Below are 57671 nucleotides of genomic sequence, written 5' to 3'. Positions count from 1 at the left end.
CTCGAGGCCCATGACCTCGAGGAATTCCATGGACCGCTTGGTGATGCGCTCCTCGTCGACCAAGTACCCCTTGGACTGGAAGAACGCCGCGACGAACCCCGCCTTTCGTCCCGCGTGGCATGCGACCTTCACGTTGTCCAGCGCCGTGAGCTCTTTGAAGAGGCGGATGTTCTGGAACGTGCGCGCGATGCCACGCCCGCTGATCTGGTGAGGCCGCAGCCCGTTCACGCGGGTGCCGCAGATCTTCACGTCGCCCGAGGTGGGGGTGTACACGCCGGTGATGGCGTTGAAGGCCGTGGTCTTGCCCGCGCCGTTCGGCCCGATGAGACCGACCAGCTCCCCCGGCTCCAAGGTCAGGTTGAACTCGGACAGCGCCTTGAGGCCGCCGAACTGCATCGTGACGTTCTTGGCCTCGAGGCAGGTATCGCCCCAACCACGCTTCGTGGACTCGTCTTGATGAGAGGAGTTGACCGCGACGCTCATGAACTCACCTTCTTGCGGAGCTTCGGAATCATATCCCAGATTTCGCGCGTCCCGAAGATGCCGGTGGGGCGCGTGAGCATCAAGGCGATGAGAAGGACCGAGTACATGACCATGCGATACTGCTGCACGTCGCGCAGTCCTTCCAGTGCGAAGCTCAGAACCAGCGCCGCCACGACCGACCCGGTGACCGAGCCCATGCCGCCGAGCACCACCATCACGACGACCTCGATCGACTTGATGAACGTGAAGCTACGCGGCGTGCAGAGCTGGATCTGATGCACCAACAGCGCGCCCGCCAGACCGGCGAAAGCCGACGAGATGACGAAGGCGCGAACCTTGTAACCGGTGGTGTCGACGCCCATGGCCTCGGCCGCCACTTCGTCCTCGCGGATGGCGAGCAGCGCGCGCCCGTGCGTCGAACCGAGCAGCCGTTTCGCCATCGCGATGGTCACGATGACCGCGATGCCGACCCACAGGATGTTGGTGCGCTTCGGAAGGCCCGAGATGCCCGTGGCCTGCCCGAGAAACTCCGTGTTCTCGATGAGCACGCGGATGATCTCGTTGAAGCCCAACGTCACGATGGCCAGGTAGTCACCGCGCAACCGCAGCGACGGCATGCCCACCAGGAGCCCCATGAGGGCCGCCATGGCCATGCCCGCAACCATCGCGAACAAGAAGATGAGTTGGTCCGAGACGGCGGTGGGGATCCCCACGATCTCCAGCGAGTTCGTGGCCACCGTGATCTTCGCCGCGGTGTACGCACCGACGGCCATGAAGCCGGCGTGGCCGATGGAGAACTGGCCGGTGAAGCCATTCACCACGTTCAGCGAGACGGCGAGGATGACGTTGATGCCCGCCATCATCAGGATGACCGCCATCGCGGTCTCGGTCCCGCCGGGGCCGCCCACGGCGCCCTGGAAGATCCAGAGGATCGGAATGCCGATGAGAAGAGGAACGGCCGAGCGGAGAATGATTTTCGGAAGATCCACCGCTACACCTTCTCCGCGCGCACGCGCCCGAAAAGACCTTCCGGTCGCCAAAGAAGAACGATGATGAGCAGCGCGAAGGCGATTCCGTCGCGGTACGAGGAGAGCAGGTAGCCCGCCACGTACTCCTCGGAGAGCCCGAGGATCAAGCCGCCGACCATGGCGCCTTGCACGTTACCGATGCCCCCGAACACTGCGGCGACGAACGCCTTGATGCCGGGCAAGAGTCCGAGGAGCGGGTTGATGCTGGGGCGCGAACCCGCCACCAGGATGGCCGCCGCCGCTGCCAGGCCGCTGCCCAGCGCGAAGGTCCAAACGATGACGCGGTTGACGTTGATGCCCATGAGGCCCGCAACGCTCGCATCGAACGACACCGCGCGCATCGCCGTGCCGAACTTGGTTCGGTAGACGATGTATTGCAGCGCGAGCATGAAGCCCACAGCGACGACCAACGACACGATGTCGTAGTTGCTGATGTGCACCCCGAACGGCTCGAAGTCGACGCGCGCGAACGGCTCCGGGAAGAAGCGCGGCGTGGGGCCGGGGGGGAAGGGGACCTCGCCGTCGATGACCGGCGGAAGCTGAAAGCCGTACTCCAGCAAAAAGGACACGCCGATGGCGGTGATGAGCGCGGTGAGGCGCGCACGCTGCCGCAGGGGGCGGTACGCGAATCGCTCGATGGCCACACCCAGCGCGGCACAGATCACAATCGCGCCGATGAAGACGACGCCCGCTTTGGCGAGCGATGGCTCCTGATCGACCCCGAGGCCGCGCGAGATGTACAAGCCGGCGAAGGCGCCCACCATGTACACGTCGCCGTGGGCGAAGTTAATGAGCTTGAGGACACCGTAAACCATCGTATAGCCGAGTGCGATGAGGGCGTAGATCGTCCCTACCGAGAGGCCGTTCACGAGGTGCTGGAGAAATTCGGTCATACGTAGACACCCCGGAGAGTGGAATAGGGTGATTGGAAAAAATCGCTCCCGCTCTTTTTGTTGCGATTCGCGAGAGAGCGGGAGCGGGTAAGCAATTTACATATTACGGACTGATTGTCGCCGCGTATTTCGGAGCATTCTTCTCGATGCCGATGACGACAGCCGGCTTGTCGGCGTTGTGATCCTTGTTGAGCGTGATCTTGCCGCTCACACCCGGGAAATCTTTGGTCTTCTCGACTTCCTCGCGGATGGCCGGGCCAGTCAGCTCCTTGGCCGTCTCCATGGCGTGGAACGCCACGTTGGCGGCGTCATAACCGAGCACGGCGTGCGCGTCGGGCACGCTGTTGTAGGTGGCCTTGTACTTCGCGATGAAGTCCTTCACCTGCGGAGACGTGTCCTCGGGGCTGTAGTGGTTCGAGAAGAACGAACCGTCGAGCGCGCCTTTGGAGATCTCGTAAAGCTTCTCCGAGTCCCACCCGTCGCCGCCCATCAAGGGAACCTTGATGCCCAGCTCCTTGGCCTGACGCGCAATCAGCGCCACGTCCGTGTAGTAACCGGGGACGTAGAACGCCTCGGCACCCTTGGACTTGAGTTTCGTCAATTGCGCTTTGAAGTCCTGATCGCCGGCTTTGTAGCTGACGTCGTCCACGATGTCGCCGCCGAGTTTCTTGAACGTTTCGGTGAAGAAGTTCGCAAGCCCCACCGAGTAGTCGTTTCCGACGTCACGGAGGATGGCGACCTTCTTCCACTTCTTGTTTTCCGCCGCGAACTTCGCCATCACCGTGCCCTGGAAGGGATCGATGAAGCAAACGCGGAAGACGAACGGGCGCGTCTTGTCGCCGTCCTTCGTGACCTTCGGGTTGGTCGACGAATTGGAAATCATCGGGATCTTGTTCGAGTCCGCGACGGGGCCCATCGCGATGGACCGACTCGACGAGACTTCTCCGAGGAAGGTGAGGACCTTGTCCTGCGTCACCAGGCGGGTGGCGGCCACGGCGGCCTCTTCCGGCTTCCCCTGGTCGTCGTAGGTCTTGAGGACGATCTTCTTTCCTTTGATGCCGTTCTTCTTGTTCTGCTCTTCGACGGCGAGCTTCATTCCGTTGTCGCTCGACTGGCCGAAGGTAGCCTCATTACCCGTCATTGATCCGACGTGACCGATCACGATCGTGTCACTGGCGGGCGCTGCTGATGTTTTGGTCTCAGCGGTCTGCGGCGCGGCTTTCTCGGGCTCCTTGTCCTTGCAGCCCGCGCCTGCCGCACCGCCGATCGCCAATAGAGCCATCACCAACGCACGTGCGTAGCGCATCGAAACCTCCGATATCGACCTGTGGGAAAATCGTTTTGGAACGCGCGTACTTTTCGCGTGAGGACGTCCCTTAGCACGCCCGCACCTTGTGTTGTCAACGGCGCGTTCCACAAACGAAACCACCATGTACGCTACACAACGCCGCGTATTTGAAGCACCGCCAGCCGATGAATCCGAGGGCGGTTTTATGACGCGCCTGCGTCACGACCTCCGCGGTCACGGCCCCCGCTGTTACGGATTGATCGTGGCAGCGTACTTCGCGGTGTTCTTCTCGATGCCGATGACGACCGACGACTTCACGGGGTTGTGGTCCGCGTCGAGCGAGATGCTGCCGCTGACTCCCTTGAAGTCCTTGGTTTTCTCGATTTCGTCGCGAACGGCTGGGCCAGTGATCTCCTTGGCCTTCTCGATGGCGGCGAGGGCGACATTGGCTGCGTCATAACCGAGAACGGCGAGCGCATCCGGAGTAGCTCCACCGTAGGCGGCCTTGTACTTCGTGATGAAGTCCTGAACCGTGGGGGACTTGTCCTCGGGGCTGTAATGGTTCGAGAAGTACGAACCATCGAGTGCGCCCTTGGCAATCTCGAACAACTTGGTCGAGTCCCAGCCGTCGCCGCCCATCAGCGGTTGCTTGAGGCCGAGTTCACGCGCCTGGCGCGCGAGGAGCGCGACGTCGGTGTAGTAGCCGGGGACATAAAGCGCGTCCGGGTTCTTGCCCTTGATCTTCGTGAGCTGGGCTTTGAAGTCCTGATCGCCGGCCTTGAAGCTGACGTCGTCGGTGATCTCGCCGCCGAGCTTCTTGAACGTCTCGGTGAAGAAGTTCGCGAGGCCCACGGAGTAGTCATTGCCCACGTCGCGCAGGATGGCGACCTTCTTGAACTTCTTGTTCTCCACGGCGAACTTCGCCATGACCGTTCCCTGGAACGGGTCGATGTAACAAACGCGGAACACGTAGGGGCGCGTCTTGTCGCCGTCCTTGGTGACCTTCGGGTTCGTCGACGCATTCGAGATCATCGGGATCTTGTTCGAGTCCGCGATGGGGGCCATCGCGATCGAGCGGCTCGACGCGACCTCTCCGAGGAACGTGATGACCTTGTCCTGCGTCACGAGCCTCGTCGCAGCGACGGCCGCTTCTTCCGGCTTACCCTGCGAGTCGTAGGTCTTCAAAACGACCTTCTTGCCCTTGATGCCGTTCTTCTTGTTGATCTCTTCGACCGCGAGCTTGATGCCATTGTCGCTGGATTGGCCGAAGGTCGCCTCGTTGCCCGTGAGTGACCCGACGTGACCGATCACGATCGTATCGCTCGTGGGCGCTGCTGAAACTTTGGTCTCGGCGGTCGGCGGCGCCGCCTTCTCGGGCTCCTTGTCCTTGCAACCCACCGCCCCGATCGCCAACACCGCCATCATCAACGCACGTGCGTAGCGCATCGCAACCTCCCATCCCCGTATTCTGAAAATTCGTTTGAAACGCCCAGTTTTACTGAAGACGCTTCTTTAGCACGGCCGTACCAGTTTCTGTCAACGGGCCTTCCCGCATTAGTTCGCACGTTTCTTCAAGTTTTCTTGGCTGTTTTCCTGTCCGTATGAACCATGACTGTACCAGCACACGGGAGGTCGGCTGTGCAGGTACAGGCGCTGGTATAGCCGTCGCATTGCTAACGCGTGATCGCATCCTTCCAGGAGGGGTCAGAGCGAAAGTTGCTTCGCAGTTCGTTATCGAATTGGCGGCGTAGTGCGTTATTCGCGCCCACGTGCACCGTGGTACGGCGCGTCGAGAAGGCACGTTTTCAAAATTCCTGATTCAAAGGTTGCGCTTTCCCGTGGTAAGAGCGCTTGCCGGCATCGTGTGCCTTGGTCTGCTGTTTCATTCGGCTGCCGCCGGAGTGTCTTCGAATTTGGAGGGCCGCCCGTGCCCCATTCTGCTGGGGGACGGGTTGCCTACAGGGAGAATCGCCTATGACCCGTCTCAAGTGGCTTCACCTTACTCAGCTCGTGGCTGCGATGACGACGGTTTCCGTCGCGGCTGCAGCCGCCGATGACCCGCCGGCTCCGTCCCCGTCCTCGTCTGACGGAAAACAAGTCGCCCAGACGACACCGCAACCGACACCCGAAGCTAATCCGGAACAGGTCCCGCCGCCGCCGGCCGCCCCGCCGGAAGCCACCCAGGCCGTACCGCCGCCGGCCGCCCCTCCGCCCACATCGGCGGCCCCCGCCGCCGCGGACGAGGAGAAGTTGCCGCCGGGCAGCTTCAAGGTCCCCGGGACCCAGACGGTCCTGACGTTGTCGGGCTACGCGCAGCTCGACGTGACGTTCGACGCAAAGGGTCGCGATCCTCAGGTCGAAGACAATGACTGGGCCGTCCACGCGGCCATCCACCCGCTCAACCAAAGTTACGAGACGCGGCAGAAATCAGGGCAGCTTTACCTGACCGCGCGCACGAGCCGGGTCGGCATCTCGACGATGACGAAGAGCGAAATCGCCGACATCGGGGCCAAGGTCGAAGGCGACTTCAACGCGGGCAACCTGCTCTCGGGGCAGACGTTCACCAACTCCGTGCTTTTCCGCCTTCGCCACGCATACGGCACCTTGAGCGGCAAGTACGGCACGTTCCTCTTCGGCCAGAGCTGGTCGACGATGCTCGATCTTCCGTCGTACGCGGAGACCGTGGATTTCAACGGTCCCGGATCCATCCCCCTGATTCGGCAGCCGCAAGTGCGTTACACGATTCCGATTGGCGATGCGGTGAGCTTGGCCGTCGCCGCGGAAAACGGACCGGGCACCGATCGAAACGGTGTGACCGATTCCACCGGCCCCACGCGCCGGATGCAGCAGATTCCGGATCTCATTGCCGTCCTCGGGTTCAAGGGCGACTGGGGTACGGCCTCCGTCGGCGGTGTGGCCTTGCAGTACAAGCAAGCCGGTTCTCCCGCCACGGGCGGCGCCACGCCGACGGCGGAGCGCGATGGCTACTCGAAGGAAGGGTGGGGCGTCCGTGCAGGCGCGGCCATCAACCTGCCGTGGGGTGACCGCTTCCGTGCGTACGGCGCGGGCGGCAACGGTATTGGTCGCTACATTTTCAACGCCGGACTGCAGGGCCAAGGTGCACGGCCCAATGCCGCGGACGACGACTGGCAGCTTTGGCAGGTCGTTGCGTACCACGTCAACTACACCCGCGTTTGGAGCCCGGTCGTTCGCTCCAACGTTGTGTGGAGCCAAACGTACATGAAGTGGAACGGCAGCCAGTCGCTCGCGGAAATCGGAGCACTGCCGTCGTTCGACGGGGCGACCGGTTATGTGAAGGATCCGGGCTTCAACAAGCGCCTCGACCAGCTGTTCATCAATACGTTCTTCACGCTGAACAAGCAGGTGGAGTTCGGCGTCGAGTACGCATTCTCGGAGCGCAATACGTTCGGCAACGACGATGCTCCGAACAGCTCGTGCGACGCGAACAGCCAGGGTGCTTGCGCCTCCCAGAAGGGCACGCAGCACCGCGTCACGGGAACGATGCACGTGAACTTCTTCTGATCCGCGCCTCCGTATAAGGCGCGCCGTTTCGGCGCCCCAGGTGTCATGACGACACTTCGGGCGCCGAATCCTTTTTGTGCGGACAACGTCGGTCGATGTGGTTGCGTTCACAGTAAACGTCGACGTCTGACGTCGACGTTGACGTCGCCGTCAACGACCACGTCAACGTAAGACGATCACGTCAACGTCAACGTTTTACGTCGATGAGGATCAGGGAGGAGCTACCTCGAAGCGGACGACGTTGGACGTGGTGACCTTGCCGTCGGCGTCGAGCGTGCGTTCCTCGAAGAAGATCGCACCGTCGCGAGCGACTGTGAGAACACTCGAGGTGCGGGAGCCATACGCCTCGCCCGTGATGAGCGGCGGCGAGAGGCGGCGTTCCCATTCGAGGCCCACGCCGGTGTCGGGCAGTTCGTCGTCGGGGGCGATGGCGGTGTCCGCGAGCATCGCGAAAAGGTGCACGGTGGGATCGGGGTCGCGGAGCGCGGATTCCATGGCGACGCGTGCCCGGCGCACTTTCGGCCATGGTTCGTCGAGCGTGTGGTTCGACAAGCCGTGAACACCCGGCGCGATGGCTCGCACGCGCGCCTCGCGGCTGCCGAGATAGAAGAGGCTCGTGCGGTCGCCGCCGATCAGGTTGAAGCCGTTGTACTGCGATGCCCGCCCGGCCAAGCGCGCGAAGAAGGCCTCGGGTGGATCGGTGTCGCGGAGAAAATCGGTGACGAGCTTGCCCCGCGACAGCGCGTTGTCGCGCGCATCGGAGGGATCGCGAAAATTGGTGACCGCGGCGAAGCGACCTTCGTGGGTGACGCCCATCCAGGTGCCACCGGCCTTTACGTCGCGGCCTGCGAGCAATCCGGGAACGTCGTGCCACCAGCCGAGAGGCTCGGTGGGCCTCGCACGCCATTCATCACGGTTGGCGGCTACGACGAGGGGAAAATCGGGGTGCGTTTGCCATGCGATGGCGATGAGGCACATGCTCCATGTATAGGGTACGTCGATGACGACGACGCAGGGACAGCTGTTCATGGATCGCTCGCTGGCACGCCGGCTCGAGCGCGCAGAGGGCGCCGCCAATGCGGCCATGGTCACGACGCGCGCGCGGCTCAACCCGGCATTGGGGGCGGCCTGGATCGAGGTGGACGGGACGTACGCGATGTTCGATGGCCCCGGCTCGCCCATGACGCAGTCGTTCGGCCTCGGCATTTTCGCCGAAGCGACGGATGCCGCGTTGGACCAGCTCGAGGCTTTTTTCCGCGGGCGCGCGGCCGAGGTGCACCACGAGACGAGCCCGCTGGCCGGCGCCGCGCTCTTCGCCAAGCTGGCAAACCGCGGCTATCGGCCCATCGAGGTGAGCACCGTGCTCGTGCAGCCGCTCCTCGAGCCCCGTGAGGCGAAGGCGGGACCGCGCGTGCGGATCGCGGTGGAGGCCGATCGCGAGCGCTGGATCGACACGGCCGTTGCAGGCTGGGCCGAGCAACCGCAGTACATCGACTTCATGCGCGACTTGACCAGTCTGACCTTCGCCAACCCCGATACGCTGAAGTTCATCGCCGAGGACGAGCACGGCGAGCCGATGGCCACGGGTGGCCTCGTTCTTCACGAAGGCGTGGCCCTTCTCGCCGGCGCCAGCACCGCCCCGAAGCACCGCTCCCGCGGCGCCCAAGGCGCACTTCTCGCCGCGCGCCTCGAGCACGCCCGCCGCGCCGGCTGCGATCTCGCCATGATGGCCACCGAGCCCGGAAGCGCCTCCCAGCGCAACGCCGAACGCAGCGCCTTCCGCGTCGCCTACTCACGCACGAAGTGGGCGCTCTAGAAGAATGATGATTGAACAGGAAGACGGGAAGGCGGGAAGTTTTTGGAGTTTTCAATGCGCTTACGGCGCCGACTGAAAACCAGAAAATCCTTCCCGTCTTCCCGTCTTCCTGTGAATTCTCTCTCCCCGTAGACACCGCGACTCGAGCGTCGGCTAGAGCTCGTCGCGCAGGACGATGAGGGGCTCCATGTGCGAGGGCAAGTCCACCCGGACAATGGTGCCCGCGCCCAGTTCCGAAGAGATGTGCAGCTTGCCGCCGTGGGCCTCGACGATGCCGCGGGCGATGGCCAGGCCCAGGCCGCGTCCACCGGTTTTGCGATCGCGGGAGGCGTCGGCCCGGTAAAAGAGCTCGCCCAGGTGGGCGAGGTGCTCGGCGGGAATGCCTTCGCCTTGGTCGCGCACCTCGATGCTCACGTGCTTGCTGCGGTCGCTGTGCACGGTGACGACGACGCCGCTGCCGCGGGGCGAGTGGCGCAGGGCGTTGCTCACCAGGTTGCGCACGACCTGCGCGAGCCGTTGGGCGTCGCCCAGCGCGAACGCGGGGCCATCGTGCTCCGCGTGCAAGGCCACACCGCGGCTCTCAGCCTCGTGCACGAAGGCCTCCACCTCCGCCAAGGCGATGGCCGAAAGATCGAGCCGCCGCGTCTCCATTTTCAAACCGTCGAAGTCGATCTGCGACATGATTCGCAGATCGTCGGTGAGGCCCTTCAGGGCGAGCGCACGCTCGTAGGCCGTGGCCACGTAGCGCTCGCGCGTCGAGGTGTCGACGTCTTCCTCCATGCAGAGCGACTCCAGGTAACCCATGACGCTGGTCAGCGGTGTGGCGATCTCGTGCGTCCACGCGGCGAAGCTGCGCCTGCGCAAGTCGCGTTCGCGGCGCAACTCGTCGATGTGCTTGGCCAGGTTGTCGGCCATGCGATTGAAGTCGTTGGCCAGCCGCCCGACTTCGTCGTCGCCGTACGACGGCAGCCGAATTCCCAGATCGCCGCTGGCCATGCGGTGCACGGCCTCCTCGGCATCGCGAAGCCCGAGGCGCAGACGGCGGCCGAGGACCAAGGTGGCCCCGACCCAGACGAAGCAGCTGGCCATGAAGCCTGCCGCAAGGGCCACGCCGATACCCAGCAGAATGTGGCTCGCTGCCCAGCGATCGAACATGCCCACGTATCGGATCGGCCCATCTTCCCGCATGCGCATGATGGCCACGTGTTCGAGTCCGATGATCGATGGTCCGGGAAAGACGGCCTTGTCGGGCACCGCCGCGCGCATCACCCGGGGCGGTAGTTGCTCGAGCACCGGGATGTCGCGGCGGCTGCGCGCGACGGCGCGGCCTTCGGGATCGTACAGCACGATGGCGAAGCCGGAGAACTCGCCAAACTCGGCGGCGAGGCGCTCGTCGGTGAGCAGCCCCGCCTCCGCGGACGTGCGGGTCAAACGCAGCCCGATACCGAGCACCCACTCGCGAATGAGCAGATCGCTCTGATGAAACACGGCGCCGACCGTCACGATGTACGCGGCGGTCGCCAGGAACATCACGATGAACACGACACGGGCTACCCGTCGTGAAAATCGTGCTTTCTTCACGCTTGTTTCTGCGACGCCGGCGGCGCGCTGGTGCCGAGCGCGTCGATCGAGAGAACGTAGCCCACGCCGGGAACGGTGCCGATCACCTCGGGCGCGAGACCGGCGCTGGCGAGCTTTCGGCGCACGCGTGTCACGTGGCTATCCACGGTGAGCGCGTAGCTCGAATCGGTGTAGCCCCACACGTCGGAGAGAAGTTGCTCGCGGCTCAGGACCTCGCCGGCGCGCCGTGCGAAGCAGATGAGCATATCGAACTCCATGGGCGTCAGATCCACCTGCCGCGAGCCGATCTGCGCGTGCCTCCCCGCGGGATCGAGGCGCATCGGGCCGAGGGTGAGGGCTTCGGCATCGTCCTCCGCGCGGAGCTTTTGCGAATCGTGATCGCGCCGCTCGAAGCGCAAAAGGGCCTTGATGCGTGCGAGCAGCTCGCGCACGCCGAACGGCTTGCGCACGTAGTCGTCTGCCCCGACCTTGTAGCCCAGAATGGCATCTTCCTCCGTGACCCGGGCCGTGAGCATCAACACGATCGGTTGCCGCCCTTGTTCGGCGCGTAGCGCACGACAGACATCGTAGCCATTCGCCCCCGGAATCATGACGTCCAATATCACCAGGTCTGCACGCTCCGCGCGATACAAGACAATTGCTTCGAGACCGTTTCCAACGATCCGCACCACGTGTCCAACTTTGCGCAAATGATCGGCAAGTAGAATGGCGATGGGAGCGTCGTCTTCCACAATCAGGATACGCGCCATTCTCAGATGGTAACCGCACGCGCATCGGGAAATCACGTCGGCCGCACAAATAACGATGACGATCACCCATATATGGAGCCAACGTGTTTTTAGCCCATCCTTGCAGTTTGCACATCTGTGTTGCGTCGAGTGCACCTTAGCCGGAAAGGGATGAAAGAGTGTAATCTGCACCGATGCGTTCGTTCGATCCGATGATCTTCGCCAAAGAGCAAATCGCACGCGACGAAGCGCGCACGCGGCACATGCCCGCGCTTTTCGCGCGCAAAGTGGCCCGAATGCGCGCCTCGGCCGTAGGCTTTCTTCGCGGTGCCGCGCCACTTTTTTACGAGCTGTACGAGCACTACGCGGAGGACTGCCACGACGGGCCGGCGGGCGAGGGATGGATCGCCGGCGATCTGCATGTCGAGAACTTCGGCGTCTATCGGACGGCGCCCGTGGATCTGCTCCAACGTGGGCGGGCGGCCAACGTGACCTTCGATTTGAACGACTTCGACGATGCCCTCGTTGGACCTTGGCGCCTCGATGTGTTGCGGCTCCTCACGAGCTTGCTGCTCGCCGCGCGTGGATTCGGTGCGAGTGGTGCGCGTGCCGCGTCGTGGACCGAGGCGTTGCTCGACGCGTACACCACGCGCGCATTCGATCGGGCTCCGCCGCCTCTCGAGGTGCCCGTGCCAGTGATGAACCTCCTTACGCGGGCGAGTGCGCGCACCCGGCGTGCCCTGCTCGATGCACGCACCACGCGCACGTCGCGCGGTCGCCGCTTCGTGCGCGATGGTCTTCGCTACGCGGAGCTGCCACCGGCCACCGACGCCGCCGCGCGCAAGGTATTCCAGACGTATGCGCACGGGGTTCGAGAGACCTATGGCCTCACGCCCGAGCACTTCGAGGTGCTCGACGCCGCCTTCCGCATCGCCGGTACCGGTAGCCTCGGCACCTTGCGCATCGCCGTTCTGGCGCGCGGGAAGGGGAAGGACGACGGCAACTGGATCTTCGACATGAAAGCGCAGTCGGCCCCCTCGGCCGAGGCCTACGGCAAGCCGGCGCACGTGCGATCCCCCGCCGAGCGCGTGCTGACCGCGATGCAGCGCTGCCTCGAGCAACCGCCGCACATGGCGGGCACCGTGCCCATGAAACTGGGAGGCAAAACCTCGTCGATGCTGGTGCGCCGCCTCGCCCCGCAAGAAGACAAACTGGATCTCGGCCACGTGCCCGACGCCGATCTTTTGCCGCTCGCGCGCTACCTCGGTGGGCTCACCGGCGCCGCCCACCGCCGCGGCGCCCAGTCCAAGCCGCGCCGCCCCTGGTCCTCGGCCGACTGCACGCGACTCCTCTTCCGCGCCTTCGCCCTCGCCGGCCTGCACGAGGCCATCTACCTCGCGTATTCACGCCTCACGGAGCCCCTGATCGCGAAGTAAGCGGCTAGATCGAACCGCCAAGACGCCAAGGACGCTCTTGGCGGCTTGGCGGTTCTACCATCCCAAATCGACGCGCCCCAACCAAGCCCACCAAACAATTGGGTGGGATTTTCGATTTCCATGCCTCGCCCGACGTCCAGGTGACGTTTCGGGCAATAGCCCTCGAAAGCCCTTACATTTTGTTCAAAAGCTTCGTGGTCTTATGTAGTTGAAGCCGGCACACGGATTGCTGAGTGCGCCCGCATGGTCCCCCTCCGTGGTCTTCTCCGTGATCGGCGCGGTGTCTCGGCTGTCGAGTACGGGCTCATTCTTGCCGCCATCTTGCTGTTGGTCGCCGCGGGCTACCGCCTGTTGGGCAAGGACAACTCGCAGGCGACCCGCCATGCCGAGGCGACGCTCCAAGGGGGCGACGGCTACGGGGCCGGCGGAGGAAATCACGATTCCAAAGGGGGCAACGGGGACGCGCCGGGCGGCGGTGCCGACAACGGAGGCACCAACGGGGCCGATGGCCAGACGGCCAGCAACGACAACGCCGGCAACGGCGGTGGTGACAAGGCCGGAAACGGTGGCAACGGCGGCGACAAAGGAGGTGGCGGCGGTTTTCTGAGCGGCGTTGGCAACTTCTTCAAGGGCGCCATCCTCGGCGACTTCGGTGGTGACAGCGGATGGTCTGGCCTCGCCGGACAAGTCGTCGTCGGGTTCATCCCCATCGCCGGCCAAATTGCCGACGTGCGCGACACCGTTGCCGGCATCAAGGCGGTGGTGAACGGCGAGCCCGGAGGCTGGGCCCAACTCGGCGGGGCCGCCGTGGCATGGATCCCGGGGGTCGGCGATCTCGCGAAGGCCGGAATCAAGGGCGCCCGACACGCTGACGAAGTGGCTTCGGCCGTCGCCAAAGGCTCCGACGCGGCCAAAGGCGGCGACGAGGTTGCGGGCGGCATCGCCAAGAACGTCGACGAGGCGGCGCACCTGGACATGTTCCGCGACGGCGGCTCGTTCTTGGTGCCCGAGGGAGCGTACGACAAATTCATCAAGGGCAAGCCCACCGTCGGTCGCGACGACGGCCAATTCATGACCACGAAGGGCACCGTCGACCAGATTCTCAAGGACGCGAACGGGGACATCAACATCATCAATCAACGGCTCGGCACCGACTTCCCGCCGGGAACGAAGCTCGTACGCATCGACGTTCCCAAGCCCCTCGATCACGGAGCGCGTCTGCCCACGGGCAAAGAGTCGGGGGCGAACGAGCACTTCATCCCCGGCGGCTACACCAGCGGCGGCATCCCCGAAATCGTGACCAACCCCATCCCATCTGGAAACGTGAACGTCACCACGGTGCCCCTGAAGTGAACTGAGTCGAGGTACGATCTTCCGCTATGAAGGAAATACGCAGCGCCAATATGGACTATGTGTTGCTCGAGGGCGACGATGGGGAGCCTCTCCTCGACGTCCTCGTGGGAACCATTGCGATGTTCCCGCGGCGGGTGCGGCTCACGGCCGACGAATACCAACGGATGCTCTCGGACGAAGCGTACACACGCGAGTTCGCCATCTCCGTTCGCCGTGAGCCGAAGAAGTTCGCTGGTCGCTACGAAGACCACCCTGCGCATGCTTTCGGCTCGCAGAAGTGACTACAATCTCGTAGCAAAATAAGAAAAAATGAAGCTTAGCCCGGGCATGCGGCGGTAGTGCGCTTAGGTTGACTGAAGCCGTTGGCGAAATGGCCGATCGGACATCGGTTGCGATGGGAGATCGGCGTTTTCGCTCGGAAAAGCGCCACCTAAAGCCTGAGGGGTTCATGACGGATTGGTTGGACCGCGATCGCAGCATTGCGGAACCTGGTTACAGCCGCTGGTTGATCCCACCTGCCGCGCTCGCGATTCATTTGAGCATTGGGCAGGTTTATGCATTTAGCGTTTTCAAGCGCCCGCTGCAGGCGCACTTCGGAACGAGCCCGACGCCCATCGCGTGGATCTTCAGCCTCGCCATCGTGATCTTGGGCCTCTCGGCCGCGTTCGGTGGAACGTGGGTCGAGCGAAACGGGCCGCGCAAATCGATGTTCGTGGCCGCGTGCTGCTGGGGAGCCGGCTTCGGGATCGGCGCCTTCGGTGTTGCCACGCGCCAGCTCTGGCTGCTGTACCTCGGTTACGGGGTCATCGGCGGTATCGGCCTCGGCATCGCCTACATCTCGCCGGTCCCCACGCTCATCAAGTGGTTTCCCGATCGGCCTGGACTGGCAACTGGAATGGCCATCATGGGCTTTGGCGGCGGCGCACTCATCGCTTCGCCCGTGTCGGTCAAGTTGATGGAGCTTTTCCAGGCCAAGGGCGCGACCTCGGGCGAGTCGGTCACCAAGACGTTTCTCGTGCTCGGCGCCGTGTACTTCGTGGCGATGGTATTCGGGGCTTTCACCGTCCGCTTGCCCCCGCCGAATTGGTCGCCGGGCAACGACGGCGGCTCACCCGCGGAGCCGAAAAAGGTCGCGACGGTGACCGAGCCCGCGATGCGCGTCTCCGCGGCCAACGCGATCCGCACGCCGCAGTTCTGGATGCTCTGGGTGACGCTCTTCTGCAACGTCACCGCCGGCATCGGCATTCTGGAGCAGGCGGCGCCCATGATTCAGGACTTCTTCCGCGCCGGCCCTCGCTCCGGCGTGTCGGCGGTGGTCGCGGGCGGCTTCGTCGGCGTGCTGTCCATCTGCAACATGGCGGGGCGTTTTCTGTGGTCGTCCACCTCGGACATCGTCGGCCGCAAGCGCATCTACTCGATCTACCTCGGCCTCGGCGTGGTGCTCTATGCGCTCTTGGCGGTGGTGGGCTCGCACTCGACGGTGGTCTTCGTGCTTCTCGCCGGCGCCATCCTGTCGCTGTACGGCGGAGGGTTCGCCACCATTCCGGCGTACATCCGCGATCTGTACGGGCCCTTCCAAGTGGGGGCGATTCACGGGCGGCTGCTCACGGCGTGGTCGGCCGCCGGTGTGGCCGGTCCGCTCATCATCAATGCCATCTTGCAGCGTGAAGGCAAACCGGGGGCGCTCACCGCGGAGGCCTACCGGCCCGCGTTCCTGGTCATGGTCGGAGTTCTCGCCATCGGTTTCATCGCCAACTGGTTCGTACGCAACGTCGATGCGCGCTTCGACGAAGGATTCGGAGAGTCGAAATGAACAGTGAGTTCCCCCCGGCGCCGTTCCAGGTCATCGCCAACGACGCTGCCTGCGAGGGCCTCGAGGATCAGGAGGAGCAGGCCCGTGAGCAGGCGCGCCGCAGCCAGGCCGTCCAGATTGCGCTCTCGTGGCTTCTGGTCGGCATTCCGCTGGCGTACGGCTTTTACGAGACGCTCCTCCGCGCGGCGAAGTTGTTTACGGGTTGATCGGGCTGGCCGAGCGAGCCTGGCTGGCGTGTCGGGCTAGCTCGCGTGCATAGAGAACGCGCTCTTCGGCGATGGCTTTGGCGATGCTGGGGCGCTCGCGCAGCCGGTTCGCATATGCCTGCACCACGGGGTAGTTGGCCAAGTCGATGGGCACCACGGCCGTCCAATTGAGGACGGCGAGCAGGTAGGCGTCGGCGACGCTGAATTGGTCGAGCAGAAATTCGCGCCCGGTGAGATGCTTCTCGAGGTACCCCAGGCGCGAGGCCTCTTTCTCGAGGGCGTACGACTTCACCTCGGCGGGCGCCTTCTTGTCGAGCAGGGGCACGAACAGCGATTTGTGCAACTCGGTGCCGATGAAACAAAGCCACTGCTGAAGGCGCGTTCGCCCGAGCGTGTCGTTCGGGGCGAGGTTCGCGTCGGGGAAGGCGCTGGCCACGTACTGCAGAATGGCCGCATTCTCGGTGAGAACGTCGCCCCCGTCGGTGCGCACCGTGGGCACGAGGCCGAGCGGGTGAACCTCGCGGAAGTCCTTGCCGTCTTCGGTGAGCTTGGTTTTCGGGTCGACCTCGACGAAGGTGGCCTTCGCGCCGGCCTCGTACAGAGAGATGCGGGTCGCCAGCGAGCAAGAGAGCGGCGAAAAATAGAGCTGCATGAGAGTCCTCCGTGGTGATGACGCCGAAATATCTAAGGGTCGCCTAGGGATGCGTCCAACGCATATTTGGAATAGACTCGATGCATGGAACTCATTGCAGAGCCCCGGCTCGACGTGCGCGATCTCCAGGTCGCGCTCGCGCTGGCCTCCACCGGCAGCACCGCGCGGGCCGCATCGCAGCTTCACATCACGCAATCCGCGGTGAGCCGCGCGCTTCTCGCGGCGGAGGAAAAGCTGGGGGTGCGCATTTTCGAGCGGACGCGCCGCGGGTTGGTTCCCACGCCGGCGGGTGAGCGCTTTCTCGAGGGGGCGGCGCGCCTGCTCGTCGAGTGGTGCGACTTTGAGCAGCGCGTGTCCGCGCCGCAGGCGTCACCGATGCGCCTTCGCCTCGTGTGCGAGTGCTACACGGCGTACCACTGGCTGCCGTCCACCTTGCTCGATCTGCGAAAGAGCCTGCCCGATCTGGAGCTGACGCTGGCCATCGAGCACACGGAGGCGCCAGTCGATGCGCTGGAGGCCGAGGCGATCGATCTCGCGCTGCTGACCACCGCACCGGTGCCGCGCAGCACCGGGCTGGAGGAGCGCGCTCTGTTCGAGGATGAAATCGTGTTCGTCATGGCGGCGTCGCACCCGCTGGCCGGGCGAAAGAGCGTGACGCCGGCGGATCTGCGCACGCACGCGCTGCTCACGGGGCAGGCGCCCGCGGCCGAGGCGCACTGGTTCATGACCCGCGTGTTCGGCCGCGCGCGGCCGCGTCTGCGCTTCGAGCGCTACCCCCTTACCGAAGCGATTATCGATGTGGCGCGCGCCGGCCTGGGCATCGCGGTGCTCTCCGAGTGGATCGCGGGGCCGCATCTGGGCAAGGGCGACCTGGTGGTGAAGCGCCTGGCCTCGGGGCCGCTGCTCCGCCCATGGCGTCTCGCCTTCCGCCGCGAGATCGCCCCGGCCGCGCAGCGTGTGCTGTCGGCGCTGGCGGTCAGCGCACCGCACGCGCGGCTCGCGGGGTGAGATCAGCGCGGCCCGAGGAGAAAGGCCAAGGCGCCGGGGATGCGCTGCCGCCAATAGACCTCGCTATGGGTCGCGCCGTCCTGAACGAGGTATTTGGTGAGGATGCTCGGCTTCGCTTTCCAGATGGCGGCGAGCCGTGCGGTGCGGGTGACGTCGTCGTTCGAGCTGCCCGCATTGCCCGAGTCGATGTAGACGCGGGCGGGGAGTGGGGGCTGCGCCGATTGGCTTCGCCCGATGAGCCATTCATTGGCCCACCACGTCGACGGGGAGAGCGCTCCGACGTTGGCGAACACTCCCGGTCGTTCCATGGCGGCGTAGAGCGAAACCAGGCCGCCCAGCGACGAGCCGAGGATGGCCGTGTGCGCCGCATCGGGCAGGGTGCGCAATTGCGCGTCGAGCGCATTCTTCAACTCGTCCGCGACGAACCCAACGTAACGCGCCGCATCGCCACCACCGTAGTCGGGGTCGGGCACCGGTGTGTATTCGCCAATGCGGTTCGACGTATTGTCGATCCCCACGACGATGGCCTCGTGAATGGTCCCGTTGCGGGTGCCTTGATCCATGGCGCCGCCCACGTTCCAGGAGACGCCACCGAAGGCCGTTTGGTCGTAGAAGAGGTTCTGCCCGTCGTGCATGTAGACCACGGGGTATCGCTGGGCCGGGTTCTCGCCGTACGAGGGCGGGTAGTAGATCCAGATGCGGCGATCGTTTCCCAATATTGGGGAATGCCAATTGGGAAGCTGCTCGATCCGGCCCGCGTCGTGAAAGAACCATGGCCACACGTGCACGGTCTGGCCGGCGGCGACGGTCCAATTCGGCCCGATGGCCCACTGCTGGTCGTCGAAGAGCGGCTTGCACGCGATGGTCGATGACGCATCGATGGTTCTCTGCCACACGTCGCCCTCGATCCACGTCGTCGCGAGGGAGACATTCCAATCGTGCCCGCCGCCGCCGCAGCGCAGGGTGATGCGATGTCCCCACCCGGCGGGGTAATGCACGAGCACCGTCGCGGCGGCCGCGTTCCCCGCGTGCGCCGCGTGCCCGCTCGTCGCGAGGCCGAGAAGAAGGAGGATGGCCGCAGGAAAATGGCGCCGTTGCATGGATGACTTCGGTAGCAAAATCGGCCCGCCCCGTCCACGGTCGGCCCTACAACGTGAGGCGTCATGGCCAACGAACTGAATCACATCATCGTACACTGTCGCGATCGCCGGGCGTCCGCGCGGTTCCTGAGTGACTTGATGGGCGCGGAGCCGCCGCTCGATTGGGGGCCTTTCACGCAGGTGACCAGCTCGAATCGCGTGGGGATCGACTTTGCGGACTTCATGATTGCCCCCGAAGCGATCAACCGGAGCCACCTCGCGTTTCTGGTGACCGATGCGGAGTTCGACGCGATCTTCTGTCGCATCCAAGAACGATCGATCCGATATTGGGCCGACCCGATGTGCGCTGCCGAGGGGAGGATCAATCACAACTACGGGGGACGCGGCGTCTACGTCCTCGATCCCGGACATACTATATCCATCGAGTTCATCACGCGGCCATACGGTGACCCTTGAGAATGACGCGGCCTCGCGACGACGTTGCGCCAGGCGGGTAAAGTAAGAGATACCCCGGCGCGCCGAATGTCGATATCGGTAAATGCCGTTTCGTAATTCTATTCTGTATCGCAGGATCCACGCTTGCGGATCGACATACATCCAGAGCCCAAGGACATTCGATCGATTCTGCTCGTCGGTGAGGAGCAGGACTGCCTTTTGCTTGATACGCGTGTTCGGAAGGAGCATGCGTCTCCATGCAACCTGCAAAACGTCTCTGGCTCGTGTTCGCGATTGGCGGAACGAGCGTATCTTCCTATTTGGGGTGCGGCGCCGACGAGGTCGCGCCGGCCACGTTTCCCGGGCACGAAGCGGGAGCCGATGCGCCGCGCGATGAAGGGGCGTCGCCCGATGCGCCATCGAATCCGGATCTCGACGATTCCGCGAGAACCCTTTATCCAACGCTGGAGGCACTTTATCAGGGCAATCAAGGTATCTATCGGACTTGTGGTCCCAACAACGGTGTTTGCCACAATGATAAACAATTTCCAAATTTGGCGTCCGTTGGCAGTGTCGTGGAGAATATCGATCTGCCATGCAATGTCCTGAGGGATAAGCCGGGCGAGATCCACAATCTCTGCGAGCGGCGCGGAGACTTCCTACAGCTCGATCACGGGGACGCTGGGGCTGCGGCGGACGCCGGTGACGCGCGGCGCATCGAAATAGGGTACGTCGAAGATATCGAACCCGATGCCGGCATGCCCGTGCTCCCCCGTCATTGGCGCATGGTGCTCAAGGAGACACCTCCCGACGATGTCAGCACGTTCCGCGCGACGATCGTGCGCGGGCCGCAGGACGAGGTCCACCCGGTGACCGGCGTCGGCGTGAGTCTGACGGTCGATCCGGAGAAACGCAACGCGGTACGGATCGATATCGATATCGAGATACCGGACGACGGCGGGTTCCCGCCGGGAGCGTTTCTGGCGGTGTGGTTGATGAGGGCGGGGACGCCGAACGATCGGACCGCGATGCAGTTGGGCGACCCCAATCGCGACGGAACCTTCGGCGCGACATTGGGCGGGCGCCTGGTCAAACCAGGGGATCCGGCCAAGAGCTACCTTTTGACGCGACTCACCGATCCGAAGGCCGGGCCCCTCATGCCCCTCGCCAATTGCTGCCATTGGTCGGCCGCGAGCGCGCGCGCCCTCTGGTGCTGGGTGGCGTCGCTCGACCCCCAAGGGACGAACGCGCTCGATGCCATCGACTATGCGAAATGCCCGCCTGGGCCTCCCGACACCGTGGTGTACGCGGGGCAGGGGCCCAATTGCGAGACGAGCGGCCTGTGCCCGACGCGCGCCAAGGGCGTTTTGACGGCCGACCCGACCTGGTCGAACATCCATCCAAATATCATCCAGGCGAATTGTGCGTCGTGCCATAGCGGTGGGGCCGCGGCCGCTGCGCAGCTCGATATGGGCACGAGCGATGGCGCGTGGACGGCGCTGATCGAGCGAGGGCTGGTGGTTCCGCACGATGCGGCGGGAAGCCTCTTGTATCGAAAGATCGACCCGGCCACGTGCGGCCCACTGTCGTGCATGCCGAAATCGACATCGAGCGCGTCGTTTCAACCCCTGGAGGAGCGGGCGCGACTCCTCATCAAACGCTGGATCGACGATGGGGCGAGCAAGTGAGGAGGAATGTCATGGATCATGGAACGGATCGAAGAACGATGTTGCGGCGCACGTTGCTCAAAGGTGCCATCGTTGGCGCGGGCATCGCGTGCATTCCTGGCTTCGGTGCGGGGCGCGAGGCGCGTGCGGCGCTGCCTTCGGGGGCCCCGGCCCGGCGCGTGCTCATTCTGAACTTCACGCTCGGAATTCGCTCCAGCGCGGCGTTCTATGCAAGCAGCAAGAAGAGATACAATCCGTATGGCTTGATCCAAGGCGACTTGCCCTTTCCCGTGGGGGCATTTCTCGATGATTGCATTCCCTCCTTCGGGGAGGCCCCCGTACCCGACTCGGCGTATCTGCTTCCCGGCGCCTGGAATGGCCTGTCCGTTCTCCGAATGCGCGACTTCGCCAGGGCAGAAGGATTCTCCGTCGTAGGCTCGTGGGATCCCGGCCGGGGTGACCACACCCGCGACGAGAGCGTCTGCGCCACCGGGTCCGCCGAACCCTCGGGCATTGGAATTCTCTCCCGCATCTATGCAGGGTTGGCCGGGGCGAGTTCGCCGACGGACGCTCCAGGCTTTCACCTGCATCCCAGGGTGCCCTTCGGGCGCGCACCGCACTTTCTCTCCGAGCATACGCCCATCGCCGTCAGTGGTGCGAAGGCTCTGCCCGGCTCGCGTCCGAGTCCCGTCGACCAGAACGACGTGCGCGCCCGCACCGGACATGATTGGTCGAGGGACGCGACGTGGCGTACCCGCTTCGATCGGGGCATCGCGGCGCGGCGGTCCGGTTCCAATGGGGCGGCGGCGGCGACCATGGAGCATCTGCGGGCCAGCGGTGCGACGGTCGGCCCTGCGCTTGCGAATTGGGTCAATGTCGCCAATCCGAACAAGCACTCCGAGGCGCGGGGCACGGTGGACATTTCACCCGATCGATCCGGGCACATGGTGCCGCTCACGAACCAGATGCTCTTCGATGCCTTCACGCGCGCCGTGGACGACCCGAATCAGCAATCGCTGATCGACGCCGCGGTGGATCTCGGAATGGCCGTGCGGCTCCTGCAGCTCGGAAGCCGCGCAGTCACCGTGGAGATCGACGGGTTCGACAGTCACTTCCAGGAGTTTCGCACCTGCCGCGCGCTGTATCGGGCGGTGGGGCGGTTCTGGCCGACCATCCATTTCGTTCTCTCGCGTGTGGCCGATCCGCTGCTGCCGGGCAAGTCGCTTTTGGATACGACGTTGGTTTGCACGACCAGCGATTTTGGCCGGGACCCGGGCTCCGATGAGACCGGATTCAGCGCCGGTGAAGGCACCGACCACGGCAATGACCCATCTTGCTATTACCTTGCCCACGCATGCATGGGCGCTGGCCTTCGCGGTGGACGCGTGCTCTCCGCACCGAGCACGGACGACTACCGCGCGGACAAAATTGCCGAGCGGTATGCGCCGGATCAATTCCTCGCCATGGTGCTCTCGGCCATGGGCCTCGACGCCGCCAATCCCAATTATGGATTTCCCGCGGTGAGTGATCCCATTCGACGGCTATTTGGATGAAACGGTGCACCGAGAAAGGGAGGACCGAATGCAATTCGTCAAATTCTTTGCGTTGACTGCGACCGTTTCCGCCGCCACGGCATGCGTGGCAGGCAGCTCGGCGGGTACCCCGCTGCCTGCCGACGACGATCCGACCCAGCCCGTCCCCGAGGGGCCTCCGCGCAGAGACGGTGGTGCCCCTTGCGATCCGGCGTTGGGTGCGCATTGCAGCAATCCCATCGACCAAGTGCTGCTGCCGCTCTTTCACGACGAAAAGCTGCGTCCGCGGACGGCATCCAACGCGGAAATCTGCCGGCGCACGGCCATCGATTTGCTCGGGCGCACTCCGACCTTGGCGGAACTCGACGCCTGTGCCTTGCGCAGCGTCGAGGAGACCGTGGATGCTTTCATGCATAAGTCCGAATACCCGGTAACGCAGGCACGTTGGTGGAGCGAGATCGTCTCCGGTAAGGGGCGGTTCGGGGGATCGTCGCCTCGAGCGAACGTGGATCTCGATCGCCTGGTGCGGCAGTTGCACGATCCGGATGTGCCACTGGCCTATGACGCGTTCACCCTGAAGGCGGCCATTCACCCCGCCTTCGTCAAGACGGTGACCTTCGGGGGGGAGCTCGATTCCGATTGGACACGTTCTCTGTTCACGACGTTTCTAGGTCGGAATGCGCGTCCCGATGAAGTCGTCGGGTTCGCGCCCATTGCCGCGGTATGGCACGGACGATACTTCCAAGACGGAGCCCTTTGGTTCGAGAATGGTGTTGGGAAGTACGGGTCCTTTGGCTTCGAAATCGCGGCCGACTTCTGCGTGTGCGGTTCGTACCGTCCGTGCGTGTCGGACACGCTGGGTACACCCATTGATTTGGGAACCGTCGGCTGCGTTTACGCCGACCATCCCTACGACGAGGTCAATCTCGTGACGCTTCAGGAAGAGGGGTTGCCTGGCACGCGCAACGACACGTGTCCCGACGGAACGCGTCGTATCGGGTGTACGGATACGGAGGCCTTCGTGGATCTATCGCCCTTGAGGAGGCTCCCTCCCGCCTCGGACGCGCAGCGCGAGCGGCTGGAACAAATCGGCAAAGCCCTGATCGCGCGCGGAGATTTCTGGGAAGCCGCGGCCGATCGAGAGCTTCGGCGGTTCGTTTCGTGGTGGCAAAATGGCTTCGTTCGTCCGGATTACGACCTGCCCGCCGTGCGTGCCGTGGTGGCGCGTGAGCTCCGGCGCACGGGGAGCATCCCGCGCGTTCAAAAGATGATTCTTACGAGCCTGCTCTACGACGCCCCCGCCGATGCTCCCTCCGGCACCGAGAACGCTCCGTCATGGTCCTCCGGTGCCACCAAGCTTCTTTCCGGTGAGACGTGGCTCGACGCCGCGGCCATGGCAACGTTTGGCACGCCAATTGGATACTGCGACTATCGATTCCTCGGCCGCAAATACGTCGATGGCGCCTTCCTCCCCGTCATTCGCGATCGGTACGTGGTGTCCCCACAAGGTGCGGTGAAGGAGCTCGCAAATGTGGATCCCGCTCTGGTGACACGAGTTCCGTCCCCCATCGCGTCGCGCGGCTTCGACCGGGACGCATACTTGATCGCGGCGAACGAGCTCGGAGGCTGCATGCCGGGCGAGCGCCGGGCCACGAGTACGAGCATGCGCATCACACTCGCGCAGCGCGAAATTGCACAAATGCTATGTGCTTACGGTTCCGAGGTGCTTCCGCCTGGCTTCGATCCGGCCGGTGTTTCCGGAGCATCGGACCTCGGCGCGATTGCCACGAACCTGGCACGGCGTGCCTGGTCGCGAGATCCGTCCCTGGAGGAGCGCGGGCAGATGATCCAGGATATGAAGGACTGCCTCTCCGCAGGTCCGGATGTCGGCTGCGGGACCGTCGAGTCGGCGGCCCGTATGCTATGCGTCAGCCTCCTCGACTCGACGAATTTCGCACTCTATTGACGGCCGGATATCCAGGCCGATTCGATGGGCGCCGCCCAGGGGGGGCCAAAGCAGCGATGCCCCGGCGTGCCGAACAGCGATATCGAGAATATCGCTTCGCATTCTTCCTTTCTTACCGCCGGGCTCCACGAGGTGGATCGACATTCATCCAGGGGCTACCGCATTCGATCGCTTCGCTCGTCGATGGAGGTAGGACTGCCTTTTGCTTGAGGTGTGCCTGAGGTGTGCTTGAGGCGTGCGCTTGGTTGCGCAAACTCGGAGGCCTCCTGGCCTACGACGCGTTCACCCCGTGAACGTTGCATGGCTCGACGCTGCTGCCATGGCAACGTTCGACGCGCACATGGTGCGGGTTGCCCGCGCCATTTCGGGCTGCGGCATGATTCCGTCAACATTGCCCAAGTCGCGCACGATGCCGGCGCCTATCGTCTCGGAGTGAGGTCGAAACGACTCGTGCCCAGAAAGGCCTGGCAAGGCAAACAAGACAAGACGAGACAAGACGAGACAAGACGAGACAGACAAGGCCCGACCTGGCCAGCGCTCGCCTCGCACTATCCGCTGGAACATCGAATGGATAGGCACATGCCCCGATTGCCGCCGCTTATTCAATGGTGCGGAACTGCCTCTTCCATTCGGAAGTAACATCGCTCAACCAGACCAATACGTTGTTTGAGAAACATCGCATTGCGATTCATAAATGATCTGCTTGACGTGACAGTAGGGGCTACTACTGTCGTGCTGAGCCTTTTTCCTTAAAGTGCCAATCTCGGTCGTGGAGGCTGCGGCGAGCGTTTAATCGGAGATGCGTTGCGTCGGCTCGTTCGACGCACCGTTGCTTCGAGTCTTCGGAATTAAAAGTTCGCCAAGTCGCTGTTCCATGAGTTGCGCCGCTTAGGCGCAGTGCGCATCATCCACGCCCCTTATTCGCTTAACACTCGTAACGGCAAAGGAGATACTTGTATGAAGCAGACGGTCGACTTTGCGCTGAGCCCCGAGGCGCTCGCGCAGTTTCATCGAGATGGTTACATCGGCCCGTTCGACTTGTACGGCGAAGAGGAAATGGAAAAACATTTCCAAGGCTTACGCCCCAAGCTTATCAACACGAAAAAGGCCATCTACAGGCAGGATCGTGCCATCTCCGGAAATACCAATCTGGCCAATTATGACCGGCATTTGGACGTCGACTTTCTCGCGGAGCACATCACCCGTCCCGAAATCGTGGATCGCGTGTCGAGCATCCTGGGGCCCGATACTTTGTGTTGGCGCACGGAGTTTTTCCCCAAGTATCCAGGGGACGAGGGGACCGACTGGCACCAGGCCGACAATTTCTCCAACGTTGCGGGGTCGAAGCACCCTCAAATCGTTTGGCCGGAGGACGCGGAGTTCGGCGGCACCATCACGGTTTGGGCCGCTTTCACCGACGCCTCGGTGGAAAATGGCTGCCTTCAGTTCATTCCCGGCTCGCACAAGACGATGAATTACGACGAGTCGAAGACGATGGTCTACGACGACAAGTCCATCAACAACGTCGAGAAGGGCGGAATCAAGCGCGGATTCTTCGGGTACGACTATCGGCAGCTGCAAAAAGACCCGAATTGGAGCCCCGACGAAGCGAAGGCCGTCTCCCAAGTGATGCGAAAAGGGCAGTTCATCATCTTCTGGTCGACGTTGATGCATGCGTCGCACCCGCACTCGGGCGCCACCGACAAAATGCGGCTAGGATTCGCCGCGCGCTACTTGCCGACATCGGTCCGCGTTTACCCCTATTCGGACGCGCTCGAGGAGTTCGGCGGCGCGGCCAGCCTGGAGAAGTTCGGCAACGTTCTTACGACCGGCGTGAACAGGTTCAATCACAATCGATTCGTCGAGCAGACGGTCAATGGATATCGCTTTCCAGTGCGGTCGGAGGTCGGTTTGCGATGAGCAGCGAAAATCAAGAGAAGTTCGAACGGTGGGTGATTGGCGTATGCCAGGGCCTTGGTGTCCGAATCAAGGATGCCAGCAGTGACTTTTTCGAGGCCGGCGGAAGTTCGCTTGCCGCGGTGAAACTCATCGCACGGGTGGAAGAGGAATTCGGCGAAGATGCCCTTCCGCCCGAAGACCTGTTCAGTCAGAGCGCGGTTCGCGACATTGCCTCGTGCATCCTGCGCAACGCCCCGCGAGCCGCCGCCCCGAGCGACGCGTGACCGCGGTCGGGAGGATTACCTCGGATGTCGGTGGTCCCGCGCAGGACGGCGACGACAAGTGGATGATGACGCTCAAGAAAGCGTCGACCCCCCTGCGCATTCGCCTCTTTTGCTTCCCATATGCCGGGGGAAGTCCGGAGCTATTCCGGCCTTGGGCCGATGGGCTGGACGAAGGGGTGGAGCTCGTCGCCGTTCGGTTGCCGGGCCGCGGCCGTCGCCTGCGCGAGGCGCCGTATTCGAATTGGAAGGCATTGTTGGACGATACGTTTGCTGCGCTCGCGCCGTATCTCTCCGAGCCGCACGCTTTCTATGGTCACAGCTTTGGGGGAAGGCTCGCCTACGAGCTGGTTCACAGGACCACGAAGGTGCCTGGCGCCCAGACCCGAGGTCTGTTCGTTTCCGGTTGCCGAAGCCCCGACACCCCGCAGGCCCGTCCGTACATGCACGAGATGTCCGAAGACGGCTTTCTCGACGCCGTGCGCGGCATGGGGGGCACACCGTCGGAGATCCTCGACAACAAAATCATGAAGCGGCTGTTTTTGCCGGTTATGCACGCCGAGATCCGGCTTGCCGAGCTTTGGGACGATCGGCATGGGACCGGGGTCGACGTGCCCGTGACCGCCATGTACGGCCGCGAGGACCACATCGACGGCCGGGCCAACATGAGCGGCTGGCAGGCCTTCAGCTTGCGGGCGTGCGAGCTTCTCGAGATGCCCGGCGGCCACTTCTTTCTCGAAACACATCGCCAGCAACTGCTGGAGGTCATTCATGCGCGATTGGGAGCCCCGAATCGATAAACTGACGTTCGACCGCGACGCTCTGGCGGTGCATCGCCGGATCAATCGGACGGGGGCACCGTACCCCGACGGGAGCAGCGTCAAGGAGCTCTTCGAGCGCTGCGCCCGCAATCACGCCGACGCGGTGGCCGTCATCCATCGGGACCGCGCGCTTCGGTACCGCGAGCTCAATCAGCTGGCCAATGCCTTGGCGGCACGGTTGCAGCAAGAAGGGTTGAAGCGGGGGGAGACCGTGGGTGTGTGCATCGATCGCTCTCCGGAGTTGATCGTTGCGCTGGTAGCAATTCTCAAGTGCGGCGCAGCATATTTGCCATTCGATCCCTCGTGGCCGGACGAGCGCGTGCGCGGTCTTTTTCAGGTCGTGGGGGGCTCCGCCGCCCCACACACCCAAGAGGCGGCCCGCAGCTGGATGCTCAGCGATCGCGTACCGGCGTTGGCCGCTCGCTTTCCGGAATGCCACCACGTGCCCGTCCTGCCCGTCCTGCCTGTGCCCCCGTCGGCATCGGCCGACGCGAGCGACCATCATGCCAATCCGGATACGCCGGTGTCCGCCGAGGACATTGCGTACATCAACTTTACCTCGGGTTCGACCGGCAAACCCAAGGGCGTGCCCATTCGGCACCAAAGCATCGCGCGGCTGGTGTACGGGGCGACCTACGCACGGCTCGACGCGCGCACCGTTCTCTTGCAACTGGCCCCGGTGACCTTCGACGCGGCGACGTTCGAAATCTGGGGGGCGCTCCTTCACGGCGGAACCTGCGTGCTCTATCCATCGCGGTTCGTTCGGCTGTCGGAGTTGAAACACGCCTTGCGAACCCATGGCGTGACCGTCTTGTTTCTGACGACCGCTCTGTTCAACACGGTCATGGACGAAGCGCCGGACACGATCCAGAGCGTCGAAACGGTCCTGACGGGTGGGGAAGCGCATTCGCTCAAGCACATTCGCCGCGGATTGGATCGGTTTGGTACCGAACGACTCGTCAGTGTCTACGGCCCCACGGAATGCACCACCTTCGCGACCTATTACCCGATTCGGGAACTCTTGCCGGACGAGACGGCGCTGCCCATCGGCCTTCCCATTCAAAATACGCGCGTCTACGTGGTCCAAGACCGGAAACTCTGCGCTCCGGGCGAAGTGGGGGAGGTGCTCATCGCAGGCCCTGGCCTGTCGCCGGGGTACTTGGGAATACCCGACGTGACCAACGAACGGTTCGTCGAATACGACATCGACGGCGAGGTGGAGCGGCTCTATTGCACCGGCGATCGTGCCTACCTCCGCGAAGACGGCAATCTGGTGTTCCAGGGCCGCACCGACGATCAGGTGAAAATCAGCGGCTATCGCATCGAGCTCGGCGAGATATCGCATCATCTCGGCCAGCACCCGGCGGTCAAACAGAATTTCGTCACCGTCTCCCAAGACGTCGCGGGGGAGAAGGCGTTGCTGGCGTTCGTCGTGTCGGAAGGCGAAGGTTGCTCTCCCACCGCCATTCGTGATTTCCTCAAGGAGCGTCTGCCTGGGTACATGATCCCGAGCAGCGTGTACCTCTGCGAATCGCTTCCGCTCTCCGCCACGGGCAAGGTGGATCGCAAAGCGCTTCTCGGGGTCCATCACCCTTCTGGAGCTCTATCCTCATGACCATTAGCGCCCGCGCGCAGCAATTCCAAGACATCCTCCAAAAGCTCGGCCTCGACTTGACGGTCCTCGAGCTTCCGGATTCCACCCGCACCGCCGACGATGCCGCGCGGACCCTCGGCTGTGAGAAGGCGCAAATCGTCAAATCGCTGGTCTTCCGCAACAGTACGAACGACGCGCCGGTCATGGTGCTTGCGAGCGGTCCCAATCGCGTCAACGAGAAGGCCATCGCTCGGCTCGTGGACGGCAAAATCAGCAAGGCCGATGCCGACTACGTCAAACGGGTGACCGGTTTTGCCATCGGAGGTGTCCCGCCTTTGGGGCACAAGGAGCCGGTGACTTTGTTCGTCGATGAAGACTTGCTCGCGTTCGACGAAACGTGGGCGGCCGCCGGCACCCCGAATGCCGTCTTCAAGATCCCCGGCAAGCTCACCGCGATTTTGCCGGAGCACACGGTCATCTCGGTCAAATGATGGTCGCTCCATGAACACGCCCTACCTCACCGCCGAGCACGTCGAGCTGCGCGCCCGCGTACGAGCTGCGCTCGCGCGTGTCGTTTTGCCGAATGCGGAGGCATGGGAGGCGTTGGGGTACATTCCGGCCGAAGGCTGGCGGGCCCTCGGCCGTGAGGGGCTCTTGGCGTTCGGCCACACGGGCAGCGCGTTTCTCGAGAGTGCCATCGTGCTCGAGGAGCTCGGGCGCACGGGGTATGCAGGTATTCGCGCCGCCGTCGGCGTGCACGCCTACATGGCACTCTCGTACCTCGAAATGTTCGGAACGGCCGAGCAGAAAGACATGTATCTGCCGGGGGCGCGCCGGGGCGAGCGCATTGCGGCTTTGGCCATCACCGAAGCCCATGCCGGTTCCGATCTACGCCACTTGCAGACGCGTGCCGAGCCTGTCGCCGATGGGTATCGGGTCAGCGGCGAGAAGCATTACGTCAGCAACGGCTCCCAGGCCGACCTGTTCGTCACGGTCGTTCGAACCGGCGAAAAGCCTGCGGGCAAAGGGCTAACGGGGGCGAGCCTCCTGCTCATCGACGCCGGCAGTCCCGGCGTGACCCGTTCCCCGATGGGCCTCACGTGCTACCGCAGTGCCGATGTCTGCCGGCTGACACTCGATGGCGTTTTCGTCCCGGCGAATCGGTTGATCGGGCGTCGGGACAAGGCCTTGATGCATCTGATGCGCGCGCTGGATTTCGAGCGGCTGTGTGCGGGACTCTTGGCGGTGGGAGGCGTCGGGCACTGCCTCGATCTCCTCGACGGGTTCGTGCGCGAGCACCAGGTGAAGGACGCGCCGCTCGCGGCGAACCAGGCCGTTCGGCACAGGGTCTCGGAGCTCGATGGCGACTTCGAGCTGGTGCGCAACTATGCCTACCACGCCGCGTGGCTCCACGCGCGCGGCGAGCTGGATACGCGCACCGCGTCCATCCTGAAGCTGAAAGCCACCGAGCTCGCGGTGACCGCCGCCCAATGGTGCCTGCAGTACCACGGAGCGCGCGGCTACCTCGCCGGCGCAGCCCCCGCCCGCATCCACCGCGATGCGATGGTTGGCACGATCGCAGCAGGTGCGAGCGAATTGATGCGCGACATGATTTTCGAAACGAATGGCCATCAGCCCTGAAAGGGGATTTCGGACGATGCAAAAGCGTGTGGGTAAAGTCTCGTTGGCCGCGCTCGGCCTGTTGCTTTCGGCGTTTGGCCCGGCGTCGTGCGAGCGGGAAAAAACCGTGTCGGTCACCTCGACGGAGGGTACCAACATCGCCGCGACGGTATCTCCCGATGGGCAGCGCATCGTCTTCGACTTCCGCGGAGCGCTCTGGTCGGTGGCGCGATCGGGCGGTGAGGCCACGCGCCTCACGGAGCCCTTCTTGGAGCCGTCGCGCCCGCACTGGTCGCCGGTGGGCGATTGGATCGCGTTCCAAGCCTTCACCGACAACGCGTTTCACATCTGGATCATGCGGCCCGATGGCAGCGGCCTTCGCCAATTGACCTTCGGCCACGGCGACGATCGCGAGCCGCGCTTCTCGCCCGATGGCACCCGCATTGCCTTTTCGTCCGATCGCGGTTTCGAGGGAACGTACGACATTTGGGTCGTCGATGTCGCGAGCGGCGCGCTCTCGCGGTGGACATCGTCGCCGACGGACGAATTCGAGCCCGATTGGCTCGCGGGCGGGACGGAGCTCGCCTACGTCGTCGGAACGGGGGCGACGGGGGCGAGCATCCAGGCCTCCGCGCTGGGAGGGGCCGCGCGAACGTTGATCACCGCGCCTGCGGGCATGCGGCTCGAATCGCCGGCGGTGGCGGCCGACGGAAGGGTGGCCTACACGCAGCTGGCACCGCCCCCCGTCGCGGTGGGCTTGCCGCAAGCCGCCGAGGCCACGCTCATGGTCTCCGGCGCCCGCGTGGGCACGCGCACGGACGTCTTTCCGTTCCATGCGAACTGGTTGAACGATCGCGAGCTTCTGTACACCGCGGACGGAGGAATTCGCATTGCCGATCTCGGTGCGGGCTCGGAGCGCTCGGTCGCGTTTCGTGCGGAGCTCGAGGCGGTCGTCGTGCCCCATTACGATCGCAAAGCGCGTGACTTCGACTCGAAGGAAAAGCGCCCGGTCAAAGGCATTGCGGGGCCGCGCCTTTCCCCGGATGGTCAGAAGGTCGTGTTCCAGGCGCTCAATCAGATTTGGGTGGCGGGCCTTGGGGAACGTCCGCGCGCCATCACGAGCGATCGCTACTTCAAGGTCGACCCCAGTTGGTCGCCCGATGGCCGCAAGATCGCGTATTCGTCGGACAAGGCGGGGACCGAGGACCTGTACATCTTCGACCTTGCGAGCGGCGCCGAGCAGCGCGTGACGTCGCTGCCGGGCGCCGAGTACGCGTCTGCGTGGTCGCCCGATGGGACCAAGCTCGCATACCAGGATCAAACGACGGCGACCTTCACCGTGGACATCGGCTCGGGCAACGTGCGCCAGGTCATCGGGCCCATTTTCGCCCCGTCGAAGCCCAGTTGGCACGCCAGCGGCGCCACCCTCGCCATCGCGGCGCTCAAGCCGTACAGCCGCCGGTTCCGCGAGGGCACCAGCCAGATCCTCACGGTGAACGTCGCCTCGGGGGCGCTCACGTACACGGAGCCGTCGCCGTTCCGGTCGATCAGCACGCGGGGTGACGACGGGCCGGTGTATTCGCCCGACGGGAAGTTCGTGGCGTTCGTCTCCGAGAGTGCGCTCTGGATCAAGCCCGTCGATGGCAACGGGGTGCCGAACGGCGAGGCCGTGCAGGTCAACGACGAAGCGACCGATGCCCCGAGTTGGAGTGGCGACTCGCAAACCCTCTTGTACTTGTCGAACGGCAGGCTCCGCACCATCGCACGCACGGGGGGCGCTCCGCGGGACATCCCGCTGAACCTCGATTGGCGTCCCGAGATCCCCGAGGGCCGCACCGTGATCCATGCGGGTCGCTTCTGGGACGGCCGCGGCCCGACGGTCCTCACGGACGTGGACATCGTGATCGATGCGAACCGCATCGCGCAGATCCGCCCGCACCAGGCCGACGCGCAAGACGCGCAGGATGGTCGAAGCGTGACCCGCATCGATGCCTCGGCGCAGACCGTCGTCCCTGGTCTATGGGAGGCGCACACGCACCATCTGCTCTATGGCAAATATTACGGTGACCGGCTCGGGCGCCTCTGGCTGGCCTATGGCGTGACCTCGCTCAATTCCGTCGCCGATCCGGCCTACCGCGCCGTCGAGGCCAAGGAGGCCTTCGAATCCGGCGAGCGCATCGGCCCGCGCTTCTTTTCCACGGGCGAGGCCATCGACGGCGAGCGCATTTATTACAACATGATGCGTCCGGTGAGCGGCGGCGACGTGCAGTTGGCCCGGGAGCTCTCGCGCGCCAAGGCGCTCGACTACGACATGATCAAGACGTACGTGCGTCTGCCGCACGTCGACCAGGCCAAGGTGACGACGTTTGCGCACGACACGATGGGCGTCTATGTCGCGTCGCACTACATGCCCGCGTTGCAGGCGTATCCGGTCGATGCCATCACCCATTTGAGTGGTACGACGCGAACCGGATTTCCGTACACCCGCTCGGCCACGGGGGTCAGCTACCGCGATATGCGCGATCTCTTGCGCGAATCGGGGATGTTCGGCATGACCACCACCTTCAACACGACCTTCTACGCTGACGACCCCGGCATGGTGGAGGACACGCGCCTTCTGACGTTGAACACGCCGTGGGCCCAGGCCGCGCTGCGCGCCAAGCGCGATACGGCGCAGAACACCGATCCCGTGCTGGCCCTTTCGGCCCTGCACAAAGAACAAGATACGGTTCAGAGCATCCGCGCGGCCGGTGGTGTCATGGTCGCCGGAACCGACTCGCCGCTCGACGATGTCGCAACCGCGTTGCATTTGAATCTGCGTGCACAGGTCAAGGTGGGCGGTGTCCCGCCGTGGCAAGCCTTGCAGACGGCGACCAAGCTAACGGCGGAGGTCGTCGGCGCCGGGCGCGATCTGGGAACCTTGGAGAAGGGGAAGGTGGCCGATCTGGTGATCGTCGACGGCAATCCGCTGGTCGAGATCAACGACTTGGCCAAGGTCAAATCGGTGATGAAGAACGGAAAGCTGCACACCGTGGAATCGATCCTCGCGCCCTTCCGATCGAGCACCGCCGCGGCGTTGTCATCGCCCCATCGGGTGCTCGACCCCGCGCCGGAGGCGGCCCACGCCGCCGAGAAATACTGGTGGCACGATCCGGAGCAAATGCTCGACGACGAGCATCTCTGAGCGCGGTCGGTACAACATCAACCCGGGAGGTCGGTACCGCGCACACGTCCAAGCCCGCGGCGCGGAGACGGGCGTATCGCTTTCGGCGACCACGGGCAACCAGGGCAAGTGCGCGGCATGGTTGAATGGCGTTTACCTCGGTGCGAATGGAAACGGAGCGCGCACGTTCACCATTCCGGCGGGAGCATTGCGGCCCAATGCCGACAACGTGCTCGCGGTGCTGGTCGAGAACATGGGGCACAACCAGGATTGGCTCCACAACGATTCCCACAAGGAGCCTCGCGGCTTGACCTCCGCGTCGCTGGTTGGCTGCGGCACGGCGGCCCTCGCCTGGAAGATTCAAGGCAATCTCGGAGGCGAGGACCTGGCCGATCCCGTGCGCGGTCCTCTCAACAATGGCGGCCTTTTCGGGGAGCGTGCCGGCTGGTCGCTGCCCGGCTATCCGGACCGGGATTGGGCGAAAACGACATTGCCCGCCACCGAGCCCACGCCCGGCGTGAGCCGGTACCGCACCGACTTCCACCTGAACGTGCCCCCTGGGCCCGAGACGTCGATTGGCCTGCGGATCACCGATGATCCCAAACGCAAATATCGACTCCAAATCTTCGTCAATGGATGGAACATCGGGCGCTACATCAACGACGTCGGTCCGCAGCGCGTATTCGTCATTCCGACGGGCCTTCTGCGCACCCGGGGGAGCAATACCCTCGCAGTGGCCTCGTGGGGGGATGACGATGGCACGGGCGGCCTCGGTCAGGTTTCGCTGGTGAACCTCCAGTAATCCTTGCTCAGCGGCAGGCAAACGGCTGGATTCCCCCGGCGAAGAGGGTGCCATCCGAGGGCCTGTCGTAGGGGGGCGCGGCGAAGAGCGGTTCCAGGTGAATGCTGGCCCGCGTCTGATTCCTGGCATCGCCCAACCAGCTGCCCCATAAGTCGATCCACTCGTAGGGTTGCCCATCCAGCGTGAACACGGTGCGCGGCTGTCCTCCGCATGAATTGGCGGAGATGCCGCGCCGACCCGTGCCGGGCGCCGCAAATCCGGTGTTCGCGGGGGCAGACCACGGGCCGAGCGGCGACGTGGCGGTGGCGTAGCCGGTGCCATCGCCCGAGCAGTAGCCGCAATTGGGATCGCTGTACGTCAGGATCCAGGTGCCGTCCGAAGCCTGAAAGACCCCGGGCGATTCGACGTTGGTGAGCCCTGCGAGTGTGCTCGCGCCGTTGGTGGAGCCGTTGGACCACCAGGGGTCCAATCGTTCGACGGCAAGCGTCTGGTCGGCGAGCGTGCAATAGATGTATGCGTCCGAGCCGCGGGTCACGATGGAAAAATCGCCATTGCCATGGCAGAAATTCATGGGCGATGGCTTGTGCGTGGTGCCATACGGCGGACCCGCGTTCTCGCCGCACGGGCCAATGGGGCTGTTGCAGCCCATGGCATAATAGGCATTGTTGCCCTTGGTCGCGAAGTCGCGGGGCGCATTGAACCAGAGGATCCACACCCCGTCCGGGCGTTGGACCATGCGCGGGTTGAAGCACCCTTCGCCACCGGCACCACACGTCGTATTCCAGGTTTCGTTGTTCCAGTCGTTGCCATCGCTGGGTTGGAAGAGCAAGCCGCGGTACGTCCAATTGGCCAAGTCCGTACTGGTCCATGCGCCAAACCCGCAGAAGGGCGTATTGGGCACGCGCCATTGATACCCGCAGCCGTACCGCGTGCCGTACAAGTAGTACGTGCCCTGGTGGAGCAGCATCGTTCCGTCGTGCGCATCGAGGCCGGCGTACGTGTGGGACGTCACGGCGATGTTCGTCGATGGCAATGACTGCGAAACATCCTGCGACGTGTCACTCGATATCCCACACGCAACAACCGCCGAAACCATGGCGGCCAGCGCCACGCTCACCAGCGTCCACTTCGCGGATATCGCGTGCAGAACTGGGTTCGTCGTCCTTTTCATGGGACTACTCTACGCAGTCCGTTCTGGCGTCTTTCGAAGAGGGATGAAACGGGGCTCCTTCCTGCGTGCCACAAGCGAAGGCAGAAACTGCGCGACGCTTCGCCGAGCGAACGCATCGGACGCGGTACGCCCTTTTGCAGGGGCTCCCATCAGGACGATGACCGACTACACCCGAGCCTTCCGTCTCGACGGCAAAGTTGCGCTGGTTACCGGTGCGGCACGCGGCATCGGCGCCGAAATCGCCCGCGCGCTGGCGCAGGCGGGTGCCCGCGTGCTGGTCACGGACGTCGCCGACGACGGCGGCTACGGGACCGCCCAGGCCATTCGCGCATCCGGCGGAACCGCCGAACAGGTGCTCCACGACGTCACCTCCGAGCCGCAATGGGAAGCGGCCATCGCCACGGCGGTCAGGAATCTGGGCGGGCTCGATATCCTGGTGAACAACGCGGGCATCGAGCGAAGCGCGATGCTCTCGCAGTGCAGCCTGGAAGAATTCAAGCAGATCCACTCGGTGAACGTGGAGGGCATCTTCCTCGGCATCAAGCACGCCACGCGTGCGATGTCGCCCGGCGGCGTGGCAGGCAAGGGGGGCTCGATCATCAACCTTTCGTCGGTCGCCGGAATCATCGGCGTCGCCGGCCACGGCGCCTACTCCACGTCCAAGGGCGCCGTGCGCGCGCTGAGCAAGTCCGCCGCCGTCGAGTGTGGCCGGCTGGGCACGGGCATTCGGGTCAATTCGATCCATCCGGGGCTCATTCCCAGCACGGACATGGGCACGAAGTTCGTCGACAGCTACGTCGAGTTGGGCCTGGCCCCCGATCGCGAGGCCTCCATCGCCGCGCTGCTGGCGCTGCATCCGATCGGCCGTCTCGGTGAACCCTCGGACATCGCAGCGGCCGCGTTGTACCTGGCTTCCGACGCGGCGAAATGGGTGACCGGCTCCGAGTTGGTCGTGGATGGCGGCGTCGCCGCCTCCTGACCGCGATCCTCACTGACCGCGGCGCACGCCCGTGGCGCTGGCCAGGAGCATGTCGCGCACGGCCTGCGCGCGCTCGCGCCCTACTGGAATGCGCACCCCGCGCTGCTCCGGGCCGATGCACGAGCCGACGAAGATGCGCGTCTCGCGGCCCTCGCGATCCAGCTCTTTGATGTGCGCCGCGTTCACCAGCCAATTGCGATGCACGCGCAGCAAGCTGCGGCCGAAGGAGAGCTCGATGGCGGCCAGCGAAAGATCGACGTCGAAGACGCCATGCGGCGTGTGCACCGACGTCAATCGCTCGGCCGCCTCGAAGGCCCAGACTTCGTCGGGTTCGAGAAAGACCAGCGTCTTTCCGCGCCGCGCCACGATGCGCCCGCTGTGAGCCGGCACGGAGGCTCGCCGCCGCGCCAAAAGCCGCCGCAGGCATTGCTCCACGCGCTCCTCGGTGAACGGCTTCACCAGGTAGTCCACGATGTCCAAGCTGAAGGCCTCGATGGCGTGATCGCGAAAGGCCGTGGCCAGAACGAACATCGGGGCGTTCGCCCGGCCGCTGAAGCTTCGCACGAGATCGAGGCCGCCCTGGTCGCCTTCCCCGGCGAGGCGCACGTCGATGAAGGCCACGTCGATGCCGAGTCGCGCCGTGTCGTGCAGCGCTTGACGGGCCTCGTCCAAGTTGCTGACCGCGCCCACGACATCGACGAGCTTCGAATCTTCGAAGAGCTCGACCAGGTATTCGCGCGCAGGCCACTCGTCCTCGACGATGAGGGCACGCAGCCTCTCGGTGCTCACGCGGTCACCCCCATTTCGGCCGCCTTGCGCATCGCTTCGCGTGGAAAGCGGACGATCGCACGGGTGCCTCGACCCGTGGATTCGAGGTGCAGGTTGGCATCGCGGTATTCGAGCGCGAGCCGTCGTCGCACGGAGTGGATGCCGAATGCGCCCGGGCGCGTGGGGTCCGTGGAGAGGCCCGGCCCGTTGTCTTCGATGGTGCAGACCACGTCGTCGATGTCGGCGCGGCGCTCCAGCTCGACGCGAACGGTGACCTCCCCGCCGCCCGCGCGACGAAGCGCGCCGTGATGAACGGCGTTCTCCACCAGCGGCTGCAGGAGCAAGCGCGGAATGAGGATTTGGCGCGTGGCGTCCGACACGATCCAGTGAAAACGCAAGGCATTCGCATGGCGCGACTCGAGGATCTCCGCGTAGCGGTGAAGCCATTGCATCTCTTGGTCGAGCGTCTGCATGCCGTCCGCATCGCGCAGGGAGTCGGCGAGAAGATCGCCCAAGCATCCAATGAGCCGGCGCGCCTCCTTGGGACTTCGCGTCACCAGGCCCGAGATGGCATTCAGCGTATTGAGCAGAAAGTGCGGTTCGAGCTGCGAGCGAAGGCGCGCCAGCTCCGCGGTGGCGCGCAGCTGCTCCGCCTCGGCGGCGAAGCGCGCGGCTTCCGATTTGTGCGCCTCCCGCTCCAGCGCCCGCATGCGCGCGTCTTCGGCGGCGAAGACGTAGACGAAGCCGAAGGCCCACACCCCGCTGTGCAAGAAGCCCGAGAAGATGCCGCTCATCGCGGTTCGTCCGAGATCGTAGCGATCCATACCCGCGGGCAGCTGAGGGTCGACGACGACGTTGATCAAGGCCCCCCAGAAGAACCCAATCGAGATGGCCAGTGCCAGGCTCGTGATGACGGATTTCGCCGTGCTCGCACCGTGGCGCACCGCCCACTCGTGGTGCAGCGAGAGGCACGCGATGGTGACCGGAATTTGGAGGACCCAGATGATGGACCGAACGATCGCCGCGTGCCGCTGCGCTGCCGAGACGAACCCCTGAGGGGAAGAGAAGAGAAAGGGCGCGAGCCACAGAACCAAGAGGAACAAGGATGCCGCGCCCGCCCCGAACCAGCGTTGGCGTCTGCGTGTCATTTCGAACGAGCGAACCATCGGTGCCACGCGAAGTTCTTAGCTCGTGTGCGGGGGGCGTCCAGTCACGGTCCACTGGCGCATGCTGACTGCCCACTCGTGCGCCCGAACGGACCACTGGTCGGCATTGCCGTTTTTCCAAGAGGATTGGGGATTAGAGCGGCGCGTGCCCATGTTTGGAACACACGGCCATGCTTGAAAATGTGGAAGATCTTCGTCGCGTCCTCGGGCTCGATAAGAAGAGGGGGCACAAGGTGCTGCTGCGCGCCGCGTTCGGTACCGCCCTGCTCGCGAGCTTCGTCGTCGGTGCACGGAGCATCCTCCATCGGCGCGCCGAGAATGCGCGTCCGCACTACACGACGGAACGCATCGCGCAGCAGGATCTGCGCGTGACCGTTTCCGCGACGGGAAAGCTCCAAGGGCTCAACACCGTCGAGGTCGGTGCCCAGGTGACCGGCAAAGTGCAGCGCGTTCTCGTGGATTACAACGATCACGTCACCAAGGGGCAGGTGCTTGCGGAGATCGATCCCGAGGAACTCCGCGCCGCCGTCGAGCAACAGCGCGCGCAGGTGCTGTCCGCCGAGGCCGACATCGAGCAGGCCAAGGCGACGCTCCTCGAAAAGACGCAGGCTCGGCAGCGCGCCGTCGAGCAATCGAAGCTCGGTCTCATCGCGCAGAAAGACTTGGAGGCCGCGAATGCCGCGGCCATGCGGGCCGAAGCGGACCTGGCAGGTAAACGCGCCAACGCAGAGATCCAGCGGGCGAACTTGAAGTCGAACACCTCGAAGCTCGGCAAGACGAAGATTGTCGCGCCCATGGACGGCATCGTGTTGAGCCGCACCGTCGAGCAAGGTCAAACGGTCACGGCGGGGTACACGACGCCCGTTCTCTTCAAGGTGGCCGAAGACTTGCGCAAGCTCGGGCTGCTCGTCGATGTGGCGGAGGCGGACATCGGACGTGTGCGAGAGGGACAGGAGGCCTTTTTTACGGTCGACGCTTATCCGGGGCGGCAGTTTCCTTCGCGCGTTCTCTCGGTGCGCAATGCCCCGAAGGGCGATGACGCGAAGAGCAATGATTCGAAGACGACGGAGCAAAACGTCGTGACGTACGTGGCCGTGCTCGCCGTGGACAACACGGACCGGGTGCTGCGGCCCGGCATGACCGCGACGGCGACCATCGTCAGCGAGACCACGCCCAACGCCACCGTCGTCTCCAATGCGGCGCTCCGATTCACACCGCCGCCATCGGCCTCTGCCGGGCCGCCGCCGCGGGCGGGCGAAAAGCGCCTCTACGTGCGACACGGGGACGCGCTTTCCGCGGTGCTGGTCAAGACGGGCGCGAGCGACGGAACCTTCACCGAGCTCGTGTCGCCTTTGCTCTCGGTGGGATCGGAGATCGTCGTCGATGTCGCACAGCCATGATTTGCCGCTTCTCGAGCTGCGCAATGTCACGAAGGTGTACGGCGAACGCGACGCCGAGGTGCGTGCGCTCGATGGCGTGAGCTTCGCGATGCAGCACGGTGAGTTCGTGGCCGTCGTGGGGGCGAGCGGCTCGGGCAAGTCGACGGCGATGAACATCATTGGAGCGCTCGATACTCCGACGTCGGGCGCGTACTTCGTTCGAGGCATCGACGTGACCGCGCTCGACACCGATGCGCTCGCGCGCCTGCGGCGACACTGCATCGGATTCGTCTTCCAGGGCTTCAACCTGCTTCCGCGCACGACGGCGTTGGAGAACGTGGAGCTTCCCCTCGTCTATCGGCGCGTGCCGCGTTCCCATCGCCGTGAGCTTGCGCGCGAGGCGCTGCATGCAGTGGGGCTCGAGGGACGCGAGCACCACAAGCCCAACGAGCTCTCGGGAGGGCAGCAGCAGCGCGTGGCCATTGCGCGCGCGATCGTGACGAATCCGTTGCTGGTGGTGGCCGACGAGCCGACGGGCAATCTCGACTCGGCACGGAAGGGCGAGATCATGCGCCTCCTCGCCGGGCTGAATCGCACCCGTGGCATGAGCGTCGTGATGGTGACCCACGAACCGGACGTCGCGCGCTGGGCGCGCCGCATCATTCGGTTTCACGATGGAATGGTTGCGGAGGACGCGCCGAATACGCCCGAGGAATCGTAATGTGGACCGAGACGTGGCTCATGGCGCTCGGGGCATTGCGGCGAAATGCGATGCGATCTTTGCTCACGATGCTCGGCATCGTCATCGGCGTCGCATCGGTCATTGCGATGGTGACGTTGGGGCGCGCGGCGACCGTGCGGGTCACGAAGGAGGTCGCGAGCCTCGGCACCAACATGTTGATCGTGTCGCCCGGTTCGCGCCGCGGGTCGATGACGAAGATGCACTCCTTCGACATGAGCGACGTGCGCGCCCTCGCGCGCGAGGTGCCCGGCCTCACCGGCCTCGCGCCCGTCGCATCGTCGAACGTACGTGCGGTGTACGGAAGCACGAACTCCAAAACGACCGCGTACGGCTCGACCAATGACTACTTTCGCGTACGAAACCTGCGTGTTCTCGCCGGGCGTGATTTCTCGGAATCGGAGCTCGAGGCCGGTCTTGCGGTGTGCGTGCTCGGTGAAACGGTGCGACGGAAGCTGTTTGGCCCCGAGAATCCGCTCGGTGAGATGATGCGGTTGGACACCGTCAGCTGCAAAGTCATCGGCGTGCTCGAGTCGAAAGGGCAGACGTCGTTCGGTCAGGACCAGGACGACGTCGTCATCATGCCACTTCGCGCCGTGCAGCGACGCCTCACCGGGAACTCCGACATCGGAACCATTTTTGTGACCATCGGCGACGAGGCGACGATCCGGCGAGCGAAAGACACGGTCCGTGGGGTATTGCGCGAACGGAGGCGCACCCCGTCGCAGGAGGACGACGATTTCTACATCGGCGATACGCGCGAGATCGCCAAATCCGTCAGCAGCGTGACGGAGGCCCTCACCGCACTTCTCGCGGCCATCGCCGCGGTGAGCCTTTTGGTCGGCGGAATCGGAATCATGAACATCATGTTGGTCTCGGTCACCGAGCGCACGCGCGAAATTGGAACGCGCCTGGCGATCGGCGCGCTCGCTCGAGACGTGTTGTTGCAGTTCCTCGTGGAGTCGATCTTTCTTTGCGCCATCGGAGGGGCCGTCGGTGTGGCGGTGGGATTGGGAGGCTCGTTCGCGGTGGCGCGCATGCTCGCACTGCCCTTCGCCATCGACGTCGTGCTCATCGCGGGGGCTTTCGCCTTTTCGGCGGTGCTTGGAATCGCCTTTGGCTTCTTACCTGCGCGCAAGGCCGCGCGTCTTCATCCCATCGAGGCACTTCGTCATGAGTAGATTCCGGTTCTTACTTCGGTTTCTCTTTGCGGGGGCGCTCGTGTCACTTTCGGCACGAGATGCACGGGCCGAGCGCGAGGGAGGGCAAATCGTCAGTGAGGCGGGCGTGGTGCAAAGTGCACTGGCGCACAATCCAGGCCTCGCGGCCGCGAGGACGGAGCTGCGCCGCGCGGCGTTGCTCGAGGAAGGCGAGGGGCATCGCTACGGATTCGTCTTGGGGCTCGATGGTCAGGCGGATCGCACGAAGACGCCCTCTCTCAGCGTCTCCGGGGTGACGACGCCGGAGTCGACGACGTACAAGCTTGGCGCGCAGATCTCGCGGCACTTCCTTTGGGGAACGGATCTGACCTTGCGGCTCGAAGGCCAGAGCCAGCGTATGCAGTCGACCTTCGTGAATACGACTGCGAACCCGCCGCAGCTCGCGACCTTCACCTTTGGCCCGGCCTACGGCGCGCTGGCCAAGCTGTCGCTGAAGCAGCCGCTCTTGCGCGGCGCAGGGCGCGACGTCTTCGAGGCCGAGCTGGTGCAAGCGAGGGCCTCACGCGCGAAGGCCGCGAGTGCCTCGGAGCAAACGGCGAGCGAGTTGATGCGTGACGTGCTCAAAGGCTACTGGGAGCTCTTTTACGCGAGCCGTGCGGTGGAAATTCGGGAGCGCAGTCTGGGACGAGGCCGCGCGGAGCTCGCCGATGCCGCCGCACGCATCCGCACGGGCAGCGCCGCCCCTGCCGATGCACTCACCATCGAAACCGATGTGGCGAAACGCGAGGAGGACGTGACGGGGGCGTTGCGCGAGGAGCGTAAGAGCTCGAACGAGCTTGCTCGCCTGGTGGGCGACGCGTCGTTGGGGGCACGCCGCGCCGATGTGACCCGCGCTCCGCCTGCGCCGGTGCCGCCTCCGCCGGACGCGCGCGAGCGTGCACTCGCGGTGTCGTACGAATTGGCCGGGCAGCGCGCGGAGGTGAATCTTGCGGAGGTTCGGGCACGCACGGCGGCCGACGAGCTTCGCCCGAAGCTCGATCTCGATGCGTACGTCCAGGCGCAAGGCCTGGGAAACCGCGAGATACCGCCCGCGCTGCAGCAGGTTTACGGCCTCGAGGCGTGGAGCGCGCACGTGGGGCTGACCTTCGAGGCCCCGCTCGACGGTACGCGCCGCCGTGCGGAGAAAACACGCGCGGACCTGGCGATATCCTCGGCGCAGCAAAAGCTCGAAGAGACGAAACAGCGCATCTTGAAGGAGCTGGAAAACGCCGTCGCCGATAGTGCGTCCGCCCAGCGCCGTCTGGAGCTCGCCGGTGCGACGTTCTCCATCGCCGAGCAACAGCTCACCGCCAAAGAGCAACTCTTTCGCACCGGCGGTGCCACGGCGCTGGAGCTCGTGAAGGCGGAAGACGACGTGCGTGACGCCGAACTCCGCCGCACGCGCGCCCACGTCGATTGGGTCCAAGCGGACGTCACCATCGCGCACCTCACCGGCCGTCTCCTCACGCGCAGCGAATAGCCAAATCGGCAACCGGCCGGTCGCGCCGTAAAAACGAACGTCGATAGCTTTTACAGCGCTTAACTTGTCCGTGCAGAGGACGAATCCCATCGTCTTTCATTGGGCATGGTCGGCGCATCGCGCTGTCGAAGCGGTGCTTCGCGTGGGATGGGTGCGCGTACGTACGCCCTGCGCACTACTTCGAGTCTCGATGATCCATTGGCCATTGCGAGGGCCAGTTGGAGCTATCGAGCTCTTACATTTGCGAGCGTGAACAATGAAAATGAATCGATGTAGGTCGATTTCTTGGGCGGTTGCAACCAGCGGCCTTTTGCTTTGGGGATGCACGGCGGAGACCAAGGCGCACGTCGACGAGGCATCGCACGACACGTTGGCGCAGGATATGGACGCATTGGACGAGTCCATCGTTCGGACCGGTTCCGGCCCCGTGAAAGGGGCATTGTTCGATGGTTACCGCACCTTCCTCGGCATTCCCTACGCGGCACCGCCCGTGGGCGTGCTGCGATGGCATGCGCCGGCGCCTGCCACGGCATGGACCGAGGCGCGGGATGCCACCAAAACGCCAAACGTGTGCCCGCAGTTCGGGCCCAGCGGGGTCGCGGGCGACGAGGATTGCCTTTACCTGAATGTGACCACCCCGCGGGGCCCATCGCGCGGACCGCGGCCCGTCATGGTGTGGCTCCACGGCGGCGGGAATTATGCCGGATTCGGCCATCGCTACGATCCCCATCGCCTGGCCGTGACGGGGGACGCGGTGGTGGTGACCGCCAATTACCGACTCAGCGTGTTCGGTTTGTTCGCACATCCGAACCTTGGCGACACGAATTTCACCTTGCAGGATCAGCAGGCCGCGCTCCGCTGGGTGCAGCAGAACGCCGCGGCCTTCGGCGGCGATCCGACGAACGTGACCTTCTTTGGTGAGTCTGCCGGCGGATTGAGCGTATGCGCGCATTTGACGTCGCCTTCGGCGTCGGGACTCTTTCAACGGGCCGCCATCCAGAGCGGCATGTGCACCACCGATTGGCCGAACCAAGGCTTGAATGCCACCGGCCCGGCCGCGTCCGGATGGGTCTTGCCCCAAGAGGCCGAGCAAGTCGGTCTCGCGACCGCGAAGGTCTTCGGCTGCACGGACCCTGCCACGGCCATCGATTGCCTGCGCAAGGTTCCCGCGGCAGCGCTTCTCACGTCCGCGCCGGTGCTGACGTTGCCAGGATTCGCCAGTCCCGTTTACGGTACGCCCATCTTGCCGGAGCATCCGGCGGCGGCCCTGGCCCAAGGACACTTCCTTCGCGTACCGGTGCTCGCGGGCTCGAATCTCGACGAGGGGCGGGCCTTCGTGCGCGCATTCGACGACATCAAGCCCATTACGGCCGAACGGTATTCCCAATTGCTCCAAACGTCGTACGCCGAAAAGGCGGACGCGGTCGCTGCGTATTACCCGCTTGCGCAATACGATTCGCCCGCGTTGGCCTGGGCGTCGGTCATCACCGATCGGGTGATCGTGTGCCCCACACTCCGTGGCAATCGTCTCCTGGCGGCACACACCACGGTGTACGCGTACGAGTTTGCCGATAGGGCTGCTCCCGCGTTGCTTCCCATTCCTGCGGGGATGCCGGCGGGCGCCATGCACACGGCGGAATTGCCCTACCTCTTCGACTTGACGTCCCCTTCGGCGACGCTCGCCCCCGCGCAGCAATCGCTGGCCGCGACCATGGTTGGCTATTGGACGCGGTTTGCGCGTACCGGCAACCCCAACGGGCGCGAGCTGCCCGCGTGGACAAGGTTCCGCGGATGGAATGCGACACCCTACGTGCAATCGCTGAACACCGGAACCAACGCGATTGGGCCCGTGGACCTCGGCGCCGAGCATCGCTGCGATTTTTGGGAGAGCCTTTAGCCCAGGCGCGCATCACCCTTAGGCTGGCCGCGTCGCGGCCCGGAGGCCGTCGCGAACCTCGATGAGGTGCTCGCGTACGGCCTCGTGCCTTTGGCGCCGTTGGGATGGTGGCCCGAGGCGATACCTCACTTCGGACAGCAGACGGCCCCCTCGCGGCCGAGCGGCACGGTTCCAATCGGGGCTCGGCCGTCGGCGCATCGGTAGCTCGGAGCGTGGGTCTTGCCGTCGCCCATGTCGTAAACGAGGGTGCCCTTCGCGTTGCACTCCGCCTCCGTCATTTTTGCGCGTGCGGTGGGCGCCTCTCCCTGGTCGGTGGTGACTTTTTCGGAAGGTTTGCCGGTAGGTTCCGGCGGTGCGGAATTTCCGGAACAACCGGTAGCGAGGTGCGTAGACGCTACGAGTACGACAAATGAGACGTTCGCCAGCCATTTCATGGTTCCAACGGTACAGGATGGGTTTCTCGATCGCACGGCAGCAATCGACTCTCCGTGTCTGGGACGGTAGAATCGACGAGGGGCGAGGCCGTGTCTGACGAATCGATGGCAGTCGGAGCAAGCTACGGGAGGACGGTTGGCTACGCTTTTGGCGACTTTCGTTTTGCCCCGGAATCGCGCAGTTTGCTCTTGTTCGACGAGCCAGTCCGGTTGGGTGCCCGGGGGTTCGACATTCTTCGGATCTTGGTCGAACGGGCCGGAACCGTCGTCGCCGCGGATGAATTGCTGACGTTGGTATGGCCCGACGTGGTGGTCGAGGACACCAACCTGCGCGTTCAAATCGGCGCGCTTCGCAAGGTGTTGGCCCGCGGCGAGCAGGGGCTCCGCAGCATCGAAACCGTGCCGCGCGGTTATCGGTTCACGCTTCCCGTTTTGCCCTGGGCGGACGACCCCGTCGAGCTGCTATCGAACGAGCATACGCTGCACAATTTGCCGGCGTTGCTGGCCACCACGATCGGGCGCGCCGAGACCATCGCGCTCCTCGCGGATTCATTGGCCCAACGGCGACTGGTCACCATCTCGGGGCCCGGTGGCGTCGGCAAGACCACCGCGGCCATCGCGGTGGCGCGGCAATGCTTGCGGCGTTTTTCCGACGGAATCTGTTTCGTCGACTTCTCGTCCCTGACCGATCCGTCCCTCGTCATGAGCTCATTGGCCTCGGCGCTCGGGATTGGGGTGCTCGCCAACGAGCCACTGACCGGCTTGCTTTCCCATTTGCGCAAAAAGGAAATGCTGCTTCTGTTCGACACCTGCGAGCACGTGGTGGACGCGGTGGCGGCGCTGGTGGAGTCGTTGCTTTCGCGACTTCCCAAGCTTCGCATCCTGGCCACCAGTCGCGAAGTTTTGCGTGCCGCCGGGGAATGGGCGCATCGTCTTCCTTGTCTGCCGTATCCTCCGCTCACGGACGGATTGAGCGCGGCCGATGCCCTTGCGTATCCCTCGGTGGACCTTTTCGTTCAGCGGGCGCGCGCGACCTCCGATCGATTCGAACTGCAAGATGCCGATGCCGACATCGTCGCGGCCATCTGCCGCCGTCTCGACGGAATACCGCTGGCCATCGAGTTTGCGGCGGCGCGCGTGGGGGAGCTCGGCCTTCGTGAGGTTTCCGTGCGCCTCGACGATCGTTTCAACGTGCTGACCTATGGGCGGCGCAAGGCGCTTCCGCGGCACAAGACGCTCTCGGCGACGTTGGACTGGAGTTACCATTTGCTGCCTTCCGAGGAGCAGGCGACGTTGCGGCACCTCTCCGTCTTCCGCGGAGCGTTCACTGCGGATGCGGCGGTGGCCGTGGCAGGCGGCCCGGGGGCACGTTCCGTGACGCTGACCCACTTGTCGAATCTCTTTGCCAAGTCGCTCGTGACGGTCGACATCGGTGGGGAAACTCCCCTTTACCGATTGTTGGATACGACCCGGGCGTTCGCGGCCGAAAAGCAAGCCGCCGGCGAGCGGAACGAGGTCTCGGCTCGCCATGCGAGGCACGTCGTCGCTTCCCTTCACGGGGCGGAGCTCGACGATGGGGGCCCGGACAGCCAACCTTGGACGGAGCGCCATCGCAACTTGATCGACAATCTGCGCGGCGCGCTCGATTGGGCGCTGTCCGAGTCCGGAGACCGCGCTCTCGGCCTGCAGCTCATAGGGACCTCCATGAGGATCTCGTACAGCCTCGCCCTTTTCGGCGAGTACGCACGGCGGCTGAGGGCTCTGTTCGAGCACATGTCCGACAAGTCCGCGGACGATCCGGCGACGTCGAGCAGCCTCTGGGAGGTGTACGGACACGCAATGTGGCACTCGGGGGAGCCGTTCGAGAAGGTGGTCGAAGCCTTTCGAACGTCGCTCGAACTGGCCCGGGATGCAGGGCTCGTCGAAGCGCAGCTCCGTCTCCTCTGGGCCCAGCACGTCGTCTTCGGTTACAATGGCCACTACGAGGAGTCGCTGGCACTCGCGAAGGACTACGAATCGCTTGCGGAGAACGTCGAATCCCCGGAAATCAAGCGCAAGGGCCAGAAAATGCTCGGCTTCGCGCTTCACTGCATGGGAGATCACACGGGGGCGCGAATCCGTACGGAACGCGTGTTCGCCGAGCCGGAGGGCGCTACGCCGGCGGGCCGCCCGCGGGGAATCCAATTCGACGAGCGCCTCGCCGCCCTCCTGACGCTCCCGCGCATTCTCTGGCTTCAAGGCCATCCCGCGCAGGCGTGGGAATGCGCCTGTGAAGGCCTCGAGCTGGTGCGAACCATCGGCCAGCCGCTGCCGCTATGCTCCATGATCTCCTTGGCCGCGCTTCCCGTCGCGTTTTGGACGGGCAAGTTGGCAGTGGCCAAAGAGCTCACGGATACGCTTTTCACCACGTCCGCGGAGCACTCCCTCGTCCTGTCGCATATCTTCTCGCAAGCCTACCGGGATGTCGTGGAGGGCACGTTCGACACGAGCCAGGAGCCGGTGGGCGGCGCATTCGTCGCGGAGATGGTGGCAACGGTGAATGAGGCCTACGCCATCGAAGCGACGCTCGCCCGTATCGAGCAGGGCTACGACCGATGGTGTACGTCCGAGGTGCACCGAATTCGAGGGGCGCGATGGCTCGCCCGAGGGGATGCCCAGCACGCCGCACGCGCCGAGGCCGCCTTTCGACGATCGCTCGAGGTCGCGCAACGCCAGCAGGCATTGGCTTGGGAGCTGCGAACGGCGACCACCCTCGCGGAGCACGCGCAAGGTCGGCAAGGGTACACCGAAGCGCGCGATCGGCTCGCCGCCGTGTACGAGCGCTTCACCGAGGGCTTCGACACGCGCGATTTGGTGCGGGCGGCGTCCATCCTCGACTCGAAACGGCCACCTGCTTCGAATCGATAGTGCTCGCTCGGAGTGGCATCGAGAAACCGCTCTTCTCCTGCCATCGAATTCGATTGTCTTATGGCCCTATTCAATGTTGCAGGTGTCGCAAATCGGCGGGCGAATCAAGGAAGAATTGGATCGACATCCCGTAAGTTCTAATGAGTCCATCGCCGACCTGATCCGTGCCCGTGGTCGACGCCGAGATTCGACCCTAAGCTGGGCTCATGTCCAAAGGTTCTGACTTGCTCGTCGCAGCCCTCGAGAACGAAGGCGTAGATCGCATTTTCGGGATCCCGGGGGAAGAAAACCTCGATGTCGTGGAATCCATTCGAAAGTCGTCGATCCAGCTCGTGCTCACGCGTCACGAGCAGGCGGCGGCGTTCATGGCTGCGACGTACGGAAGGCTCACCGGCAAACCGGGGGTCTGCATCACCACCCTCGGGCCTGGCGCGCTGAACCTCACGACCGGCGCGGCCTATGCACTCCTCGGCGCCATGCCGATGATCCTCATCACCGGGCAAAAGGGGATTCTGTCGTCGCGGCAAGCCCGCTTTCAAATCATCGACGTGATCGCCACCATGAAGCCGTTGACCAAGCTCTCGCGCCAAATCGTCTCGCCGAGGATGATCCCGACGTTGGTGCGCGAAGCCTTCCGCGTGGCGCAGGAAGAGCGGCCGGGGCCCGTGCACCTGGAGCTCCCCGAGGATATCGCGGCCGAGGAGTGCGGAGAGGTCGCCTTGATTCCTCCGCACCCGGTCGAGCTTCCGCTGGCCAGTGCGAGTGCCCTCGATCGCGCGGCGCACATGGTGCTGCAGGCCGAGCGTCCGCTGGTGATGCTCGGGGCGGCCGCATCTCGCCCGCGTTCGACCTCGGACCTGGCGCAATTCGTCTTACGGACGCGTATTCCGTATTTCACGACGCAAATGGGCAAAGGGTCGGTGCCGGGTGGCTCCGACCTTTACATGGGGACGGCCGCGCTCTCCGAGCGGGATTACGTGCACGAAGCCATCGATCGCGCGGATCTCATCATCACCATTGGGCACGACACCGTCGAAAAGCCGCCGTTCATCATGGGGGTCGCGGGGCCGAAGGTGATTCATGTCGGCTACCAGCCTGCCAACGTCGAGCAGGTCTACTTCCCGCAAGCGGAGATCATTGGAGATCTCGGGGCGTCGCTGAGGCTCCTCGCGGATCGCCTGGAGGGCAAGATCCCGAATGCGCAGGCGCTTCTGCCCCTGCGAGAAGGCATCTTGAGCCGAATCGCGGCGCGCGCAACCGAGGACCGCCTCACGCCCCAGCGCCTCGTCCACGACGTGCGTGCGGTCATGCCCGCCGATGGCATCCTGGCGCTGGACAATGGGATGTACAAGATATGGTTCGCACGGAACTACCGCACGCAGGTCGCGAATACCATTTTGCTGGACAACGCATTGGCCACCATGGGCGCGGGGCTCCCCTCGGCGATGATGGCCGCGTTGTTGTATCCCCAGCGCCGAGTCATGGCCGTGTGCGGAGACGGCGGGTTCATGATGAACAGCCAGGAGCTCGAGACGGCCATTCGGCTAAAGCTCAATCTGGTCGTTCTCATCATCGAGGATCACGCCTACGGAATGATTCGCTGGAAGCAGGCGACGGAGCAATTCGCGGATTTCGGAATGAGCTTCGGCAATCCGGACTTCACGAAGTACGCCGAGGCGTACGGCGCGAAGGCGACGCGGGTCGGTGCGGCGAGCGAACTGCGGGCGAGCCTCGAACATGCGTTTGCGGGCGGCGGCGTCCATCTCGTCATCGTCCCGATAGACTATTCGGAAAACAAACGGGTCCTCGTCGACGAACTGCGCGAGCGGGTGCCGGCGGCTTAGGGAGGTCGTGATGTCCAACGTGATTTCGGTCGTTCAGGCCTTCGATCGTGCACTCATTCGGGAGATACCGGGCGACGATGACCGCGCGCTCGAGGCCAAGCTCGCCGCGGCGGAGAGAGCCCTGCGCGAGCGCAACTCGTGGCTCGAACCGCATCGGCGGGGCGCCATCCTCCAGCGAACTGCGAGTTTGCTCGAGGCGAAGCAAATCCACTTTGCAGAGCTCATCGCGCGCGAGGGCGGCAAACCGCTGACCGACGCCACGGTCGAGGTGATCCGGGCGATCGATGGACTGCGAAACGCGGCCGAGGAGCTTCGCCATTTCGGCGGTCGCGAGATCCCCATGGGCCTCACCGGCGCGAGCGAGGGGCGATGGGCCTTCACCACGAAGGAGCCCATCGGGGTGGTCGCCGCGATATCGGCCTTCAATCATCCATTGAACTTGATCGTTCATCAGATCGCCCCGGCGATTGCCGTCGGATGCCCAGTGATCGTCAAGCCGGCGGTGCCCACGCCGCTGTCGTGCCTCGAGCTGGTCGAGCTGTTTCGCGAGGCCGGGCTCGACGAACGGTGGTGTCAGGCCTTCGTCACCGATGACAATGCCTTGGCCGAGCGCCTCGCGACGGATCCACGCGTGGCGTTTTTGAGCTTCATCGGTTCGGCCCGCGTCGGGTGGTACCTGCGCAGCAAGCTGGCGCCCGGAACGCGCTGCGCACTGGAGCATGGCGGCGCAGCACCCGTCATCGTCGACGCCAGCGCAAAGCTGGATCGGATCATCGAGCCCATCGTGAAGGGCGGCTACTACCACGCGGGCCAGGTTTGCGTGTCCACGCAGCGGATCTTCGTTCATACCGACGTTTTGGCCGATTTCGTCGAGCGGCTCGCGGCGCGGGTGAAATCGCTCCGCGTCGGCGATCCGCGGCTGCCCGAGACCGAGGTGGGACCGCTGATCCATCCGCGGGAGGCCGATCGCGTCGCGTCGTGGATCCACGAAGCGGTGGAGGGGGGCGCGCGCCTGATCGGCGGCGGGCGCCCATCCGAGACCACGCTCGTTCCGTCCATCCTGATCGAGCCCGCCGCGGATGCGAAGGTGTCTCGGCTCGAGGTGTTCGGCCCCGTGACGTGCGTCTATGGATTCCGCGAGCTGGACGAAGCCATCGACGTCGCAAACTCCTTGCCATTCGCGTTTCAGGCGAGCGTCTTCTCCACGAACATCGGGCCGGCGCTTCGGGCGGCCCGTCGTCTCGACGCGTCGGCCGTCATGGTCAACGACCACACCGCGTTTCGCACCGATTGGATGCCCTTCGCGGGGCGGCGCCAATCCGGTTACGGCATCGGCGGCATCCCGTGGTCCATGGAGGCGATGTCGCAGGAGAAGATGCTCGTGCTGCGCTACGACGGCCTCGGTCTGGAGACGTAGAGGACCAACCCGCGACGATGCACGCATGCGCCAGCGTCTTGGCTCTGCCGTCGATGCGCGGCGGTTCATCCGTGGTGCGGTTGCGTCGCCCGACTTGATGACACGAAGATCTCCAACTCCGCGTCGCCGGCGCGTTGCGCTCATGTATGATCGAAGTGAGTGAACGCGCCCGTTCAGGTCGGAGACATTCTCGCGTCCAAATACCGCGTTGAGAGCGTCCTCGGTGCAGGGGCCATGGGCGTCGTCGTCGCCGCACGGCACGTCCAACTCGGATCGCTGGTGGCCCTCAAGTTCATGCTGCCCGACACGCACCGCGTTCATGGTGCGTCGGATCGCTTCATCCGCGAGGCGCGCGCGGCGGCCCGGTTGCGCGGAGAGCACGTCGCGCGCGTCATGGACTTCGGCACCCTGGAGACCGGCGCGGCCTACATCGTGATGGAGTTCCTCGAGGGGCAAGATCTGGAGGCCGTGATGGATGCACGCGGCCGGCTGCCCATGCGCGAGGCCATCGACTACGTGATCGACGTGTGCAAGGCGATGGATGAAGCGCATCGCGCGGGCATCATCCATCGTGACCTGAAGCCGAAGAACCTCTTTCTCACGCACCGGCCCGATGGCACGCCGCTGGTCAAGGTGCTCGATTTCGGCGTGTCCAAGGTGAGCGATGCCGCCGACGATCTGCAAGTGTCCACGCGGGCCGGCGCCATCCTGGGCTCGCCCGCGTTCATGTCGCCGGAACAGATCCGCGGCTCGAAGGACGTCGATGCGCGCACGGACATCTATGCCATCGGCATCGTTCTCTTCTACTTGCTGACCAAGCAGTTCCCCTTCGAAGCCGAGAGCCTCGGCGATCTTTACGGCGCGGTGCTGTACAAAGAACCGCACCCCCTTCGCACCTTGCGGCCGGAGCTACCTGCCGCGCTGGAGGCGGTGGTGTCGCGCTGCTTGCACAAGGACGCGGCCGCACGCTTCGCGACCGCGAAAGAGCTCATGGTCGCGCTTTCCGCGCTGCTCGCGCCGTCGGGACCGATCGCGCAGGACATGGCCCACGTCGCCACGGTCGCCGATGTACCGCGGGCGCCCGGCTCCTCGTCCCCGGCCATGGTGCCTGCGCAGGGCACACTGAGCCACGCGGCCATGTTCGCGGCCGATGCGACCGGGGGAAAGCGAAAAAGGGCACCTCTCGTGTTGCTCGCCGTTGCGGCGGTGGCGGCGCTCGCCGTGCTCGCCGCAGGGGCGTTGTCGCTGCGGACCCGAGCCCCGAAGGCGACGGCGCCACCTTTGGCGAGCGCGGAGGCGACCATCGCGCGCAGTGCGGAGCCCGTCGTTCCCGTTGCCACGCCGTCCCTCGAATCGGTGCAACCTGCACCCAATGCCTCGACCGCCGAAGATGCGAGCGCGCGCCCTTCGAGCCGGCCGAAGGCCGACGCCGGTGCGAAGAAGCCGCACACGCCGGGCCCCAATTTGCCGCACGGAGAACTCTACGAATGATCGCGTTCCGAAGGCACCTGGCTTGGCTTCTCCTCGCCGCATCGTTCACCGCATTCGATCCATCCAGCGCACGGGCACAGCCCACCGCACCGAGCGCGAACGAGCAGCGCGAGGCCGCAGAGCACAACAAGCGCGGTCTCGCGGCCGTACGCCGGGCCGACGTGGAGACGGCGCGGATCGAATTTCTTCAGTCGTACGCGGTGGTGCCTTCGCACAAGACGCTGTGGAATCTGCTCCTGGCCGAGATGGATTCGAACCGCCCGCTCGAGGCGTTGCGGCACTTGAAGAAGTATTTGGCCGATCCCGCCGCGGAGCCAAAGAAGAAAGAACGGGCCAAAGGCCTGATGGCCGAGTTGAACGTGCGCGTCGGGCATCTCGTGGTGGAGGCACCGGACGGCGTGGTCATCCTGGTGGACGGTACGTCGGTGAGCAACGAAGAGCGCAAGGAGCGTATCGACGTGACCGCCGGAAAGCACGTGGTCGAGGCCGCGTTCGAAACCGGCCACCAGCGCCGCGAGGTCGATGCCCCTGCGGGCCAAGACACCGCCGTCACCTTCGATGCGCCCCCAAAGCCGCCTCCGCCGCTGGTGGTGAGTCCTTCTCCCGCTCCGGAAAAAGTTGCCCGCGCAAGCGAATCTCCGATGCCCGTGGAGAGCTCCCACGGCATCGGGCCTCCGCCCACGGCCACGTTGATCTTCGGCGGCATCGCCGTCGTGGCCTTGGCAACGGGCATGGGTTTCTCGTTGGCCGCCCAGTCGCAGAAGGACGAGGTCGTGACGAACATCACGACGTGCTTCAACCCGGGCAGCGCCGAGTGTTCGCACGTGCGCGACGCCGAGGACACGGGCCGGCGCAACGCGACCATCGGATGGATCGCCTACGGCGCCACGGGTGCGTGGCTCATCGCCGGCGGTCTCGTGTGGGCGTTCTCACCCAGGCCGAGGGAGCGCGCGCAGGTCGTTCCAGCGGCGGGACCCGGCGTCGCCGGGGTTCGCGTGCAGACGACCTTCTGAAAAACGGCATGGCGGCGATGCAGTGGAGAAAACGCGATGCGAAATAGCTTGAAGCTGGCCCCGGCCTCGATCTTGGTCGCGGCCATGTTGTTCCTGGATGGCTGCCCGCCGTCGTTTCCCGATCGGTGCTCGGGCGGCGAGTGCATCGGGTGCGATCTTTCGCGTGAACCGAGAGACCAACCCGCGTGCGTGGTGGACCTCGTCGGCGTCTTCGTGTCGCCGAACGGCGACGACGGAGCCGAGGGCACCAAGCGAAGCCCCGTGAAGACCATCGGCAAAGCCATCGAGAAGGCCGAAGGGCGCCGGCTGCGTATCTACATTTGCGAAGCGGACTACGAGGAGGCCGTCGTTCTCAAGAGCGCGATCAGCCTCATCGGCGGGTTCACGTGCAACGATTGGCAACCCGGCGGACCGGCCAAAGTGCACCCGAAGGAGCGAGGCCCTGCATTGCGCATCGAGGGCGTGCCGAGCCCCGTCGTGCTGGCGGATCTGACGTTCACCGCGCTGCCCGCTGCGGATCCCGGCGAGTCCAGCGTGGGGGGCATCATCTCCGCGACGAGCGGTGTCACCCTTCGTCGCGTGACTGTGGCCGCGGGCGATGGCGCACCGGGAAAAGCGCCCGACCCGGGGCCGGGGCGTTTCCCACCCGCGCCATCGGGAAACAACGCCGACGGTGGCGTCCCGGGGCCCGCGATCGTGAACAACTGCCCCGACGGCACGGTGAGCCAAGGCGGCGCCGGCGGCCCGACCGGAGAGCGCGGCAGCGCGGGAACACCCGCCATTCCTCCTTCGCCCACGGCGAACGATGACGGGGCGGGGGGAATTCCGGCGGCGGGCGCAGGTTGCTCCGCCTCGGGGACCGGCCATCGAGGCGCATCGGGCCGCGGTGGGGACGGCGGCGCGGGCGCGTCGACGATCGGCGGCGCGACGGCATCGGGCTGGGGCGGTACCAACGGGGCTGCTGGCGGCAGTGGGCAGACGGCACAAGGCGGTGGCGGGGGCGGTGGCCTCGAAGGTCCCAGTGGCGGTGGTGGCTCCGGCGGATGCGGAGGACAAGGCGGGGCTGCAGGACAATGCGGCGGCTCGAGCATCGCGCTGCTTGCACTCGAATCGAGGGTGACGCTCGAAGCCTGCGTCTTGTTGGCCGGCAACGCCGGCAACGCCGGCGATGGAGGCAATGGTCAAGTGGGCCAGACGGCCGGCAATACCGGGGCGGGGCAGGGCTGCAACGGCGGGCCCGGAGGCTACGGAGGTCACGGCGGCGGCGGGGGCGGCGGCGCGGGAGGCTCCTCCATTGCGTTGGGCTATCGAGGCCTGATCCCCGTGCTCGATGGGGCGGAAGTGGACAGGGCAGACGCCCGACCCGGTTGGTCCACGGCCGCGGCCGGAAAAGCCGGCAGCCCAGGACAAGCCGGACGGGGACCCAACGGCGAAGGTGGATCGGGGGCCGCAGGAACCGCGGGCATCTCCGGCGTCGCCGCCGCGGTGCTCCCGGTTCCGTGACCGGCGGCTCTCGGGCGTTGCGGGATGAGCATGCGTCTTCTATGGTCGCGCCATGCGTCGGCCTACCCTTTGGTGCTTTTGTGTGCCCTTCGTGGCACTGCTCGTTGCAGGTTGCGTCAGCTCGGGAGCGAGCGGCGGCGGGGGCGGGGACCAGAGCGGCAGTTGCGGAAGCGGAGTGTCCCTCGCCGGCGACAAATGGGGCTCCGAATGCGACACCTGGCTCGCGCAGAATTGCTGCGACTACCTTCGCGCCTGCAGCGGCGATTCCGGATGCGCGCAACTGGTGGCGTGCATGAATCGCTGCCCATCGAACGACACCGATGCCTGCAGCGCGACGTGCAAAGGGCGAGCTCCGAGCGTATCCATCAGCATCGTCGACGCCATCGGCGACTGCTCGAGGGTAAAACCTACGAACAATCCCGCGATCCCTTCGACCTGCCAGTGGCCGTGAGAGGCCGCGGTCTCCCCGCACGCAACGCGCGAGCTCGGTAGGCAGGCGTCAGCGCGCGAATCGCCGTCGGTGATCGCGCGCGGTATGTGAATTTCCCACCTCACAACGAGAATTGGCAAACGCCCGATCGCGGACCGTGATCTTGCTCGTGTGCGGCGAATGCGCACGAGGCACGTGGCTTGCGATGTCCTCTTCCATCTTCCCCAACTTGGAAAGGTCACCATGAATTCTCGTTGGAATACGTATCGTGCTTTTGCTTTTCTCGCCGCATCTTCGCTCGTGGCTTGCGCTTCCACCTCGCTGAGTGGCGAAGGGGCGCGCGTCACCGTCGTTCGAAGTGCTCCGCCTCCGAACTGCACCGAAGTTGCACAGTTGGTTGGGCACGGGGGCGGAAGCTTTGGCGGTAGAGGCATTTCGAATGACAAATTGATCGAATACGCGCAAAACGATCTGCGAAACAAGGCCGCCGAACGCGGGGCCAACTACGTCCAGCAGGACCCGCCGACGCTCGGCCAACACGAAGGGACGACTTCGACGGCCACCATCTCGGGCACGGCGTACCGCTGTCCCGCAGGCGAAGGAACGCAGACCACGGCCGCCAAGCCATAGCGGCGGATCCGGTGAGGGAGCCCGCTCGTAAAGCGATGCGGGCGGGCAGACTCATTTCCTACGAAGAGCCGGTATCTTGCCATAGCTGAGGGAACGCCAAAGCCACTCGGCCGGGCCAAATCGAAAATGCCGGAGCCATACGGTGCTGAAGAGCACCTGCAAGAGATAAACGAACAAGCCAAAAACGATGCTGATGGCCGAGGGCCATTTGCCATATTGGCCGAGGCCGTAACCATAAAAGACGAAACCAAATACGATGGACTGCATCAAATAATTGGTCAATGTCATCTGCCCGAGTGGGGCAAGCCTGAGCAGCCAGGGGCGCCAGAAAGGCCGGCGCAGGAGCAAAAGGATTGTGGAACCATACGAGAGGGCCAGGCCCAGAAAGGCTCCGAGGTAGAGAAAACGGACCACTGGCCGCGACGCGGAAGCGCGCCAGTCGGGCAGATAACCGACGTGCATCAGAACGATCACCATCAGGCTGAGCGCTCCCGAGAGTGCGATGGCCTGAAGCAC

49 protein-coding genes (2 of these 49 cut by a window edge) are annotated in these 57671 nt (G+C 64.7%); 34 read left to right on the top strand and 15 right to left on the bottom strand.

What is annotated here, in order from left to right; all coding sequences use genetic code 11:
* The 5 genes from LVJ94_25195 to LVJ94_25175 all read right to left on the bottom strand — a co-directional run.
* A protein-coding gene (locus LVJ94_25195; GenBank protein ID WXB10752.1) for an ABC transporter ATP-binding protein crosses the window boundary here: on the bottom strand, positions 1-396 show its 5' end (the start). 435 nt of this gene lie to the left of the window's left edge; only the first 396 of its 831 coding nucleotides appear in the window; the start codon lies at positions 394-396; the stop codon falls past the left edge of the window.
* Between the two features lie 83 nt (positions 397-479).
* Positions 480-1472 (bottom strand): branched-chain amino acid ABC transporter permease, encoded by a 993-nt coding sequence (locus LVJ94_25190; GenBank protein WXB10510.1) that lies wholly within the window; start codon positions 1470-1472, stop codon positions 480-482.
* Positions 1473-1474: 2 nt separating this feature from the next.
* Complete coding sequence (locus LVJ94_25185) at positions 1475-2404, bottom strand: branched-chain amino acid ABC transporter permease (GenBank protein ID WXB10509.1); 930 nt, start codon at positions 2402-2404, stop codon at positions 1475-1477.
* 103 nt (positions 2405-2507) lie between these two features.
* Positions 2508-3710, bottom strand: a complete 1203-nt coding sequence (locus tag LVJ94_25180; GenBank protein ID WXB10508.1) for an ABC transporter substrate-binding protein — start codon at positions 3708-3710, stop codon at positions 2508-2510.
* Between the two features lie 231 nt (positions 3711-3941).
* On the bottom strand, positions 3942-5138 hold the full coding sequence (locus LVJ94_25175) for an ABC transporter substrate-binding protein (protein WXB10507.1): 1197 nt from the start codon (positions 5136-5138) through the stop codon (positions 3942-3944).
* Between the two features lie 528 nt (positions 5139-5666).
* Between LVJ94_25175 and LVJ94_25170 the strand changes: the two genes are divergently transcribed.
* Entirely contained in the window at positions 5667-7235 is a 1569-nt protein-coding gene (locus tag LVJ94_25170; protein WXB10506.1) for a porin, read from the top strand.
* Between the two features lie 210 nt (positions 7236-7445).
* Here the strand turns inward: LVJ94_25170 and LVJ94_25165 are convergent, their stop codons facing one another.
* The gene (locus tag LVJ94_25165; GenBank protein WXB10505.1) at positions 7446-8264 is read right to left on the bottom strand and encodes an NRDE family protein; all 819 of its coding nucleotides are present in this window, start codon (positions 8262-8264) and stop codon (positions 7446-7448) included.
* On the opposite strand from LVJ94_25165, the gene LVJ94_25160 reads away from it, so the two are divergent.
* Positions 8236-9051, top strand: a complete 816-nt coding sequence (locus LVJ94_25160) for a GNAT family N-acetyltransferase (GenBank protein ID WXB10504.1) — start codon at positions 8236-8238, stop codon at positions 9049-9051. The genes LVJ94_25165 and LVJ94_25160 overlap by 29 nt on opposite strands.
* Positions 9052-9204: 153 nt before the next feature.
* On the opposite strand, the gene LVJ94_25155 is transcribed toward LVJ94_25160, so the two are convergent.
* Together LVJ94_25155 and LVJ94_25150 are read right to left on the bottom strand one after the other, a co-directional pair.
* A complete protein-coding gene (locus tag LVJ94_25155; protein WXB10503.1) occupies positions 9205-10632 on the bottom strand; it encodes an ATP-binding protein in 1428 nt (475 codons plus the stop codon).
* Positions 10629-11381 carry a response regulator transcription factor gene (locus LVJ94_25150; protein ID WXB10502.1) on the bottom strand — a complete coding sequence of 251 codons (753 nt, stop codon included), beginning with the start codon at positions 11379-11381 and terminating at the stop codon, positions 10629-10631. The genes LVJ94_25155 and LVJ94_25150 overlap by 4 nt, the downstream gene beginning before the upstream one ends.
* Positions 11382-11554: 173 nt before the next feature.
* Between LVJ94_25150 and LVJ94_25145 the strand changes: the two genes are divergently transcribed.
* The 5 genes from LVJ94_25145 (at position 11555) to LVJ94_25125 (ending at position 16168) form a co-directional block, all read left to right on the top strand.
* A complete protein-coding gene (locus tag LVJ94_25145; GenBank protein WXB10501.1) occupies positions 11555-12796 on the top strand; it encodes a DUF2252 domain-containing protein in 1242 nt (413 codons plus the stop codon).
* Positions 12797-13039: 243 nt separating this feature from the next.
* Positions 13040-14149 carry a hypothetical protein gene (locus tag LVJ94_25140; protein WXB10500.1) on the top strand — a complete coding sequence of 370 codons (1110 nt, stop codon included), beginning with the start codon at positions 13040-13042 and terminating at the stop codon, positions 14147-14149.
* A 26-nt stretch (positions 14150-14175) separates the two neighbouring features.
* Positions 14176-14430, top strand: coding sequence for a hypothetical protein (locus tag LVJ94_25135; protein ID WXB10499.1), 255 nt, complete (start codon positions 14176-14178; stop codon positions 14428-14430).
* Between the two features lie 167 nt (positions 14431-14597).
* Positions 14598-15962, top strand: coding sequence for an OFA family MFS transporter (locus LVJ94_25130; protein WXB10498.1), 1365 nt, complete (start codon positions 14598-14600; stop codon positions 15960-15962).
* Positions 15959-16168, top strand: a complete 210-nt coding sequence (locus LVJ94_25125) for a hypothetical protein (protein ID WXB10497.1) — start codon at positions 15959-15961, stop codon at positions 16166-16168. The genes LVJ94_25130 and LVJ94_25125 overlap by 4 nt, the downstream gene beginning before the upstream one ends.
* On the opposite strand, the gene LVJ94_25120 is transcribed toward LVJ94_25125, so the two are convergent.
* Positions 16158-16820 (bottom strand): glutathione binding-like protein, encoded by a 663-nt coding sequence (locus tag LVJ94_25120; protein ID WXB10496.1) that lies wholly within the window; start codon positions 16818-16820, stop codon positions 16158-16160. The genes LVJ94_25125 and LVJ94_25120 overlap by 11 nt on opposite strands.
* 84 nt (positions 16821-16904) lie before the next feature.
* Between LVJ94_25120 and LVJ94_25115 the strand changes: the two genes are divergently transcribed.
* Positions 16905-17828: a LysR family transcriptional regulator gene (locus LVJ94_25115; protein WXB10495.1), complete on the top strand. Its 924-nt coding sequence runs from the start codon at positions 16905-16907 to the stop codon at positions 17826-17828.
* Between the two features lie 2 nt (positions 17829-17830).
* Here LVJ94_25115 and LVJ94_25110 read toward each other — a convergent pair whose 3' ends face one another.
* Positions 17831-18928, bottom strand: coding sequence for an alpha/beta hydrolase (locus LVJ94_25110; GenBank protein WXB10494.1), 1098 nt, complete (start codon positions 18926-18928; stop codon positions 17831-17833).
* A 63-nt stretch (positions 18929-18991) separates the two neighbouring features.
* Here LVJ94_25110 and LVJ94_25105 point away from each other — a divergent pair, with 63 nt between their 5' ends.
* The 12 genes from LVJ94_25105 (at position 18992) to LVJ94_25050 (ending at position 34708) form a co-directional block, all read left to right on the top strand.
* A complete protein-coding gene (locus LVJ94_25105; GenBank protein WXB10493.1) occupies positions 18992-19384 on the top strand; it encodes a VOC family protein in 393 nt (130 codons plus the stop codon).
* Between the two features lie 236 nt (positions 19385-19620).
* On the top strand, positions 19621-21051 hold the full coding sequence (locus LVJ94_25100) for a hypothetical protein (GenBank protein ID WXB10492.1): 1431 nt from the start codon (positions 19621-19623) through the stop codon (positions 21049-21051).
* An 11-nt stretch (positions 21052-21062) separates the two neighbouring features.
* Positions 21063-22583, top strand: coding sequence for a DUF1501 domain-containing protein (locus LVJ94_25095; protein ID WXB10491.1), 1521 nt, complete (start codon positions 21063-21065; stop codon positions 22581-22583).
* Positions 22584-22611: 28 nt separating this feature from the next.
* On the top strand, positions 22612-24528 hold the full coding sequence (locus LVJ94_25090; GenBank protein WXB10490.1) for a DUF1549 domain-containing protein: 1917 nt from the start codon (positions 22612-22614) through the stop codon (positions 24526-24528).
* Between the two features lie 957 nt (positions 24529-25485).
* Positions 25486-26448, top strand: a complete 963-nt coding sequence (locus tag LVJ94_25085; GenBank protein ID WXB10489.1) for a chlorinating enzyme — start codon at positions 25486-25488, stop codon at positions 26446-26448.
* On the top strand, positions 26445-26711 hold the full coding sequence (locus LVJ94_25080; protein WXB10488.1) for an acyl carrier protein: 267 nt from the start codon (positions 26445-26447) through the stop codon (positions 26709-26711). The genes LVJ94_25085 and LVJ94_25080 overlap by 4 nt, the downstream gene beginning before the upstream one ends.
* Positions 26663-27508, top strand: a complete 846-nt coding sequence (locus LVJ94_25075) for an alpha/beta fold hydrolase (GenBank protein ID WXB10487.1) — start codon at positions 26663-26665, stop codon at positions 27506-27508. Before LVJ94_25080 ends, LVJ94_25075 begins: the two co-directional genes overlap by 49 nt.
* Positions 27480-29144 carry an amino acid adenylation domain-containing protein gene (locus tag LVJ94_25070; GenBank protein ID WXB10486.1) on the top strand — a complete coding sequence of 555 codons (1665 nt, stop codon included), beginning with the start codon at positions 27480-27482 and terminating at the stop codon, positions 29142-29144. Before LVJ94_25075 ends, LVJ94_25070 begins: the two co-directional genes overlap by 29 nt.
* The gene (locus LVJ94_25065; GenBank protein ID WXB10485.1) at positions 29141-29614 is read left to right on the top strand and encodes a YbaK/EbsC family protein; all 474 of its coding nucleotides are present in this window, start codon (positions 29141-29143) and stop codon (positions 29612-29614) included. The genes LVJ94_25070 and LVJ94_25065 overlap by 4 nt, the downstream gene beginning before the upstream one ends.
* Before the next feature lie 10 nt (positions 29615-29624).
* Complete coding sequence (locus LVJ94_25060) at positions 29625-30764, top strand: acyl-CoA dehydrogenase family protein (protein WXB10484.1); 1140 nt, start codon at positions 29625-29627, stop codon at positions 30762-30764.
* Positions 30765-30780: 16 nt separating this feature from the next.
* Complete coding sequence (locus LVJ94_25055) at positions 30781-33927, top strand: amidohydrolase family protein (GenBank protein WXB10483.1); 3147 nt, start codon at positions 30781-30783, stop codon at positions 33925-33927.
* Between the two features lie 16 nt (positions 33928-33943).
* Positions 33944-34708, top strand: coding sequence for a beta galactosidase jelly roll domain-containing protein (locus tag LVJ94_25050; protein WXB10751.1), 765 nt, complete (start codon positions 33944-33946; stop codon positions 34706-34708).
* A 7-nt stretch (positions 34709-34715) separates the two neighbouring features.
* On the opposite strand, the gene LVJ94_25045 is transcribed toward LVJ94_25050, so the two are convergent.
* On the bottom strand, positions 34716-35879 hold the full coding sequence (locus tag LVJ94_25045; protein ID WXB10482.1) for a hypothetical protein: 1164 nt from the start codon (positions 35877-35879) through the stop codon (positions 34716-34718).
* A 157-nt stretch (positions 35880-36036) separates the two neighbouring features.
* Here LVJ94_25045 and LVJ94_25040 point away from each other — a divergent pair, with 157 nt between their 5' ends.
* Positions 36037-36858, top strand: a complete 822-nt coding sequence (locus LVJ94_25040) for a glucose 1-dehydrogenase (GenBank protein WXB10481.1) — start codon at positions 36037-36039, stop codon at positions 36856-36858.
* 9 nt (positions 36859-36867) lie between these two features.
* Here LVJ94_25040 and LVJ94_25035 read toward each other — a convergent pair whose 3' ends face one another.
* On the bottom strand, positions 36868-37647 hold the full coding sequence (locus LVJ94_25035; protein WXB10480.1) for a LytTR family DNA-binding domain-containing protein: 780 nt from the start codon (positions 37645-37647) through the stop codon (positions 36868-36870).
* The gene (locus LVJ94_25030) at positions 37644-38774 is read right to left on the bottom strand and encodes a histidine kinase (protein ID WXB10479.1); all 1131 of its coding nucleotides are present in this window, start codon (positions 38772-38774) and stop codon (positions 37644-37646) included. Before LVJ94_25030 ends, LVJ94_25035 begins: the two co-directional genes overlap by 4 nt.
* Before the next feature lie 188 nt (positions 38775-38962).
* On the opposite strand from LVJ94_25030, the gene LVJ94_25025 reads away from it, so the two are divergent.
* The 5 genes from LVJ94_25025 to LVJ94_25005 all read left to right on the top strand — a co-directional run bounded on the left by LVJ94_25025 (position 38963) and on the right by LVJ94_25005 (position 45486).
* Positions 38963-40192 (top strand): efflux RND transporter periplasmic adaptor subunit, encoded by a 1230-nt coding sequence (locus tag LVJ94_25025; GenBank protein WXB10478.1) that lies wholly within the window; start codon positions 38963-38965, stop codon positions 40190-40192.
* On the top strand, positions 40176-40892 hold the full coding sequence (locus tag LVJ94_25020; GenBank protein WXB10477.1) for an ABC transporter ATP-binding protein: 717 nt from the start codon (positions 40176-40178) through the stop codon (positions 40890-40892). The genes LVJ94_25025 and LVJ94_25020 overlap by 17 nt, the downstream gene beginning before the upstream one ends.
* Positions 40892-42091: an ABC transporter permease gene (locus LVJ94_25015; GenBank protein ID WXB10476.1), complete on the top strand. Its 1200-nt coding sequence runs from the start codon at positions 40892-40894 to the stop codon at positions 42089-42091. Before LVJ94_25020 ends, LVJ94_25015 begins: the two co-directional genes overlap by 1 nt.
* A complete protein-coding gene (locus LVJ94_25010; GenBank protein ID WXB10475.1) occupies positions 42084-43589 on the top strand; it encodes a TolC family protein in 1506 nt (501 codons plus the stop codon). Before LVJ94_25015 ends, LVJ94_25010 begins: the two co-directional genes overlap by 8 nt.
* A gap of 262 nt (positions 43590-43851) precedes the next feature.
* On the top strand, positions 43852-45486 hold the full coding sequence (locus LVJ94_25005) for a carboxylesterase family protein (protein WXB10474.1): 1635 nt from the start codon (positions 43852-43854) through the stop codon (positions 45484-45486).
* 125 nt (positions 45487-45611) lie between these two features.
* On the opposite strand, the gene LVJ94_25000 is transcribed toward LVJ94_25005, so the two are convergent.
* The gene (locus tag LVJ94_25000; GenBank protein WXB10473.1) at positions 45612-45764 is read right to left on the bottom strand and encodes a hypothetical protein; all 153 of its coding nucleotides are present in this window, start codon (positions 45762-45764) and stop codon (positions 45612-45614) included.
* A 261-nt stretch (positions 45765-46025) separates the two neighbouring features.
* Here LVJ94_25000 and LVJ94_24995 point away from each other — a divergent pair, with 261 nt between their 5' ends.
* From LVJ94_24995 to LVJ94_24960, 8 genes are all read left to right on the top strand, one after another.
* Entirely contained in the window at positions 46026-48827 is a 2802-nt protein-coding gene (locus tag LVJ94_24995; protein WXB10472.1) for a helix-turn-helix transcriptional regulator, read from the top strand.
* A 206-nt stretch (positions 48828-49033) separates the two neighbouring features.
* Positions 49034-50671 carry an acetolactate synthase large subunit gene (locus tag LVJ94_24990; protein WXB10471.1) on the top strand — a complete coding sequence of 546 codons (1638 nt, stop codon included), beginning with the start codon at positions 49034-49036 and terminating at the stop codon, positions 50669-50671.
* A 10-nt stretch (positions 50672-50681) separates the two neighbouring features.
* Entirely contained in the window at positions 50682-52088 is a 1407-nt protein-coding gene (locus LVJ94_24985; protein WXB10470.1) for an aldehyde dehydrogenase family protein, read from the top strand.
* Positions 52089-52247: 159 nt separating this feature from the next.
* Positions 52248-53579 (top strand): protein kinase, encoded by a 1332-nt coding sequence (locus LVJ94_24980; protein ID WXB10469.1) that lies wholly within the window; start codon positions 52248-52250, stop codon positions 53577-53579.
* Positions 53576-54592 carry a hypothetical protein gene (locus LVJ94_24975; protein WXB10468.1) on the top strand — a complete coding sequence of 339 codons (1017 nt, stop codon included), beginning with the start codon at positions 53576-53578 and terminating at the stop codon, positions 54590-54592. Before LVJ94_24980 ends, LVJ94_24975 begins: the two co-directional genes overlap by 4 nt.
* A 36-nt stretch (positions 54593-54628) precedes the next feature.
* Entirely contained in the window at positions 54629-56095 is a 1467-nt protein-coding gene (locus LVJ94_24970) for a hypothetical protein (GenBank protein ID WXB10848.1), read from the top strand.
* Between the two features lie 52 nt (positions 56096-56147).
* Entirely contained in the window at positions 56148-56546 is a 399-nt protein-coding gene (locus LVJ94_24965) for a hypothetical protein (protein ID WXB10467.1), read from the top strand.
* 222 nt (positions 56547-56768) lie between these two features.
* Positions 56769-57155, top strand: coding sequence for a DUF4156 domain-containing protein (locus LVJ94_24960; GenBank protein WXB10466.1), 387 nt, complete (start codon positions 56769-56771; stop codon positions 57153-57155).
* A 51-nt stretch (positions 57156-57206) separates the two neighbouring features.
* On the opposite strand, the gene LVJ94_24955 is transcribed toward LVJ94_24960, so the two are convergent.
* Positions 57207-57671: the 3' end of a DUF418 domain-containing protein gene (locus LVJ94_24955; GenBank protein WXB10465.1), read on the bottom strand. 741 nt of this gene lie beyond the right edge of the window; the window shows 465 of its 1206 coding nt (coding positions 742-1206); the start codon falls outside the window, past its right edge; the stop codon is at positions 57207-57209.

Source organism: Sorangiineae bacterium MSr11367, from assembly GCA_037157805.1.
GTDB lineage: Bacteria > Myxococcota_A > Polyangia > Polyangiales > Polyangiaceae > Pendulispora > Pendulispora rubella.
The sequence above is the reverse complement of the archived record's forward strand: the minus strand, read 5'-3'. Positions and strand labels throughout refer to the sequence as shown.

Coding starts and splice junctions, on each gene's coding strand:
- LVJ94_25185 (WXB10509.1), bottom strand. CDS start 2,404: ATGACCGAATTTCTCCAGCACCTCGTGAACGGCCTCTCGGTAGGGACG.
- LVJ94_25180 (WXB10508.1), bottom strand. CDS start 3,710: ATGCGCTACGCACGTGCGTTGGTGATGGCTCTATTGGCGATCGGCGGT.
- LVJ94_25175 (WXB10507.1), bottom strand. CDS start 5,138: ATGCGCTACGCACGTGCGTTGATGATGGCGGTGTTGGCGATCGGGGCG.
- LVJ94_25170 (WXB10506.1), top strand. CDS start 5,667: ATGACCCGTCTCAAGTGGCTTCACCTTACTCAGCTCGTGGCTGCGATG.
- LVJ94_25160 (WXB10504.1), top strand. CDS start 8,236: ATGACGACGACGCAGGGACAGCTGTTCATGGATCGCTCGCTGGCACGC.
- LVJ94_25165 (WXB10505.1), bottom strand. CDS start 8,264: ATGAACAGCTGTCCCTGCGTCGTCGTCATCGACGTACCCTATACATGG.
- LVJ94_25150 (WXB10502.1), bottom strand. CDS start 11,381: ATGGCGCGTATCCTGATTGTGGAAGACGACGCTCCCATCGCCATTCTA.
- LVJ94_25145 (WXB10501.1), top strand. CDS start 11,555: ATGCGTTCGTTCGATCCGATGATCTTCGCCAAAGAGCAAATCGCACGC.
- LVJ94_25140 (WXB10500.1), top strand. CDS start 13,040: ATGGTCCCCCTCCGTGGTCTTCTCCGTGATCGGCGCGGTGTCTCGGCT.
- LVJ94_25135 (WXB10499.1), top strand. CDS start 14,176: ATGAAGGAAATACGCAGCGCCAATATGGACTATGTGTTGCTCGAGGGC.
- LVJ94_25130 (WXB10498.1), top strand. CDS start 14,598: ATGACGGATTGGTTGGACCGCGATCGCAGCATTGCGGAACCTGGTTAC.
- LVJ94_25125 (WXB10497.1), top strand. CDS start 15,959: ATGAACAGTGAGTTCCCCCCGGCGCCGTTCCAGGTCATCGCCAACGAC.
- LVJ94_25120 (WXB10496.1), bottom strand. CDS start 16,820: ATGCAGCTCTATTTTTCGCCGCTCTCTTGCTCGCTGGCGACCCGCATC.
- LVJ94_25115 (WXB10495.1), top strand. CDS start 16,905: ATGGAACTCATTGCAGAGCCCCGGCTCGACGTGCGCGATCTCCAGGTC.
- LVJ94_25110 (WXB10494.1), bottom strand. CDS start 18,928: ATGCAACGGCGCCATTTTCCTGCGGCCATCCTCCTTCTTCTCGGCCTC.
- LVJ94_25105 (WXB10493.1), top strand. CDS start 18,992: ATGGCCAACGAACTGAATCACATCATCGTACACTGTCGCGATCGCCGG.
- LVJ94_25100 (WXB10492.1), top strand. CDS start 19,621: ATGCAACCTGCAAAACGTCTCTGGCTCGTGTTCGCGATTGGCGGAACG.
- LVJ94_25095 (WXB10491.1), top strand. CDS start 21,063: ATGGATCATGGAACGGATCGAAGAACGATGTTGCGGCGCACGTTGCTC.
- LVJ94_25090 (WXB10490.1), top strand. CDS start 22,612: ATGCAATTCGTCAAATTCTTTGCGTTGACTGCGACCGTTTCCGCCGCC.
- LVJ94_25085 (WXB10489.1), top strand. CDS start 25,486: ATGAAGCAGACGGTCGACTTTGCGCTGAGCCCCGAGGCGCTCGCGCAG.
- LVJ94_25080 (WXB10488.1), top strand. CDS start 26,445: ATGAGCAGCGAAAATCAAGAGAAGTTCGAACGGTGGGTGATTGGCGTA.
- LVJ94_25070 (WXB10486.1), top strand. CDS start 27,480: ATGCGCGATTGGGAGCCCCGAATCGATAAACTGACGTTCGACCGCGAC.
- LVJ94_25065 (WXB10485.1), top strand. CDS start 29,141: ATGACCATTAGCGCCCGCGCGCAGCAATTCCAAGACATCCTCCAAAAG.
- LVJ94_25060 (WXB10484.1), top strand. CDS start 29,625: ATGAACACGCCCTACCTCACCGCCGAGCACGTCGAGCTGCGCGCCCGC.
- LVJ94_25055 (WXB10483.1), top strand. CDS start 30,781: ATGCAAAAGCGTGTGGGTAAAGTCTCGTTGGCCGCGCTCGGCCTGTTG.
- LVJ94_25045 (WXB10482.1), bottom strand. CDS start 35,879: ATGAAAAGGACGACGAACCCAGTTCTGCACGCGATATCCGCGAAGTGG.
- LVJ94_25040 (WXB10481.1), top strand. CDS start 36,037: ATGACCGACTACACCCGAGCCTTCCGTCTCGACGGCAAAGTTGCGCTG.
- LVJ94_25030 (WXB10479.1), bottom strand. CDS start 38,774: ATGACACGCAGACGCCAACGCTGGTTCGGGGCGGGCGCGGCATCCTTG.
- LVJ94_25025 (WXB10478.1), top strand. CDS start 38,963: ATGCTTGAAAATGTGGAAGATCTTCGTCGCGTCCTCGGGCTCGATAAG.
- LVJ94_25020 (WXB10477.1), top strand. CDS start 40,176: ATGTCGCACAGCCATGATTTGCCGCTTCTCGAGCTGCGCAATGTCACG.
- LVJ94_25015 (WXB10476.1), top strand. CDS start 40,892: ATGTGGACCGAGACGTGGCTCATGGCGCTCGGGGCATTGCGGCGAAAT.
- LVJ94_25010 (WXB10475.1), top strand. CDS start 42,084: ATGAGTAGATTCCGGTTCTTACTTCGGTTTCTCTTTGCGGGGGCGCTC.
- LVJ94_25005 (WXB10474.1), top strand. CDS start 43,852: ATGAATCGATGTAGGTCGATTTCTTGGGCGGTTGCAACCAGCGGCCTT.
- LVJ94_25000 (WXB10473.1), bottom strand. CDS start 45,764: ATGACGGAGGCGGAGTGCAACGCGAAGGGCACCCTCGTTTACGACATG.
- LVJ94_24995 (WXB10472.1), top strand. CDS start 46,026: ATGGCAGTCGGAGCAAGCTACGGGAGGACGGTTGGCTACGCTTTTGGC.
- LVJ94_24990 (WXB10471.1), top strand. CDS start 49,034: ATGTCCAAAGGTTCTGACTTGCTCGTCGCAGCCCTCGAGAACGAAGGC.
- LVJ94_24985 (WXB10470.1), top strand. CDS start 50,682: ATGTCCAACGTGATTTCGGTCGTTCAGGCCTTCGATCGTGCACTCATT.
- LVJ94_24975 (WXB10468.1), top strand. CDS start 53,576: ATGATCGCGTTCCGAAGGCACCTGGCTTGGCTTCTCCTCGCCGCATCG.
- LVJ94_24970 (WXB10848.1), top strand. CDS start 54,629: ATGCGAAATAGCTTGAAGCTGGCCCCGGCCTCGATCTTGGTCGCGGCC.
- LVJ94_24965 (WXB10467.1), top strand. CDS start 56,148: ATGCGTCGGCCTACCCTTTGGTGCTTTTGTGTGCCCTTCGTGGCACTG.
- LVJ94_24960 (WXB10466.1), top strand. CDS start 56,769: ATGAATTCTCGTTGGAATACGTATCGTGCTTTTGCTTTTCTCGCCGCA.